The sequence below is a fragment of the Chitinimonas koreensis genome (assembly GCF_014353015.1).
Lineage (GTDB): Bacteria > Pseudomonadota > Gammaproteobacteria > Burkholderiales > Chitinimonadaceae > Chitinimonas > Chitinimonas koreensis.
On the sequence record NZ_CP060704.1, the window covers coordinates 816702 to 874372 of the forward strand.

General features: G+C 73.1%; 20 protein-coding genes and 2 pseudogenes (2 of these 22 cut by a window edge). 13 read left to right on the forward strand and 9 right to left on the reverse strand.

The annotated features are described in order from the left end of the window. Nucleotides 1–767, forward strand: partial view of an ABC transporter ATP-binding protein gene (locus H9L41_RS03445; RefSeq protein ID WP_034606564.1) — the 3' portion only. Its footprint begins 151 nt before the window's first position; only the last 767 of its 918 coding nucleotides appear in the window; the start codon falls outside the window, past its left edge; the stop codon is at nt 765–767. A 97-nt stretch (nt 768–864) separates the two neighbouring features. Here H9L41_RS03445 and rpoH read toward each other — a convergent pair whose 3' ends face one another. The 5 genes and pseudogenes from rpoH to ftsY all read right to left on the reverse strand — a co-directional run. Then, nucleotides 865–1713, reverse strand: a complete 849-nt coding sequence (rpoH, locus tag H9L41_RS03450) for an RNA polymerase sigma factor RpoH (RefSeq protein ID WP_028445666.1) — start codon at nt 1711–1713, stop codon at nt 865–867. 93 nt (nt 1714–1806) lie between these two features. Then, nucleotides 1807–2712 carry a permease-like cell division protein FtsX gene (gene ftsX / locus H9L41_RS03455; RefSeq protein ID WP_028445667.1) on the reverse strand — a complete coding sequence of 302 codons (906 nt, stop codon included), beginning with the start codon at nt 2710–2712 and terminating at the stop codon, nt 1807–1809. A 10-nt stretch (nt 2713–2722) separates the two neighbouring features. Next, nucleotides 2723–3376 carry a cell division ATP-binding protein FtsE gene (ftsE, locus tag H9L41_RS03460; protein WP_028445668.1) on the reverse strand — a complete coding sequence of 218 codons (654 nt, stop codon included), beginning with the start codon at nt 3374–3376 and terminating at the stop codon, nt 2723–2725. Continuing rightward, nucleotides 3373–4113 (reverse strand): class I SAM-dependent methyltransferase, encoded by a 741-nt coding sequence (locus H9L41_RS03465; RefSeq protein WP_051318884.1) that lies wholly within the window; start codon nt 4111–4113, stop codon nt 3373–3375. The genes ftsE and H9L41_RS03465 overlap by 4 nt, the downstream gene beginning before the upstream one ends. A gap of 19 nt (nt 4114–4132) precedes the next feature. Then, a pseudogene (ftsY, locus tag H9L41_RS03470) lies at nt 4133–5026 on the reverse strand (signal recognition particle-docking protein FtsY); the annotation flags it as partial. 664 nt (nt 5027–5690) lie between these two features. Here ftsY and rsmD point away from each other — a divergent pair. Further along, the gene (gene rsmD, locus H9L41_RS03475; RefSeq protein ID WP_051318885.1) at nt 5691–6305 is read left to right on the forward strand and encodes a 16S rRNA (guanine(966)-N(2))-methyltransferase RsmD; all 615 of its coding nucleotides are present in this window, start codon (nt 5691–5693) and stop codon (nt 6303–6305) included. A 115-nt stretch (nt 6306–6420) separates the two neighbouring features. Next, complete coding sequence (locus tag H9L41_RS03480) at nt 6421–7776, forward strand: cation:proton antiporter (protein WP_084300068.1); 1356 nt, start codon at nt 6421–6423, stop codon at nt 7774–7776. Nucleotides 7777–7911: 135 nt separating this feature from the next. Here H9L41_RS03480 and H9L41_RS03485 read toward each other — a convergent pair whose 3' ends face one another. Together H9L41_RS03485 and lgt are read right to left on the reverse strand one after the other, a co-directional pair. Further along, on the reverse strand, nt 7912–8595 hold the full coding sequence (locus H9L41_RS03485) for a ParB-like protein (RefSeq protein ID WP_028445670.1): 684 nt from the start codon (nt 8593–8595) through the stop codon (nt 7912–7914). Beyond that, the gene (gene lgt / locus H9L41_RS03490) at nt 8592–9383 is read right to left on the reverse strand and encodes a prolipoprotein diacylglyceryl transferase (protein ID WP_028445671.1); all 792 of its coding nucleotides are present in this window, start codon (nt 9381–9383) and stop codon (nt 8592–8594) included. Before lgt ends, H9L41_RS03485 begins: the two co-directional genes overlap by 4 nt. A gap of 294 nt (nt 9384–9677) precedes the next feature. Here lgt and H9L41_RS03495 point away from each other — a divergent pair, with 294 nt between their 5' ends. The 7 genes from H9L41_RS03495 to H9L41_RS24340 all read left to right on the forward strand — a co-directional run bounded on the left by H9L41_RS03495 (nt 9678) and on the right by H9L41_RS24340 (nt 53060). Continuing rightward, complete coding sequence (locus tag H9L41_RS03495) at nt 9678–11018, forward strand: diaminobutyrate--2-oxoglutarate transaminase family protein (protein ID WP_028445672.1); 1341 nt, start codon at nt 9678–9680, stop codon at nt 11016–11018. Next, a complete protein-coding gene (locus H9L41_RS03500; protein WP_051318886.1) occupies nt 11008–12375 on the forward strand; it encodes an MFS transporter in 1368 nt (455 codons plus the stop codon). The genes H9L41_RS03495 and H9L41_RS03500 overlap by 11 nt, the downstream gene beginning before the upstream one ends. A gap of 84 nt (nt 12376–12459) precedes the next feature. Then, a complete protein-coding gene (locus H9L41_RS03505; RefSeq protein WP_187523674.1) occupies nt 12460–22170 on the forward strand; it encodes a non-ribosomal peptide synthetase in 9711 nt (3236 codons plus the stop codon). Then, nucleotides 22167–22976: a condensation domain-containing protein gene (locus H9L41_RS25475; protein ID WP_308419583.1), complete on the forward strand. Its 810-nt coding sequence runs from the start codon at nt 22167–22169 to the stop codon at nt 22974–22976. Before H9L41_RS03505 ends, H9L41_RS25475 begins: the two co-directional genes overlap by 4 nt. Further along, nucleotides 22898–35209: a non-ribosomal peptide synthetase gene (locus H9L41_RS03510; protein WP_308419651.1), complete on the forward strand. Its 12312-nt coding sequence runs from the start codon at nt 22898–22900 to the stop codon at nt 35207–35209. Before H9L41_RS25475 ends, H9L41_RS03510 begins: the two co-directional genes overlap by 79 nt. Then, the gene (locus tag H9L41_RS24335; protein ID WP_308419584.1) at nt 35206–43992 is read left to right on the forward strand and encodes a non-ribosomal peptide synthetase; all 8787 of its coding nucleotides are present in this window, start codon (nt 35206–35208) and stop codon (nt 43990–43992) included. The genes H9L41_RS03510 and H9L41_RS24335 overlap by 4 nt, the downstream gene beginning before the upstream one ends. Continuing rightward, nucleotides 43917–53060: a non-ribosomal peptide synthetase gene (locus tag H9L41_RS24340; RefSeq protein ID WP_265583928.1), complete on the forward strand. Its 9144-nt coding sequence runs from the start codon at nt 43917–43919 to the stop codon at nt 53058–53060. Before H9L41_RS24335 ends, H9L41_RS24340 begins: the two co-directional genes overlap by 76 nt. A 55-nt stretch (nt 53061–53115) precedes the next feature. Here H9L41_RS24340 and H9L41_RS03520 read toward each other — a convergent pair whose 3' ends face one another. Next, nucleotides 53116–53541, reverse strand: coding sequence for a YybH family protein (locus H9L41_RS03520; RefSeq protein WP_084300231.1), 426 nt, complete (start codon nt 53539–53541; stop codon nt 53116–53118). A gap of 220 nt (nt 53542–53761) precedes the next feature. Continuing rightward, nucleotides 53762–54943 carry a low temperature requirement protein A gene (locus H9L41_RS03525; RefSeq protein WP_028446232.1) on the reverse strand — a complete coding sequence of 394 codons (1182 nt, stop codon included), beginning with the start codon at nt 54941–54943 and terminating at the stop codon, nt 53762–53764. A 338-nt stretch (nt 54944–55281) separates the two neighbouring features. Between H9L41_RS03525 and ilvD the strand changes: the two are divergent. The 3 genes and pseudogenes from ilvD to H9L41_RS03540 all read left to right on the forward strand — a co-directional run. Then, nucleotides 55282–57139: pseudogene (gene ilvD, locus H9L41_RS03530) on the forward strand (dihydroxy-acid dehydratase). Beyond that, a complete protein-coding gene (locus tag H9L41_RS03535) occupies nt 57136–57438 on the forward strand; it encodes an antibiotic biosynthesis monooxygenase family protein (protein WP_028446230.1) in 303 nt (100 codons plus the stop codon). The pseudogene ilvD and the gene H9L41_RS03535 overlap by 4 nt, the downstream one beginning before the upstream one ends. Before the next feature lie 6 nt (nt 57439–57444). Further along, nucleotides 57445–57671 carry the 5' portion of an MGMT family protein gene (locus H9L41_RS03540; protein WP_028446229.1) on the forward strand. 82 nt of this gene lie beyond the right edge of the window, so 227 of the gene's 309 nt are visible here — the first part of the coding sequence; it begins with the start codon at nt 57445–57447; its stop codon lies off the right edge, out of view.

Genomic DNA, 57671 nt, shown 5'->3' on the forward strand with positions numbered 1-57671 from the left:
CCACCATCAAGATCATCACCGGCGGCGTGACCGCCACCCGCGGCGAGGCCTGGGTGTTCGACCGGCCGGTGCACGACCACCGCGCCCGCCAGGGTCTCGCCTACGTGCCGGAGAACCCGCTGCTGTACGGCTACCTGACGCCCTACGAGGTGGTCTCGATGGGCGCCCGGCTCTGCGGCGTGACGAGCGCCGATGCCAAGGCCCACACGATGCGCTGGCTCGAGCGCTTCGACCTCGGCGCGGTGGCGCACAAGCCGATCCGCAGCTTCTCCAAGGGCATGACCCAGCGCACCGCGCTGGCCCACGCGCTGGCCTGCCGGCCGCGGCTGCTGATCCTCGACGAGCCGCTGTCGGGGCTCGACCCGATCGGCCGCAAGGAGGTGGTGGAGATCCTGCAGGAATACCACGAGGGCGGCGGCACGCTGTTCTTCTCGTCGCATGTGCTGTTCGACGTCGAGCGCCTGGCCGACCGCTTCGGCCTGATCCACCACGGCCGCATGCGCGCGGTGAAGTCGCTGCAGGAGCTGTCGGGCCAGGACCCGCGCTACCGCGTGCTGGTGGAGTCCGGGCGCGCGCCGGACGGCTTCGAGCCGGAGCGCCCGGGCCGCTGGCGCGGCGAGATCGCCGCCTCGGCGATGTGGCGGGTGCTCGACGAGGTGCGCGCGCTCGGCGGCCGGGTGGTCGAGGTGCGTTCGGTGCTGTCGCTCGAGCAGGCCTTCGTCGACTTCATCCGGCGCGAGGAGGAAGGCGCGGTGCAGCCGGCCTGACCGTGGGCACCGAATGCAAAATGCCCGATCGCGTGATCGGGCATTTCGTTTTCGAGTGCCGCCGGCGCAGGACGCGCGGCCGGCGATCGGCTGGCGATCAGTCGGCCAGCGCCGCCTTCATCTTCTGCAGCGCCTTGACCTCGATCTGGCGGATGCGCTCGGCCGACACGCCGAACTCGTCGGCCAGCTCGTGCAGCGTCGCGCCGCTGTCGTCGGCCAGCCAGCGCGCCTCGACGATGCGGCGGCTGCGCGCGTCCAGCGTCTCCAGCGCGGCCTGCAGGCCTTCGCCCTGCAGGCGGTCGCTGGCGCGGCGCTCGAGCACGGCGACCGGCTCGTTGTCGGCATCGGCCAGCCAGTCGATCGGCGCGTAGCCGTCCTCGTCGCCGTCCTCGGCCACCAGCGCGATGTCCTGCCCGCTCATGCGGGTTTCCATCTCCAGCACTTCCTCGGGCTTCACCCCGAGATCGTCGGCGATCTGGCGCGCTTCCTTGTGCGTCAGCGCGCTGAAGCCCTGCTTCATGCTGCGCAGGTTGAAGAACAGCTTGCGCTGCGCCTTGGTGGTGGCGATGCGCACCAGCCGCCAGTTGCGCAGGATGTATTCGTGGATCTCGGCGCGGATCCAGTGCACCGCGAACGAGAACAGCCGCACGCCGCGGCTCGGCTCGAAGCGCTTGACCGCCTTCATGAGGCCGATATTGCCTTCCTGGATCAGGTCGGCCTGCGGCAGGCCGTAGCCGGCGTAGCCGCGCGCGATCGAGACCACCACGCGCAGGTGCGACAGCACCAGCTTCCCGGCGGCGTCGAGGTCGTTGTCCTGATGCAGGCGATTGGCCAGGTGGACTTCTTCTTCCTGGCTGAGCAGGGGAATGGCGTTGACCTGCTGGATATAGCGGTCGAGGCTGTCGCCCCCGGCGAGAACCGGCAATGTCATGGTGGTGGCAGTCATGGGTTCGCTCCTTGCGGCCGGAAAGACCGGCCGACTGATATTAGCACTCGACCCGTGGGAGTGCTAGCGGAGGCAAAAGTTCGACTGCGGGGCTCAGCGGTCCAGCGCGCGCAGGTGCTTGCCCACCGACAGGGTGGCGCCCAAGAGGCTCAGCGCGATCACCACCAGGAAGGCCAGCGCCAGCGTTTCGGCCGGCGCCAGCGACAGCGTGAAGTGCTCGCCGTAGAGCACGGCGAGCTGGTCGACCGGCTTGGCGATGCGGCCGAGCGCGAAGGCGACCAGGCCGGCGGCGATCGCGGTGCCGAGGATGCCCTGCAGCGCGGCGAAGTAGAGGAAGGGCCGGCGGATGAAGCTGTCGGTGGCGCCGATCAGCTTGCTGACCTCGATCTCCTCGCGCCGGGTCAGGATCTGCATGCGGATCAGGTTGGCGGTGACCAGCAAGAGGCCGGCGCCGAACAGCACGGCGACGGTGAACGCCGCTTCGCGGCCGAGCGCGACGATGCCGCTGAGGCGGCGCGCCCAGTCCGAATCGAACTGCACCTGCTCGACCGCCGGATCGGCCTGCAGCTTGGTGGCCAGCGCGTCGAGCATGGTCGGCTCCTCGCGGTCCAGCGTCAGGCTGAAGCTCTCCGGCAGCGGGTTCTCGCCGAGGCCGGCCAGCAGATCCTGCATGCCGCTGGAGCGCTCGAGCGACTTCAGCGCCTCGTCCTTGCTCACGCGGTGGACCGACTTGACCGCCGGCGCATCCTGGATCGCCGCCTCGACCCGGGCGATGTCGACCGCGCCGGCATTGGGCCGCAGGAACACGCTGGCCTGCGGATCGGTCGGCAGCTTGTCCGACAGCTGCTGCAGGTTGGCCACCACGGTGTAGAGACCGAGCGGCAGCGCCACCGCGATGCCGACCACCAGCAGGTTGAGCAGCGAGGAGACGGGGCTGGCGGCGAACAGCCGCAGGGTGGCGGCCAGGGCCAGCCGGTGCAGGCGGAGCCAGTGCTTCATGATGGCTTTCTCACTGGGTGAACTGGCCCTGGTTCAGGCGCAGGATGCGGCGGCCGTAGTCGGCCATCAGCGTTTCGTCGTGGGCCGAGATCACGATGGTGACGCCGACCTGATGGAAGCTCTTGAACAGCTCCATGATGTCGAGCGCGTAGGCGCGGTCGAGGTTGCCGGTCGGTTCGTCGGCCAGCAGGATGGCCGGCCGGTGCACCACCGCGCGGGCGATGCACAGCCGCTGCTGCTCGCCGCCCGACAGCGACACCGGGTTCAGCTTCTCGCGGCCCAACAGGCCCACCTTGTCGAGCGCGGCGCGCGCGCGGCGGGCCGCCTCGCGGCGGTCGTAGCCGACGATGTCCAGCGGCAGCATCACGTTGTCGAACACGCTGCGGTCGAACAGGATCTTGTGGTCCTGGAAGATCAGGCCGATGTGGCGGCGCAGGAAGGGCACCGCGCCGCGGCGGATGGCGGCCAGGTTCTGGCCGTTCACCACCACCGAACCGGCGCTCGGCGTGTCGATGCCGGCGATCAGCTTGAGCAGGGTGGACTTGCCGGCGCCCGAGTGGCCGGCCAGGAACACCAGCTCGCCGGTCTCGATCTGGAAGCTCAGGTTCTTCAGCGCCTCGAAGCCGCCCGGGTAGCGCTTGCTGACTTGGTTGAACTGGATCATGGCAGGGGCTTCAGTTGCGCCAGGTTCTGGCGGGCCAGCGCGAAGTGGGCGGTCTCGGCCTCGTTCAGCGGCCGCGAGGGCTGGCCGGCGACCAGCCGCTGCGGCATGGCGTCGCGGCGGCGCTTTTCCATCACCACGATGGAATCGTAGAAATGCAGGCCGGCCAGCTCGCGCGTGTAGTCGCCGACCGGCAGCGAGGCCGGGTCGCGCGACCAGTAGCCGTGCAGGTCGTCGACCTTGTCCTTGCAGTGCTCGATGAAGCTGTTGCGCGCCTTCAGGCCGCCGCCGTAGCTCGGCCAGTAGGCGCAGTGGGTGTCCTCGACGATGTAGACGCCGCCGTCGTTCAGCTGCGGCCAGGCCAGCGCCAGCGTCAGCGTCTGGTGGGCGGACAGGTGCGAGCCGTCGTCGACGATCACGTCGAACGGGCCGTGCTTGGCCAGCACCGGCGCCAGGCTGTCGGCGCGCGACTGGTCGGCGGTCTCGACGATCACGCCGGGCTCGGCATAGGCCTGGCAGCGCGGGTCGATGTCGACGCCGACGATCTGCGCCTCGGGGCCGAGGTAGCTGCGCCACAGCTGCAGCGAGCCGCCGTGGAACACGCCGACTTCCAGGAGCTTGAGCGGCCGGTCGCGGAAGCGCGCCAGGTGGCGCTCGTACACCTCGGGATAGCTCGACCACTTGTCGACCAGGCGGCCCTGGTGGCGCTGGAGCGCGTCGAGGAAGTCGGTGGGGCGCATGCGGGGCTCCGGGCCGGGATTATTCGATCAGCGCGTCGACGTAGTCGCGCGCCTCGAACGGGCGCAGGTCGTCGATGCCTTCGCCGACGCCGATGAAGCGCAGCGGGATCGGCTTCTGCTTGGCGATGGCGGCGATCACGCCGCCCTTGGCGGTGCCGTCGAGCTTGGTCAGCACCAGGCCGGTGAGGCCGAGTGCATCGTCGAAGGCCTTGACCTGCTGCAGCGCGTTCTGGCCGGTATTGGCGTCGAGCACCAGCAGCACCTCGTGCGGGCCGGTCGGGTCGGCCTTGGCGATCACGCGCTTGACCTTGGCGATCTCGTCCATCAGGTGCAGCTGGGTCGGCAGCCGGCCGGCGGTGTCGGCCAGCACCACGTCGATGCCGCGCGCGCGCGCCGCGTTGATCGCGTCGAAGCACACCGCGGCCGAGTCGCCGCCGTCCTGGGCGATCACGGTCACGCCGTTGCGCTCGCCCCAGGCCATCAGCTGCTCGCGCGCGGCGGCGCGGAAGGTGTCGCCGGCGGCCAGCAGCACGCTCTTGCCCTGGCTCTGGAAATACTTGGCCAGCTTGCCGATGCTGGTGGTCTTGCCGGCGCCGTTGACGCCCGCGACCATGATGATGAAGGGCTGGTGACCCTCGACCACCAGCGGCTTCTCGAGCGGCGCGATCAGCTCGTTCAGCGCGCCCTTGAGCGCGCCGCGCAATTCGCTGGCGTCCTTGAGGCCGGCCAGGGTGACGCGGCTGCGCACGTCCTTGAGCAGGTGGACGGTGGCGTCGACGCCCATGTCGGCTGTCAGCAGCACCGATTCGAGGTCTTCGTACAACTCTTCGTCGATCTGGCCGCCGCCGAACAGCGCGGCCAGCTCCTTGCCGAGCTTGTCGCGCGTCTTGGCGAGGCCGGCCTTGAGCTTGTACTGCCAGACTTCCTTCGACGCCTGGGCGACGTCGCGGGCGAGCACCGTGACGTCGGTGTTCAGGACCTCGACGGTCTTCTGCCAGAAGGATTTTTCTTCGGTAGCCGGCGCTGCGGCCGGTGCCGCGGCGGCGAGCGTAGCGGCGACGGGTGCGGGCGTGGCGGCGGGGGCTCCGACGGGGAGGGCGCGGCCGGTGCAGGGGCGGGCGCCGGGGTTCCGGTCGCGGCCGGCGGCTCCGCCGCGTCGGCCGGCTTGCCGCCGACCAGGTCGCCGATATCGGTATTGAGCGCGCGCCAGAGCTTCTTGCCCCAGCCGGATTGTTCGTTCTGCGTTGTCGGGTTATCGGACATCTAAGGATGCTCTAAGCAATTCTGGTACTCGACTTTCAGTTCACCACCCGGCCAAGCCGGGTGCTATCCGCGATCGATGAATCAATCGTATCCCGCTGATTGATCCCACTCCCCCCGCCCTCGCCGCCCCCGGGGCCCCGCCAAGTCGAAGAATTGGGCGAGGTGGGCCAGCGGGAGACTCGCTTCCGCGCGTGCGGTGGATGGTTCGGAGCTTCACCGTTGAACAAATGATTGATATATCGGCTGAAACCGGGACGCCCGGCGAGTTGGGGTAGGATTCTATCTTCTTCGCATTCGCGCCCCAATCGTTTCGCATGCCGAAACCCGCTCACGCTGCTTCCAAGGCCGGTGCCGGCCGCAACCAGGTCCGCATCCACGCCGGCGAATTCCGCCGCCGCATCCTGCATTTTCCCGATGGCGAGGGCCTGCGCCCGACGCCCGACCGCGTGCGCGAAACGCTGTTCAACTGGCTGGGCCAGGAACTGCACGGCCTGGCCTGCCTCGACCTGTTCGCCGGCTCCGGCGCGCTCGGCTTCGAGGCCGCCTCGCGCGGCGCGCGGCGGGTGGTGATGGTGGAGCTGGCGCGGCCGGCGCTGGCCGCGCTGAACGACAACCGCCGCCTGCTCGGCGCCCAGGCGGTCGAGGTGGTGGCGGCCGACGCGCTGGCCTGGCTCGGCCGCGGCGGCGAGCGCTTCGACGTGGTCTTCCTCGATCCGCCGTTCGCCGGCGACCTGCTGCCGCGCGCGCTGGCCGCGCTGCGGCCGCGGCTGGCCGACGGCGCGCGCGTCTACGTCGAATCGGCCGAGTGGCCGGAACTGGCGGGCTGGGAAGTGCTGCGCGAGGGCCGGGCCGGCCTGGTGCGATACGGCTTGCTGCGTGCGCTGGCCGACGACCAGGGCTCGCCGGCCGACGGCGATGGTCACCTGTAGGAGCGGCTTCGGCCGCGAATCGCCTATGGTGACCGCCTCGACCATTCGCGGCTGAAGCCGCTCCTACACGATGCGGCCGGCCGTCACCGGAACTCGTTCAGCCAGGAAATCCACGATGCGCATATCCCGACGCAACTGCCTGCTGGGCTGCGGCCTCGCCGCCGCCAGCCTGCCCGCCTGGGCCGGCGACACGGCCGCCGGCGAACACTTCCTCTGGCTGATGATGCTGCTGCTGCTGGCCCGGCTTGCCAGCCTGGTCGAGCGGATCGGCCAGCCGGCGGTGCTGGGCGAGCTGGCCATCGGCATCGTGCTCGGCAACCTGGCGCTGGCCGGCTTCGGCGGCCTGGCGCCGCTCAAGGGCGACGCGATCCTGCATTTCCTGGCCGAGCTCGGCGTGGTGGTGCTGCTGTTCCAGATCGGGCTCGAATCGGAACTGTCGGCGATGAGGCAGGTGGGCTTGCGAGCCTTCCTGGTGGCGGTGGTCGGGGTGGTGCTGCCCTTCCTGCTCGGCACCTGGCTGGTCGGCCCGCTGCTGCTGCCCGCGGCGCCCTTCGTCGCCCACCTGTTCCTCGGCGCGGCGCTGACCGCCACCTCGGTCGGCATCACCGGCCGGGTGTTCCAGGACGCCGGCCAGCTGCACAGCGCCGAGGCGCGCATCGTGCTCGGCGCGGCGGTGATCGACGACGTGCTCGGCCTGATCATCCTGGCGGTGGTGTCGGCCATCGCCCAGACCGGCTCGGTCGGCCTGGCCGAGGTGGCGATCATCTCGGCCAAGTCGCTGGCCTTCCTGCTCGGCGCGGTGCTGCTGGGCCAGGCGGTGGCGCCGCGGCTGGCGCGGCGGATGGCGCGCATCCACCCGGGGCCGGCCATGCAGTTCACGGTGCTGATCTCGTTCTGCCTGGGCTTCGCCTACCTGGCCCACCAGGTCGGCCTGGCGCCCATCGTCGGCGCCTTCGCCGCCGGCCTGATCCTCGAATCGGCCTATATGCGCGACTTCCGCCGCGACGACCTGCACGTGACGCTCGGCGAGGCGCTGATCCCGGCCGAGCCGGCGCTGCGCGCCGAGCTGGAGCGCGTGCTCGAGCACGAGAACCGCCACCGCATGCAGCGGCTGGTCGAGCCGGTCGGTTTCCTGCTGGTGCCGCTGTTCTTCGTGCTGACCGGCATGCAGGTCGACCTGGTCAGCTTCGCCGATCCGCATACGGTGGCGATCGCGCTGGCGGTGACGGTGGTAGCGGTGCTCGGCAAGATCGCCGCCGGCCTCGCCGCCGGGCCGGTCGACAAGTGGTTGGTCGGCTGGGGCATGGTGCCGCGCGGCGAGGTCGGCCTGATCTTCGCGGCGATCGGCCGCCAGATCGGCGTGGTGTCGGCCGAGCTTTATTCGGTGATCGTGGTGGTGATCGTGCTGACCACCCTGGTCACGCCGCCGGTGCTGGCGTGGCTGTTGCGGCGGCGCGGCCTGGCGTCGTAGGGGAAAGCTTCACCGCGGAGGACGCCGAGGACGCGGAGTAAATGCCTGTTCGGAGCGTCGGTCACGCATGATTTTCCTCCGCGCCCTCTGCGTCCTCCGCGGTCAATCAGTTCGGTTCCGATCGAACCAGGTCGATCAGTCGCGGCACGGCCCGGCATAGCCGGGCAGCCCGGCCGCGGCCGGCTCGCAGGCGAGGCGCACGGCCTCGCGCAGCGCGGCGTCGAGATTGGCGCGCTCGATCGGCCGCCAGCCCATGCGTTCGCCGAAGTAGCGCGCCCAATGGAATTCCTGGAACCAGGCATCGGTGTCGCGGTAGGCGCCGCGGTCCTCGGCCAGCCCGGCCAGCGCGCGGTAGGGATCGTCGGCCATGTCGGCCACGCGGGCCGGCAGCTGGCGCGGCTCGATCGGCCGGCCGTGCGGATCGCGCAGCCAGGCCCAGTGGCGTGCGGCCATGGTGTTCCAGAACTGGGCCGGATCGCCGAGCCGATCGACCACCTTGGCGCCGGCCTGCTTGCGGCCGAGCAGCAGCAGCGCGCGCGCCAGGTGATGGTGGTCGGTCAGGTAGAAACCGCCGTCGGGCCCGATCACCAGCGGGATCGGCCGCTTCTCGAGGTAGCGCTCGAGCTTGGCCGGCGACTTGGCGGCCAGCTCGGCCGCCTTGTCCTCGACCTGCAGCAGGCCGACCACCGGCTGGGTCGGCCGCAGCGCGGCCAGCGCGACCTCGCAGCGCTCGCCGGGCCGGCTGTCGGCGCTGCACGGCGGCAATGCCGCGGCCGGCAGCGCGGCGACCAGCGCCAGCAGGGCGAGGGCGGTCTTCATGCGGTCTCGCGCCGCGAGGCCCAGACGAACATGGCGATGCCGGCCACGATCATCGGCAGGCTCAGCCACTGGCCCATGCTGAAGCCGAGCGCCAGGAAGCCGAGGAAGTTGTCCGGCTCGCGCGCGAATTCGGCGATGAAGCGGCACAGGCCGTAGCCGAGCAGGAACAGCGCCGACACCTGGCCGACCCGGCGCGGCTTGGCCGAGTACAGCCACAGCAGCGCGAACAGCGCCACGCCCTCGAGCGCGAACTGGTAGAGCTGGGACGGGTGGCGCGGCTGCTGGTCGACCAGCGGGAAGATCATGGCCCACGGCGCGTCGGCGCTGGTGACGCGGCCCCACAGCTCGCCGTTGATGAAGTTGCCGATGCGGCCGGCGGCCAGCCCCAGCGGCACCAGCGGCGCGACGAAGTCGCCGACCTCGAGGAAGCGCTTGCCGTGGCGGCGGCCGAACAGCCACATCGCCACCAGCACGCCGAGGAAGCCGCCGTGGAAGGCCATGCCGCCTTCCCACACCTTGAGGATGTCGAGCGGATGGGACAGGTAGAAGGCCGGCTTGTAGAACAGTACGTAGCCGAGCCGGCCGCCGAGGATCACGCCCATCACGCCGTAGAACAGCAGGTCGTCCAGCTGCTGGCCGGTCCAGCCCGATTCGGGCCGCTGGCGAATGCGGCGGTGGCCCAGCGCCAGGAACAGCAGGAAGGCCACGAGGTACATCAGGCCATACCAGCGTATGGCCAGTGGCCCGAGTTGGACGGCGATCGGATCGATCTGCGGATGGATCAGCATGGACGTGGCCTGGGAGTGCGGAACAGGGCGGCATTATAGCCGCCGTCGCCGCGCGGGCCGGCTTCCGCCTGGATCGCAGCTGCAATGATCTGCCATGACCGCGTCCTGGCGTCGCGGGCGGAAGGCCCGGCTCCGCGCCGGGCGAGGCCGTCTCGCGCCTATTGTTTATGCGTATGTCATAAATATGAGAAAATTATATGGAACCATTTTATGACAAATCCATCCCATGCCATCGTGCAGCCATTACCGGGCCGGCCGCGACGCTCGCGCGGCAACCCGGCCAGGAGGAAAACCATGAACCGATACGAAGCGGTGAAGCGACGCGAGTCGCGCGCCCGCACCTATGCCTCGACCTTCGAAGCGGTGTTCGAGACCGCCGAGGGCATCCGCATGCGCGACCAGGACGGCCGCGAGATCATCGACTGCCTGGCCTGCGCCGGCGCACTGCCGCTGGGCCACAACCATCCGGAGGTCAGCGAGGCGCTGCTGCGCTTCATCGGCTCGGGCCAGGTGCAGCAGGTGCTCGATCTCACCACCCCGGCCAAGTTCGAGTTCGTCCAGACGCTGTTCGGCCTCCTGCCGGCCGAATGGGCCGAGCGGGCCAAGATCCAGTTCTGCAGCCCGAGCGGCTCGGACGCGATCGAGGCGGCGATGAAGCTGACGCGCTACGCCACCCGCCGCCATCCGATCATCGCCTTCCACGGCGCCTACCACGGCATGACTGGCGGCGCGCTGGCGGCGATGGGCAACCTCGGTCCCAAGACCGACAGCGGACTGCGCGCCGGCGGCGTCCACTTCGCGCCCTTTCCCTACCGCTTCCGCTGCCCGTTCGGCACCGACGGCGAGCACACCGACCGGCTGTCGATCCAGTACCTGGCCAATATGCTGAGCGATCCCGAGAGCGGCATCTCCAAGCCGGCCGCGGTGATCGTCGAGGTGGTGCAGGGCGAGGGCGGCTGCATCCCGGCCTCGGACGAGTGGCTGCGCGAGCTGCGCCGGCTGACGCGCGAGCACGAGATCCCGCTGGTGATCGACGAGGTGCAGACCGGCTTCGGCCGCACCGGCGGCATGTTCGCGTTCGAGCGGGCCGGCATCGTGCCCGACGTGCTGGTGCTGTCCAAGGCGGTCGGCGGCGGCTTCCCGCTGGCGGTGGTGGTGTACGACCAGGCGCTCGACCTGTGGCCGCGCGGCATCCACGCCGGCACCTTCCGCGGCAACCAGATCGGCATGGTGGCCGGCAAGGTCACCATGGACATCCTCAGGCGCGACGGGCTGGCCGAACAAGCGGCCCGGACCGGCGCGCTGCTGGTCGACGGCCTGCGCGAGCTGGCGCGCCGCCACCCGGCGCTCGGCGACGTGCGCGGCCGCGGCCTGATGATCGGCGTCGAAGTGGTCGGCCCGGACGCCGCCGACGGCAGGCCCGGCCCGCAGGACGGCGCCTTCGCCCAGGCGATCAAGCGTGCCGCCTTCGACCACGGCCTCTTGATCGAGACCGGCGGCCGCCACGGCGCGGTGCTGCGCCTGCTGCCGCCGCTGATCGTCACGCCGCAGGACGTCGGCGAGATCCTCGACCGGCTCGACCGCGCCGTGGGGCAGGCCGAGCAGCGCCGGCCGGGCGGCCGCCGTGACCGCTGAAGCCGGCCGGCCGGTGCTGCTGCGGCCGGCCTTCGCGCTGCTGTGGCTGAGCGAGACGGTGCTCGACCTCGGCTCGGCGCTGATGAGCTTCGCGCTCGGGGTGTGGATCTTCCAGCGCACCGGCTCGGCCGAGCAGTTCTCGCAGGCGGTGCTGTGGTCCGCGCTGCCGGCGCTGCTGATGACGCCGTTCGCCGGCGCGCTGGCCGACCGCTTCGACCGCCGCCGCGTGATCGCCGGCTGCGACGCCGCCTCGGTCCTGACCATCGCCACGCTGGCGGCGCTGCTGTGGCGCGGCCGGCTGGAGCCGGCCCATCTCTACCTGTTCAACGCCGCCGGCGCGGTGATCAACGCGCTGCGCACGCCGGCCTACCGGGCGGCGGTCAGCCAGATCGTGCCGCGCGAGCGGATGACGCAGGCCAGCGGCCTGGTCGGCATGAGCCAGGCGGTGCTGCAGATCGTCGCGCCGCTGGCGGCCGGCTACGTGATGGGCGCCGCCGGGCTCGAAGGCGTGGTGTCGCTCGACCTCTTGCTGGTCGGCGGCGGCGCGCTGGCCGCGCTCGGCGCGCTGGCCCGCGCGCGCCACGCCGTGCGCGGCGGCGCCGATGCCGGCCTGCCGTTCTGGCGCAGCAGCCGCGACGGCTTCGCCCGCGCGCTCGGCCATTTCCGCCGCACCCCGCCGCTGGCCGGCCTGGCCGCCTACACGGTGCTGCAGGAAAGCCTGCTGGTGCTGGCGGTGGCGATGATGACGCCGCTGGTGCTGTCGTTTCGCTCGAGCGACGCGCTCGGGCTGATCCTCGCCTGCGGCGCGCTCGGCGGCCTGGCCGGCTCGCTGCTGCTGGTGGCGCGGCCGATCGAGCGGCGGCTGATGGCCTGGCTGCTGGCGGCCGACGCCGCGCTCGCGCTGTTCGTGCTGCTGGCCGGCTTCGGCACCTCGACCGCCTGGTGGTGCGCCTGCGCCTTCGGCGCGCTGTTCGCCGGCAGCGCCTCGGGCGCCTGCGCCAGCGCGCTGTGGATGCGCAAGACCCCGGCCGGGCAGCGCGGCAGCATCTTCGCCGTGCTCGGCGCGCTCGACCTGGCGGCCACCTGCCTGGTGCTGCTCGGCGGCGGCCATCTCGGCGAGCGGGTGTTCGAGCCGGCGCTCGCCGCCGGCGGCGACTGGGCCGGCACGGTCGGCGCCTGGCTCGGCACCGGCCGCGGCCAGGGCCTGCGCTTCCTGTTCATCGTCAGCGGCGCCGCGGGCTGCCTGATCTCGCTGCTGGCCCTGTTGCATCCGCGCCTGCGCCAGCTCGACAGCCGCGTACCCGATCACCCCGAAACGCCGGCCGGCCCGCTGCCGGCCCACGCCGCCGCCACCTGACCGGCCGGCGGCCGATGCCGCGGCGGCCCGTCCGCCGCCGCCCGCGCGGCCGCTGCGCCGCAATCGAATTCCATGAGGAAGCCCGTGTCCTTCGCAAGCCCCGTTCCGCAAGACCCCGCCGCCGCGACGGCGGCGGAAAGCCTGGCGCTGGCCAGCGTCCAGCAGGTGATCTGGCTCGACCAGGTCCTCGCGCCATCCCTGCCGAGCTACAACGTCGGCGTCGCGCTGCGCATCGACGGCGAATTCGACGCCGGGCGCCTGCTGCTCGCGATCGAGGCGACCGCGGCCGCCCACGATGCATTGCGCCTGGTGCTGCGCCGCGAGGCCGGCCTGCCGGTGCAGGCGGTGCTGCCGCAGGTCGAGGTGACCTTGCCGCTCGACGATTTCAGCGGCCGGCCCGACGCCGAGGCGCAGGCGCGCGCCTGCCTCGCGCGCGCGTTCGCCACCCCGTTCGCACTGTACGACGCGCCGCCGTGGTCGATGCGGCTGGTGCGCGTCGACGCCGGGCGCTGCTACTGGCTGCAGTGCTACCACCACCTGGTGCTCGACGGCATCGGCGTGGCGCTGGTCAACCATGCCGTGCTCGACGCCTATGCGCGGCAGGGCCGCGGCGAGCCGGCCCATACCGGGCCGGCGCCGTCCTACCTCGAATTCCTGGCCGACGACGCGGCCTACCTGGCCTCGCCGCGCTACCGGCGCGATGCCGAATTCTGGGCGGCCCGCTATGCGCAACTGCCGCCGCCGCTGCTGGCGGCTCCGGCCGACGGCGAGGCGGCGCGCGCCGCCGGCAGCGGCCAGTTGTTCCTCGAACTGGCGCGCGCCGACTACGACGCGCTGACCGCCTGCGCCGAGGCGGCCGGCTGCACCGCGCCGCACTTCGTGCTGGCGCTGCTGGCGGCCGGCTTCGCGCGGGCCGGCCGGCTCGACCAGGTGGTGATCGGCGTGCCGGTGCACAACCGCGGCACCGCGCGGCAGAAGCGTACGGTCGGCATGTTCTCGTCGATCATCCCGCTCGGCATCGCGGTCGACCTGCGCCAGTCGTTCGCCGCGCTGATGCAGGGCGTCGCCGCCGAGCTGCGCCGCTGCTACCGCCACCAGCGCTTCCCGGTGGCCGAGATCAACCGCGGCCTGCAACTGGCGCGGCACGGCCGCAAGCAGCTGTTCGACGTCAGCCTGGCGCTCGAGGGCTTCGCCGGCGACGTCTACCTCGACGGCCGCCGGCTCGAGGTCGACAAGATGCACCACGGCTTCGAGCAGACGCCGCTGGCGGTCTGCGTGCGCGACTATCACCGCGGCCATGGCGTGACGGTCGAATTCAACTACAACCGCGCGGCGTTCGAACGCGAGGCGGTCGAGGGCATCCGCCGGCGTTTCGACGCGATGCTGCGGGCGGTGCTGGCCGGCGGCGCCGAGCAGGCGGTCGAGGCGCTGCCGTGGCTCGATGCGCACGAGCGCGCGCTGCTGGCGCAGTGGAACGCCACCGCGCGGCCCTATCCGGCCGGTCTCGGCGTGCACCGGCTGTTCGAGGCGCAGGCGCGCCGCACCCCGGCCGCGATCGCGCTGGAGGCGGACGGCGCGCAGCTCGACTACGCCGGCCTGAATGCGCGCGCCAACCGGCTGGCGCGGCGGCTGGCCGCGCTCGGCGTGGCGGCCGACCGGCCGGTGGCGGTCTGCGCCGAACGCGGCACGGCGATGGTCGAAGCGCTGCTGGCGACGCTGAAGTCCGGCGGCTGCTACCTGCCGCTGGACCCGGAACTGCCGGCCGAACGGCTGGCCGAGCTGCTGCGCGACAGTGCGCCGGCGGCGCTGCTGGTCGATGCGGCCGGCGCCGCGGCGTTGGCCGGCGTGGACTTGGGCGCCGTGCCCCGGCTGCATCTGCTGGTGGATGCCGCGCAATGGTCGGCGCTGGCGGCCGACGACCTGGACCTGCCGTTCGACGACGGCCAACTGGCCTACGTGATCTACACCTCGGGCTCGACCGGCAAGCCCAAGGGCGTGATGAACGCCCATCGCGGCGTGGTGAACCGGCTGCTGTGGATGCAGGAGGCCTACGGTCTCGGCGAGCACGACGTGGTGCTGCAGAAGACGCCGTTCAACTTCGACGTCTCGGTGTGGGAATTCTTCTGGCCGCTGCTGGCCGGCGCCCGGCTGGTGCTGGCGCGGCCCGGCGGCCACAAGGACCCGGCCTACCTGGCCGGGCTGATCGAGGCGGCCGGGGTGACCACGCTGCACTTCGTGCCGTCGATGCTGCAGGCTTTCCTGGCCGGCGACGCGGCCGACCGGTGCCGCAGCGTCGCGCGCATCTTCTGCAGCGGCGAAGCGCTGCCGGCCGCGCTGGCGCGGCAATGCCTGGCGCGGCTGCCGTGGGCCGAGCTGCACAATCTGTACGGCCCGACCGAGGCGGCGGTCGACGTGACGGCCTGGCCTTGCCGGCCGGACGACGCGCGCGCGACGGTGCCGATCGGCCGGCCGATCGCCAACACGCGCATCCACATCCTCGACGAGCGGCTGCAGCCGGTACCGATCGGGGTGGCCGGCGAATTGCACATCGGCGGCGTGCAGGTGGCGCGCGGCTACCTGAACCGGCCGGAGCTGACGGCGGAGCGCTTCATCGACGATCCGTTCGGCGCGGTCGGCGATCGCTTGTACAAGACCGGCGACCTGGCGCGCTGGAACGCCGACGGCACGATCGAGTACTTGGGCCGCAACGACTTCCAGGTGAAGATCCGCGGCCTGCGCATCGAGCTGGGCGAGATCGAGGCGGCGCTGGCTGAAATCGACGGCGTGCGCGAGGCCGTGGTGCTGGCACGGGAGGATGCCGGCACACCGGGCGATCTGCGCCTGGTCGCCTACTGCACCGGTGAGGTGGTCGAGGCTGAGGTACTTCGTCAGCAGTTGGCGCAACGATTGCCGGCCTATATGGTGCCGGCCGCCTATGTGCGGCTGGAGTCATTCCCCCTCACTCCAAACGGCAAGCTCGACCGCAAGGCACTGCCGGCGCCCGACGGCGCCGCCTATGCCCAACGCGAATATGAAGCGCCGCAGGGCGAGGCCGAAACCACGTTGGCGACCCTGTGGGCCGAGCTGCTCGAACGCGAGCGCATCGGCCGCCACGACAACTTCTTCGAACTCGGCGGCCACTCGCTGCTGGCGGTCGGCCTGATCGAACGCCTGCATCGGCACGGCTGGCAGGCCGACGTCGGCGCCGTGTTCGGCGCGCCCACGCTGGCCCGGCTGGCGGCCGCGCTGACGCCGGCCGCGTCGCAGCAGGCCTTGCCGCCGTGCGCGGTCCCGGCCGGCGCCACGCGCATCACGCCGGCGATGTTGAACCTGGTCGCGCTCGACCAGGCCGCGATCGACGCGGCGGTGGCCGGCGTCGACGGCGGCGCCGCCAACGTGCAGGACCTCTACCCGCTGGTGCCGCTGCAGCAGGGCATCCTGTTCCACCACCGGCTGGCAGCCGACGGCGACGCCTATCTGCTGACGGCCCTGCTCGGCTTCCGCGACCGCGCGCGGCTCGAGCGCTTCGTGGCGGCATTGCAGCAGGTGATCGACCGCCACGACGTGCTGCGCACCGCCTTCGCCTGGCAGGGCCTGACCGAGCCGCTGCAGGTGGTGTGGCGGCGGGCGGCGCTGCCGGTCGATTTCCACCGGTTCGAGCCGGCCGCCACCTCGGTGCGCGAGCAGCTGGAAGCCTGCTTCGATGCTCGCCGCCATCGCCTCGACGTGCGCCGCGCCCCGCTGCTGCGCGGCGACGCGGCGCACGATGCCGCAGCCGGCCGCTGGCTGCTGCGGCTGGCCTTCCACCACCTGGTGGTCGACCACGCCACGCTGGAACGCCTGCTCGCCGAAGCGCGCGCGATCGAGCGCGGCGAGGCGGCGCAGCTGCCGGCGCCGGTGCCGTTCCGCAACTTCGTGGCGCAGGCGCGGCTCGGCGTGAGCGAGGCCGAGCACGAAGCGTTCTTTCGCCGGATGCTCGGCGACGTCGAGGCGCCGACCGCGCCGTTCGGCCGGCTCGCCGCGCACGGCGACGGCGCGGGCCTGGCCGAGGTGCAGCGGCTGCTACCGCCCGAACTGGCGCAGGCCCTGCGGCAGCAGGCGCGGCGGCTCGGCGTCGGCGCGGCCGGCCTGCTGCACCTGGCCTGGGCGCGGGTGCTGGCGCGGCTGGCCGGCCAGCGCACGGTGGTGTTCGGCACCGTGCTGTTCGGCCGCATGCACGGCGGCGCCGAGGCCGACCGTGCGCTCGGCCTGTTCATCAACACCTTGCCGCTGCGCTTCGATGTCGACGGCCGCAGCGTCGAGCAGGCGGCGCGCGACATGCAGGCGCTGCTGGTGCAGCTGCTGCGCCACGAGCACGCGCCGCTGGCGCTGGCCCAGCGCTGCAGCGCGCTGCCGGCGCAGACGCCCCTGTTCAGCGCGCTGCTCAACTACCGCTACAGCGCGGCCGACCCGGCCCAGGCGCTCGGCGAAGGCATCGACTACCTCGGCGGCGAGGAACGCAGCAGCTACCCGGTCAGCCTCGACATCGACGATCTCGGCCAGGATTTCCGGCTGACCGCGCAGGTGGGCACGGCGGACGAGGCTCGGCGGCTGTGCGATTTCATGGAGACGGCGGTGGCGTCGCTGGTAGCGGCCCTGGAACGCGATCCCGTCCAGCCGCTGCATGCGCTCGATACGCTGCCGGCTACCGAACGCGCGCAACTGGACCGCTGGGCCGGCCATGCGGCCGAGCTGCCGCGCGAGGCCTGCCTGCACGAACTGTTCGAAGCGCAGGCGCGCCGCGCGCCGGAGGCGATCGCCCTGCTGCACGGCGAGCGGCAACTGAGCTACGCCGAACTCGACGCCCGGGCCGAACGGCTGGCGCAGCGGCTGCGCCAATTCGGCGTGGCGCCCGATGCGCGGGTGGCGCTGCATGCGCGGCGCAGCCCGGAGCTGGTGGTGGCGCTGCTGGCGATCCTCAAGGCCGGCGGCGCCTACGTGCCGCTGGACCCGGACTACCCGGCCGAGCGGCTGGCGCAGATGCTGGCCGACAGCGGGCCGGTGGCGCTGCTGTACCAGGGCGGCTTGCCGGACGAGCTGGCGCGGGCGCTGGACCCGGCGTTGCCTAAGTTGGATCTGGACCAGCCTGATTTCGGTGACACCGATCCGGTCTCTGCCAAGGCAGCCGAACGACCTGTCGCGCACGCCGGCAACCTCGCCTACGTGATCTACACCTCGGGCTCGACCGGCGTGCCCAAGGGCGTGATGGTCGAGCATCGCAGCGTGGTGAACCAGGTGACGGCATTGGCTGCGCGGCTGGGCCTCGAAGCAGGCCAGCGCATGCTGCAGTTCGCCTCGCCATCGTTCGACGCCTCGGTCGAGGAGGTCTTCGCCACGCTGGCCAGCGGCGCGACGCTGGTGCTGCGCAGCGATGCCTGGCTGGCCGACGCGGCGACGTTCTGGGACCTGTGCGCGGCGCAGCGCATCGCGGTGGTCGACCTGCCGACGCAGTTCTGGACCCAGCTGGCGCTGGCGCGCCGGCCGATCCCGACCTGCGTGCGCTGGGCCATCATCGGCGGCGAGGCGGTCGGCGAGGCGGCGCTGCGGGCGTGGTTCGACGGCCCCGGTTCGCGGCCGCGCTTGCTCAATACCTACGGCCCGACCGAGGCGACCGTCAGCGCCACCGCGCTGGAAGTGGCCGGCGTGGGCGACTGGCGCAGCATCGGCCGGCCGAGCGCCAAGGTCGTGGTCCGCATCCTCGATGCGCTCGGCCAGTTGGTGCCGGTCGGCGTCGCAGGCGAGCTGCATATCGGCGGCGTGCAACTGGCGCGCGGCTACCTGAACCGGCCGGAGCTGACGGCCGAGCGCTTCGTCGACGATCCGTTCGGCGAACCGGGCGAGCGGCTGTACAAGACCGGCGACCTGGCGCGCTGGAAGGCCGACGGCACGATCGACTACCTCGGCCGCAACGACTTCCAGGTGAAGATCCGCGGCTTCCGCATCGAGCTGGGCGAGATCGAGGCCAGGCTGGCCGAGGTGGACGGCGTGCGCGAGGCCGTGGTGCTGGCCCGCGAAGAAGCGCCGGGTGCGGCTGCGTCGAGCGATGTACGGCTGGTGGCCTATTACCTGGGCGAGGCGGTCGAGGCCGAGCAACTGCGCCGGCAATTGGCGCAGCGCCTGCCGGCCTACATGGTGCCGGCCGCCTACGTTTGGCTCGACGCTTTCCCGCTGACGCCGAACGGCAAGCTCGACCGCAAGGTACTGCCGGCGCCCGACGGCGCCGCCTATGCCCAACGCGAATATGAAGCGCCGCAAGGCGAGACCGAAACCACGCTGGCCGCACTGTGGGCCGAGCTGCTCAAGCTCGACCGCGTCGGCCGCCACGACAACTTCTTCGAACTCGGCGGCCATTCGCTGCTGGCCGTCAGCCTGATCGAGCGGCTGCGCCAGGCCGGCCTGCACAGCGACGTGCGCGGCCTGTTCGCCGCGTCGACGCTGGCCGAACTGGCGACCCGGCTCGGCCGCGACAGCCAGGCGGTCGCCGTGCCGCCGAACCTGATCGAACCGGGCGCCGAACGCATCACGCCGGCCATGCTGCCGCTGGTGCAACTGAGCCAGGCCGAGATCGACGTGGTGGTGGCCGGCGTCGACGGCGGCACCGCCAACGTGCAGGACATCTACCCGCTGGCGCCGCTGCAGGAGGGCATCCTGTTCCACCACCTGTCGGCGCGCGAAGGCGACCCCTACCTCGTCTACAGCCTGCTCGGCTTCAAGGATCGCGCGCGGCTGGACGGATTCCTCGCCGCGCTGCGGCAGGTGATCGCGCGGCACGACATCCTGCGCACCGGCATCGTCTGGCAGGGCTTGCCGCAGCCGGTGCAGGTGGTGTGGCGGCAGGTGGAACTGCCGCTCGAACACCTCGTGCTCGACCCGGCCGACGGCGAGATCGCCGACCAACTGGCCGCGCGCAACGACCCGCGCCGGCAGCGGCTCGACGTCGGCCGCGCGCCGCTGCTGCGCTGCCAGGTCGCCGAGGACGCCGCCCACGGCCGCTGGCTGCTCGGCGTGCTGTCGCACCACCTGGCCGGCGACCATGCCTCGCTGCGGCTGCTGCTGGCCGAGGCCGATGCGCTCGAACGCGAACCGGCGGCCGTCCTGCCGCCGCCGGTGCCGTTCCGCGACTTCGTCGCCCAGGCACGGCTCGGCGTCGGCGCGGCCGAGCACGAAGCCTTCTTCGGCCGGCTGCTCGGCGACATCGATGCGCCGACGCTGCCGTTCGGCCTCGCCGCCGAGGCCGAGCCGGCCGGCGGCGAAGCGCGCCTGCCGCTGCCGGCCGAGCTGGTCCGGGCCATGCGGGCCCAGGCGCGCCGGCTCGGCGTCGGCATGGCCAGCCTGCTGCACCTGGCCTGGGCGCTGGTGCTGGCGCGGGCCGCCGACCGCCGCGCGGTGGTGTTCGGCACCGTGCTGTTCGGCCGCATGCATGGCGGCGCCGGTGCCGAGCGGGCGCTCGGGCTGTTCATCAATACGCTGCCGCTGCGCTTCGACGTCGACGGCCGCCCGGTCGAGCAGGCGGTGCGCGACATGCAGGCGCTGCTGGCCGAACTGCTGCGCCACGAGCACGCCTCGCTGGCGCTGGCCCAGCGCTGCAGCGCGCTGCCGGCGCAGGCGCCGCTGTTCGCCGCGCTGCTCAACTACCGCCAGGGCGAAGCCGCGCCGGAGGCCGGCATCGAACTGCTGGCCGGGCGCGCGCGCGCCGGCTACCCGCTGACGCTGTCGGTCGACGACCTCGGCGACGCGATCGAGCTGACCGTGCAGGCCGCCGCGCCGCTGGCGCCGCAGCGCGTCGGCGGCTTCGTGCAGGCGGCGCTGGCCGCCTTGCTGCAGGCGCTGCGGCAGGCGCCGGCCGGCCCGCTCGATGCGATCGACGTGCTGCCGGCCGCCGAGCGGCAGGCGCTGCAGGCCGACTGGGACGCTACCGCCATGCCGGCCGCGGCCCGGCCCGTGCACCGGCTGTTCGAGGCCCAGGCGGCGCGCACGCCCGATGCGCCGGCGATCGACGACGGCGAACGCTGCCTGAGCTATGCCGAGCTGAACGCCCGCGCCAACCGGCTGGCCCGCCGGTTGCGCGCCCACGGCGTCGGGCCGGAGCGGCTGGCGGCGCTGGCGGTCGACCGCAGCATCGAGATGATGGTGGGCCTGCTGGCGATCCTGAAGGCCGGCGGCGCCTACCTGCCGCTGGACCCGGCCTATCCGCCCGAGCGGCTGGCCCGCATGCTCGACCAGGCCGGCCCGGTCTGCCTGCTGGCGCCCGAGGCGCTGGCCGCGCGACTGCCGGCCACCGGCCTGCCGCGGCTGGATGCCGCCGTCGTGCCGGACGAGGCCGACGGCAACCTCGACGGCGCCGACGACGCGGCCGCGCTGGCCTATGTGATCTACACCTCGGGCTCGACCGGCGTGCCCAAGGGCGTGATGGTCGAGCACCGCCAGCTGGCCAACCTGTGGACGGCGCTCGAAGCGGCGATCTACCGCCGCCATCCGGCCTGCCGCCGCGTCGGCGTCAATGCCCCGCTGGCCTTCGATTCCGCCGTCAAGCAATGGCTGCAGCTGCTGTCGGGCCGCACGCTGGTGCTGGTGCCGGCCGAGGTGCGGCTCGACGGCGCGGCGCTGCGCGATTTCGCCGCGGAGCAGCGCATCGATGCGCTCGACTGCACGCCGTCGCAGCTCGGCCTCCTGCTCGACGCCGGCCTGGGCCGCGCGGCAGGCGCGCCGGCGGTGCTGCTGGCCGGCGGCGAGCCGATCGGCCCGGCGCTGTGGCAGCGGCTGGCCGGGCTGCCGGCCACCGCCAGCTACAACGTCTACGGCCCGACCGAATGCACGGTCGACAGCACGGCGGCGCGCGTAGCGGCCGACGAGCCGCCGCACATCGGCCGCGCCGTCGCCAACGCCCGCGTCTACCTGCTCGACGCGCAGCGGCGGCCGGTGCCGGTCGGCACGGCCGGCGAGATCCACATCGGCGGCGCCGGCGTGGCGCGCGGCTACCTCGGCCAGCCGGCGCTGACGGCCGAGCGCTTCCTGGCCGATCCCTTCGGCCCGCCCGGCGCGCGCATGTACCGCACCGGCGACCTGGCGCGCCGGCTGCCCGGCGGCGCGCTCGAATACCTCGGCCGCAACGATTTCCAGCTGAAGATCCGCGGCTTCCGCATCGAGCCCGGCGAGATCGAGGCGCGGCTGGCCGAGGTGGCCGGCGTGCGCGAGGTGGCGGTGCTGGCACGCGAGGATGCGGTGCCGGGCGACCTGCGGCTGGTGGCCTACTTCACCGGCGCGGCTACGGCCGAGGCGCTGCGCCGCCATGCCGCCGGCCAGTTGCCGCCGTACATGGCGCCGGCCGCCTACGTGCGGCTCGACGCCTTCCCGCTGACCCCCAACGGCAAGCTCGACCGCCGGGCGCTGCCGGCTCCCGACGGCGCCGCCTATGCCCGGCGCGACCACGCGGCGCCGCAGGGCGAAACCGAAACTGCGCTGGCCGCGCTGTGGGCCGAGCTGCTCGGGCTCGACCGGGTCGGCCGCCACGACAACTTCTTCGAACTGGGCGGCCATTCGCTGCTGGCGGTGAGCCTGATCGCGCGCATGCGCCAGGCCGGGCTGCCGGCCGACGTGCAGGCCCTGTTCACCGCGCCGACGCTGGCCGAGCTGGCCGCGCGGATCGAACCCGCAGCCCTGGCCGGCGCCGCGCACCGCCTGGTGGACGTGCCGCCGAACCTGATCCCGTACGGCGCCGAGACGCCGCTGAACGACCTCGAGGAATTCCGACTGTGAACGTTGAAACGCTGTTGAACCGGCTCCAGGAGCGCGGTGTCCGCCTGCATGCCGAGGCGGACGAACTGGTGGTGCGCGCGCCGCGCGGCGCGATCGATGCCGAACTGGCCGCGCAGTTGCGCGAGCACAAGGCGGCCGTACTGGCGGCGGTCCGCGCCGCCGCGGCGCAGCCGGCCCGCATCACGCCGGCCATGCTGACACTGGTGACGCTGACCGAGGCCGAGATCGACGCGATCGTGGCCGGCGTCGACGGCGGCGCCGCCAACGTGCAGGACATCTACCCGCTGGCGCCCTTGCAGGAGGGCATCCTGTTCCATCACCTGCTGGCGCGGCAGGGCGATGCCTACCTGCAGTCCAACCTGCTCGGCTTCCGCGACCGCGCGCGGCTCGAGCGCTTCGTGGCGGCGCTGCAGCAGGTGGTCGACCGCCACGACATCCTGCGCACCGGCTTCGCCTGGCAGGGCCTGGCGCAACCGGTGCAGGTGGTGCGGCGGCGCGCCGCGCTGCCGGTCGAGTGGCTCGACGCCGAGCCGGCCGGCGATGCCGCGGTCTGGCTGCAGGAGCGCTACCACCCGCGCCGGCTGCGGATCGGGATCGACGCGCCGCCGCTGCTGCGCTGCCAGGCGCTGCACGATGCGGCCGGCGGCCGCTGGCTGCTGCACATCCTGGCCACCACCTGGTCAGCGACCACGCCACGCTCGAACGGGTACTCGCCGAAGCACGCGCGATCGAGCGCGGCGAGGCGGCGCAATTGCCGGCGCCGGTGCCGTTCCGCAACTTCGTGGCGCAGGCGCGGCTCGGCGTGAGCGAGGCCGAGCACGAAGCGTTTTTCCGCCGGATGCTCGGCGACGTCGAGGCGCCGACCGCGCCGTTCGGCCGGCTCGCCGCGCACGGCGACGGCGCGGGCCTGGCCGAGGTGCAGCGGCTGCTGCCGCCCGAGCTGGCGCAGGCCCTGCGGCAGCAGGCGCGGCGGCTCGGCGTCGGCGCGGCCGGCCTGCTGCACCTGGCCTGGGCGCGGGTGCTGGCGCGGCTGGCCGGCCAGCGCACGGTGGTGTTCGGCACCGTGCTGTTCGGCCGCATGCACGGCGGCGCCGAGGCCGACCGTGCGCTCGGCCTGTTCATCAACACCTTGCCGCTGCGCTTCGACGTCGACGGCCGCAGCGTCGAGCAGGCGGCACGCGACATGCAGGCGCTGCTGGTGCAGCTGCTGCGCCACGAGCACGCGCCGCTGGCGCTGGCCCAGCGCTGCAGCGCGCTGCCGGCGCAGACGCCCCTGTTCAGCGCGCTGCTCAACTATCGCTACAGCGCGGCCGACCCGGCCCAGGCGCTCGGCGAAGGCATCGACTACCTCGGCGGCGAGGAACGCAGCAGCTACCCGGTCAGCCTCGACATCGACGATCTCGGCCAGGATTTCCGGCTGACCGCGCAGGTGGGGACGGCGGACGAGGCTCGGCGGCTGTGCGATTTCATGGAGACGGCGGTGGCGTCGCTGGTCGACGCTCTGGAACGCGATCCCGTCCAGCCGCTGTATGCGCTCGATACGCTGCCGGCTACCGAACGCGCGCAACTGGACCGCTGGGCCGGCCATACGGCCGGGCTGCCGCGCGAGTCCTGCCTGCACGAACTGTTCGAAGCGCAGGCGCGCCGCGCGCCGGAGGCGATCGCCCTGCTGCACGGCGAGCGGCGACTGAGCTATGCCGAACTCGACGCCCGGGCCGAACGGCTGGCGCAGCGGCTGCGCCAATTCGGCGTGGCGCCCGATGCGCGGGTGGCGCTGCATGCGCGGCGCAGCCCGGAACTGGTGGTGGCGCTGCTGGCGATCCTCAAGGCCGGCGGCGCCTACGTGCCGCTGGACCCGGACTATCCGGCCGAGCGGCTGGCGCAGATGCTGGCCGATAGCGGGCCGGTGGCGCTGCTGTACCAGGGCGGCTTGCCGGACGAACTGGCGCGGGCGCTGGACCCGGCGTTGCCTAAGTTGGATCTGGACCAGCCTGATTTCGGTGCCACCGATCCGGTCCCTGCCGAGGCGGACGCGCTGCCTCGGCTCGTTACGGCAGCCGAACGACCTGTCGCGCACGCCGGCGACCTCGCCTACGTGATCTACACCTCGGGTTCGACCGGCGTGCCCAAGGGCGTGATGGTCGAGCATCGCAGCGTGGTGAACCAGGTGACGGCATTGGCGCAGCGGCTGGGTCTGGAACCGGGCCAGCGCATGCTGCAGTTCGCCTCGCTGTCGTTCGATGCCTCGGTCGAGGAGGTCTTCGCCACGCTGGCCTGCGGCGCGACGCTGGTGCTGCGCAGCGATGCCTGGCTGGCCGACGCGGCGACGTTCTGGGACCTGTGCGCGGCACAGCGCATCGCGGTGGTCGACTTGCCGACACAGTTCTGGACCCAGCTGGCGCTGGCGCGCCGGCCGATCCCGGCCTGTGTGCGCTGGATCATCATCGGCGGCGAGGCGGTCGGCGAGGCGGCGCTGCGGGCGTGGTTCGACGGTCCCGGTTCGCGGCCGCGCTTGCTCAATACCTACGGCCCGACCGAGGCGACCGTCAGCGCCACCGCACTGGAAGTGGCCGGGGCGGACGACTGGCGCAGCATCGGCCGGCCGAGCGCCAACGTCGTGGTCCGCATCCTCGATGCGCTCGGCCAACTGGTGCCGGTCGGCGTCGCCGGCGAGCTGCATATCGGCGGCGTGCAACTGGCGCGCGGCTACCTGAACCGGCCGGAGCTGACGGCTGAACGCTTCATCGACGATCCGTTCGGCGCACCGGGCGAGCGGCTGTACAAGACCGGCGACCTGGCGCGCTGGAAGGCCGACGGCACGATCGACTACCTCGGCCGCAACGACTTCCAGGTGAAGATCCGCGGCTTCCGCATCGAGCTGGGCGAGATCGAGGCGCGGCTGGCCGAGGTGGACGGCGTGCGCGAGGCCGTGGTGCTGGCCCGCGAAGAAGCGCCGGGTGCGGCTGCGTCGAGCGATGTACGGCTGGTGGCCTATTACCTGGGCGAGGCCATCGAGGCCGAGCAACTGCGCCGGCAATTGGCGCAGCGCCTGCCGGCCTACATGGTGCCGGCTGCCTATGTGCGGCTCGAAGCGTTCCCGCTGACGCCGAACGGCAAGCTCGACCGCAAGGCGCTGCCGGCGCCCGACGGCACGGCCTACGCCCAGCGCGAATACGAGGCGCCGCAGGGTGAGGCGGAGACGACGCTGGCCGCGCTGTGGGCCGAGCTGCTGAAGCTCGACCGCGTCGGCCGCCACGACCATTTCTTCGAACTCGGCGGGCATTCGCTATTGGCCGTGCAACTGCTGTCGCGCGTGCGCAAGGCGTTCGGCGCCGAGGTGGCGCTGGCCGAGCTGTTCGCCCGGCCGGTGCTGAGCGAGCTGGCCGCCCATCTCACCGGCGCGGCGCCCGCGTTGGAAGAGGCGATCGCACCGGCCGACCGCAGCGCGCCGCTGCCGCTGTCGCTGGCGCAGCAGCGGCTGTGGTTCCTTGCCCGGATGGACGAGGCCGGCACGGCCTATCACCTTGGCGGCGCGGTGCGGCTCGACGGCGAGCTCGACGTCGCGGCCTTGCAGCATGCGCTGCAGGCCATCGTCGACCGTCACGAGGCGCTGCGCACCTGCTTCCCGCTGGTCGACGGCCAGCCGGAGCAGCGCGTGCTCGGCCGCTTCGAACTGGCGATCGAACAGGCGGATCTGCGCGGTGGCGACGAAGCCGGATCGCGTCGCGAACTGGCCGGCCATTTCGCGCGGCCGTTCGCGCTGGAGCGGACGCCGCCCTTGCGCGTGCTGCTGTTGCAGGTGGCCGACCAATCCTGGCTGCTGCAGGTGGTGATGCACCACATCGTCTCGGATGGCTGGTCGGTCGGCCTGTTCCTGAACGAGCTGAGCCGCCTGTACGCGGCCGCGCTGGCTGGCGAGTCCAACCCCTTGCCGCCGCTGGCGATCCAGTACCCCGACTACGCGGCCTGGCAACGCGGCTGGCTGGCCGGCGGCCGCTTCGAACGCCAGCAGGCGTTCTGGCGCGACACATTGGCCGGCGCACCGACGTTGCTGGAACTGCCGTCCTACCGGCCGCGGCCTGCCCGGCAGGATCATGCCGGCGCGAGCCTCGACCTGCGGCTCGATGCCGCGCTGAGCCGCGGCCTCAAGGCGCTGAGCCAGCGCCACGGCACCACGCTCTACACGACGCTGCTGGCGAGCTGGGCCGCCGTGCTGGGCCGCCTGGCCGGCCAGGACGAAGTCGTGATCGGCAGCCCGGTCGCGGGTAGAAACCGCGCCGAGATCGAACCCTTGATCGGCTTCTTCGTGAACACGCTGGCGCTGCGCATCGACCTGGCCGGCGAACCGACCGTGGCCGAGCTGCTGCAGCGGACCCAGGCGCAAGTCCTTGCCGCCCAGCAGCATCAGGACCTGCCGTTCGACCAGGTGGTCGAGGCCGTGCAGCCGTTGCGCAGCCTGTCCCATACGCCGCTGTTCCAGACGATGCTGGCCTGGCAGAACACGCCGGCCGGCGAGCTGGCGATGCCGGGACTGACGCTGACCGAGCTGGACACTGCGCAGACCACCGCCCAGTTCGACCTGACCTTGTCGCTGCAGGAATCGGGCGACGGCATCGCCGGCACGTTGAACTACGCGACCGCGCTGTTCGACGCCGGCACGGTGCAGCGCTACCTCGGCCACTGGATCACGTTGTTGACGGCGATGGTGGCTGACCCGACGCAGGCGGTCGACCGGTTGCCCTTGCTGGATGCGGCACAGCGGCGGCAACTGCTGCTGGACTGGAACGACACGACGGTCGGCGAAGCGACGACCGCAGCGGTAGCCGACCGCTATCCGGCCGAAGCCTGCCTGCACCAGCTGTTCGAAGCCCAGGCCGCCCGCACGCCCGATGCGATCGCGGTGACCTTCGGCGCGCAGCGACTGGGCTACGCCGAATTGAACGCACGCGCCAACCAGCTGGCCCATCACCTGCGCGCGCAGGGTCTCGGCCCCGACCGGCTGGCCGCCATCTGCGTCGAACGCGGGCTGGAGATGGTGGTGGCGATCCTGGCCGTGCTGAAGGCCGGCGGCGCCTACGTACCGCTCGACCCGGCCTATGCCTCGGACCGGCTGGCGGCGACGCTGGCCGATAGCCGGCCGGTGCTGGCCCTGGTCGACGAGGTCGGCCGTGCGGCGCTCGGCGCGGATGTCGATCTGCCATTGATCGACCTACGGGACGACGATCGCTGGGCCGACGCGTCGATCGAGAACCTTGCTGACATCGGCGTGAAGCCCCAGCACCTGGCCTACGTGATCTACACCTCGGGCTCGACCGGCGTGCCGAAGGGCGTGATGGTCGAGCATCGCAACGTGGTGCGGCTGTTCGGCGCCACCGACGCCTGGTTCGGCTTCGGCGCCGACGACGTCTGGACGCTGTTCCACTCGTTCGGCTTCGACTTCTCGGTATGGGAAATCTGGGGCGCATTGCTGTACGGCGGCCGCCTGGTGGTGGTGCCGCTGGCGACGGCGCGCGCGCCGGCCGAGTTCTACCAGCTGCTGTGCGACGAGGGCGTGACGGTGCTGAATCAGACGCCGAGCGCCTTCCAGCAGCTGATCGCTGCGCAGGGCGAGGGGGGATCGGCGCACCGGCTGCGTACCGTGGTGTTCGGCGGCGAAGCGCTGGAGCTGCGCACGCTGCGGCCGTGGTACGCCCGGCCCCTCAATCGCGCGACCCAACTGGTCAATATGTACGGCATCACCGAGACCACGGTGCACGTGACTTATTGCCCGCTGCAGCCGGCCGACGTCGAACGGCCCGGTCCGAGCCCGATCGGCGTGCGGATTCCCGACCTGCGGCTCTACGTGCTGGACGGCCAGCGCCAGCCAGTGCCGATCGGCGTGGCCGGCGAGTTGTACGTCGGCGGCGCCGGCGTCGCACGCGGCTACCTGAACCGGCCGGAGCTGACGGCCGAACGCTTCGTCGACAACCCGTTCGGCGCGGCCGGCGATCGCCTGTACAAGACCGGCGACCTCGCGCGCTGGCGTACCGACGGCACGATCGAATACCTGGGCCGCAACGACTTCCAGGTGAAGATCCGCGGCTTCCGCATCGAGCTGGGCGAGATCGAGGCCAGGCTGGCCGCGCTCGACGGCGTGCGCGAAGTGGTGGTGCTGGCACGCGAGGACGTGCCGGGCGACAAGCGCCTGGTGGCCTACTACCTCGGCGGCGAGGCAGCCGATGCCGAGACCCTGCGCCGCCACGCGGTGCAGCAATTGCCGGCCTATATGGTGCCGGCCGCCTATGTGCGGCTGGAGTCCTTCCCGCTGACGCCGAACGGCAAGCTCGACCGCAAGGCGCTGCCGGCGCCCGACGGTACGGCCTACGCCCAGCGCGAATACGAGGCGCCGGAAGGCGAGACCGAAACCACGCTGGCCGCATTGTGGGCCGAGCTGCTCAAGCTCGACCGCGTCGGCCGCCACGACAATTTCTTCGAACTCGGCGGCCACTCGCTGCTGGCTGTCAGCCTGATCGAGCGGCTGCGCCAGGCCGGCCTGCACGGCGACGTGCGCAGCCTGTTCGCCGCGCCGACGCTGGCCGAGCTGGCGACCCGGCTCGGCCGCGACAGCCAGGCGGTCGCCGTGCCGCCGAACCTGATCGAACCGGGCGCCGACCGCATCACGCCGGCCATGCTGCCGCTGGTGCAACTGAGCCAGGCCGAGATCGACGCGGTGGTGGCCGGCGTCGACGGCGGCGCCGCCAACGTGCAGGACATCTACCCGCTGGCGCCCTTGCAGGAGGGCATCCTGTTCCATCACCTGTCGGCGCGCGAAGGCGACCCCTACCTCGTCTACAGCCTGCTCGGCTTCAAGGACCGCGCGCGGCTGGACGGCTTCCTCGCCGCGCTGCGGCAGGTGATCGCACGGCACGACATCCTGCGCACCGGCATCGCCTGGCAGGGCCTGCCGCAGCCGGTGCAGGTGGTGTGGCGGCAGGTGGAACTGCCGCTCGAACACCTGGTGCTCGACCCGGCCGACGGCGAGATCGCCGACCAACTGGCCGCGCGCAACGACCCGCGCCGGCAGCGGCTCGACGTCGGCCGCGCGCCGCTGCTGCGCTGCCAGGTCGCCGAGGACGCCGCCCACGGCCGCTGGCTGCTCGGCGTGCTGTCGCACCACCTGATCGACGACAACACCACGGTGCGGCTGCTGGCCGCCGAGGCCCGCGCGATCGAACAGGGCAGGGCGGCGCAGCTGCCGCCGCCGGTGCCCTTCCGCAACTACGTGGCGCAGGCGGCATCCGGCCTGGGCCGGCACGAGCACGAGCTGTTCTTCGCCCGCCTGCTCGGCGACATCGATGCGCCGACCGCGCCGTTCGGCCTAGGCGACGCCCACCGCGACGGCCGCGACATCGCCGAGCTGCGCCGGCCGCTGGCGTCCGGGCTGGCGCAGGCGCTGCGCGGCCAGGCCCGCCGGCTCGGCGTCAGCGCGGCCAGCCTGTTCCACCTCGCCTGGGCGCTGGTGGTGGCGCGCGCCAGCGGCCGCCGCGCGGCGGTGTTCGGCACCGTGCTGCTCGGCCGCATGCAGGGCGGCGCCGAGGCCGACCGCGCGCTCGGGCTGTTCATCAATACGCTGCCGCTGCGCCTGGACGTGGACGACCGGCCGGTCGAGCAGGCGGTGCGCGATGTGCAGGCGCTGCTGGCCGAGCTGATGCGGCACGAGCATGCCTCGCTGGCGCTGGCCCAGCGCTGCAGCGCGCTGCCGGCGCAGGCGCCGCTGTTCACCGCGCTGCTCAACTACCGCCACGGCGAGGAGGCGCCGGCGCTCGACGGCGGCATCGAGCAACTGGCCGGCAGCGAACGCAGCAACTACCCGCTGACGCTGTCGGTCGACGACTTCGGCCGCGATTTCGCGCTGACCGTGCAGGCCGCCGCGCCGCTGGCGCCGCAGCGCGTGCACGACTTCATGGCGGCCGCGCTGGCCGCGCTGCTCGATGCGCTGCAGCAGGCGCCGGGCCGGCCGCTGGCCGCGCTCGACGTGCTGCCGCCGGCCGAGCGCGCGCTGCTGCTCGACGGCTGGAACGACACCGCGGCCGACTACCCGCGCGAGGCCTGCCTGCACCGGCTGGTCGAGGCCCGGGCTGCGCGCGCGCCCGACGCCGTCGCGCTGGAGCAGGGCGGCCGGCGCATCGCCTACGCCGAGCTCGACGCCGAGGCCGGCCGGCTGGCGCGCCACCTGCGCCGGCTCGGCGTGGGGCCGGACGTGCCGGTGGCGGTCTGCCTCGACCGCAGCCCCGAGCTGGTGATCGCCCTGCTGGCCGTATTGAAGGCCGGCGGCGCCTACCTGCCGCTGGACCCGGCCTACCCGGCCGAACGGCTCGACCAGTTGCTGCACGACGCCGCGCCGCGCGCGCTGCTGACCCACGCCCTGCTCGGCGCGGCGCTGGCGGCGCAGCTGTGCATCGGCGCGGCGCGGCTCGACGCAGCCTGCCCGGTGATCGACCTGCAGGCCGACGCCGGCCGCTGGCAGGACGAGCCGGCCGGACCGCTGCCCGACGACGGGCTGCGGCCGCGCCACCTGGCCTGCGTGATCTACACCTCGGGCTCGACCGGCGTGCCCAAGGGCGTGATGGTCGAGCACCGCGGCCTGGTCAATCTGGTCGCCTGGCACGGCCGCGCCTTCGGCCTCGGCCCGGACAGCCGCTGCAGCAGCACGGCCGGGCTCGGCTTCGACGCCAGCGGCTGGGAGATCTGGCCGGTGCTGTGCCATGGCGGCCGCCTGCTGCTGCCGCCGCCGGCCGCGCACGATCCGCAGGCGCTGCTGGACTGGTGGCGGGCGCAGCCGCTCGACGTCGGCTTCCTGGTCACGCCGCTGGCCGAGTTCGCCTGCGCCAGCGGCCGGGCCAATCCGCGGGCGCACACGCTGCTGATCGGCGGCGACCGCCTGCGGCGTTGGCCCGACGGCCTGCCGGCCGGCCAGGCGCTGGTCAACAACTACGGACCGACCGAGGCCACGGTGGTGGCCACCTCGGGCCGGCTGCAGCCCGGCGGGCCGGTGCACATCGGCCGGCCGATCGCCAACACCCGCATCTACCTGCTCGACGCGGCCATGCGGCCGGTGCCGGTCGGGGTGGCCGGCGAGCTGTACATCGGCGGCGACGGTCTGGCGCGCGGCTACCTGAACCGGCCGGCGCTGACCGCCGAGCGCTTCGTCGACGATCCGTTCCGGCCCGGCGAGCGGCTGTACCGCAGCGGCGACCTGGCGCGCTGGCTGCCGGACGGGACGATCGAATACCTGGGCCGCGACGACTTCCAGGTGAAGATCCGCGGCTTCCGCATCGAACTGGGCGAGATCGAGGCGGCGCTGGCCGCGGTCGACGGCGTGCGCGAGGCGGCGGTGCTGGCGCGCGGCGCGGCGGCGGGCGGCGGTATGCCGGACGACCTGCAGCTGGTGGCCTACTACAGCGGCGCGGCGCTGGCGGCCGAGACGCTGCGCCAGGCGCTGGCGCGGCGGCTGCCGGCCCATATGCTGCCGGCCGCCTACGTGCGGCTCGAGGCCTTCCCGCTGACGCCGAACGGCAAGCTCGACCGCCAGGCGCTGCCGGCGCCCGACGCCGCCGCCTATGCCCAGCGCGAATACGAAGCGCCGCAGGGCGAGACCGAAACCAGGCTGGCCGCGCTGTGGGCCGAGCTGCTGAAGCTCGACCGCATCGGCCGCCACGACGATTTCTTCGCGCTCGGCGGCCACTCGCTGCTGGCGGTGCAATTGCTGTCGCGCCTGCGCACCGCCTTCGCGGTCGAGCTGCCGCTGGCCGAGCTGTTCGCCCGGCCGGTGCTGAGCGAGCTGGCCGTCCGGCTCGCCGCCGCGGCGCCGGCGCCGATGGAGCCGATCGCGCCGGCCGACCGCAGCGCCCCGCTGCCGCTGTCGCTGGCCCAGCAGCGGCTGTGGTTCCTCAGCCGGCTCGACGACGGCGGCGCGGCCTACCACCTGAGCGGCGCGGTGCGGCTGCGCGGCGTGCTCGAGCGCGATGCGCTGGCGCGCGCGCTGCAGGGCGTGGTCGAGCGCCACGAGGCGCTGCGCACCTGCTTCCCGCTGGTCGACGGCCGGCCGGTGCAGCAGGTGCTGGCCGGCGCCTGCCTGGCGATCGAGTGGGACGACCTGCGCGGCCGGCCCGAGGCCGAGGCGCAGCGGCGGTTGGCCGGCCATGCGGCCGCGCCGTTCGCGCTGGCCGAGGCGATGCCGCTGCGCGTGCTGCTGCTGCAGCTGGACGAGCGCGAGCACCTGCTGCAGGTGGTGATGCACCACATCGCCGCCGACGGCTGGTCGGTCGGACTGTTCCTGGACGAGCTGAGCCGGCTCTACGCCGCCGCGCTGGCCGGCGAGCCGGACCCGCTGCCGCCGCTGGCGATCCAGTACGCCGACTACGCGGCCTGGCAGCGCGGCTGGCTGGCCGGCGGCCGCTTCGAACGTCAGCAGGCGTTCTGGCGCGACACCCTGAAAGATGCGCCGACGCTGCTGGAGCTGCCGTCCGACCGGCCGCGCCCGGCCCGGCAGGACCACACCGGCGCCAGCCTCGACGTGCGGCTCGACGCCGCGCTGAGCCGCAGCCTCAAGGCGCTGGGCCGCCGCCACGGCAGCACGCTGTACATGACGCTGCTGGCGAGCTGGGCCGCGGTGCTGGGCCGCCTGGCCGGCCAGGACGAAGTCGTGATCGGCAGCCCGGTCGCCGGCCGCAACCGCGCCGAGGTCGAGCCGCTGATCGGCTTCTTCGTCAACACGCTGGCGCTGCGCATCGACCTCGGCGGCGAGCCGACGGTGGCCGAGCTGCTGCAACGAACCCGGGAACAGGTGCTGGCCGCCCAGCAGCACCAGGACCTGCCGTTCGACCAGGTGGTCGAGGCGGTGCAGCCGCCGCGCAGCCTGGCCCACACGCCCTTGTTCCAGGTGATGCTCGACTGGCACAACACCCCGCGCGGCCGGCTCGAGCTGCCGGGCCTGGCGGTGGCCGAGGTCGAGGCCGAGCTGCCGACCGCCCAGTTCGACCTGATGCTGTCGCTGCGCGAGGACGGCGAGACGATCGCCGGCGCGCTGAACTACGCCACCGCGCTGTTCGACGCCGCCACCGCCGCGCGCTACCTGCGCCACTGGACCGTGCTGCTGGCCGCGATGGCGGCCGACGACGGCCGGACCGTGTCGCGCCTGCCGCTGCTCGACGCCGCCCAGCGCCGCCAGCTGCTGGTCGACTGGAACGACACCGCCCGCGCGCTGCCGCTCGAGCGCTGCGTGCACGAGCTGTTCGAAGCGCAGGCGGCGCGCACGCCCGCTGCGATCGCGATCGACGACGGCGAGCGCCGGCTGAGCTATGCCGAGCTGAACCGCCAGGCCAACCGGCTGGCCCACCACCTGCGCGCGCTCGGCGTGCTGCCCGACGCCCGGGTGGCGCTGTGCGCCGAGCGCGGCGCGCCGATGCTGGTCGGCCTGCTGGCCATCTTCAAGGCCGGCGGCGCCTACGTGCCGCTCGATCCCGACTACCCCGGCGAACGCATCGCCTACATGCTGCGCGACAGCACGCCGGTGGCGGCGCTGTGTTCGAGCGCCGCCCGGCCGGCCTTGCAGCGCTGGCTCGAACGGCCGCTGCCGGTGCTGGACCTGGAGGCCGACGCGGCGCAATGGCAGCGCCAGCCCGAGCACGACCCGAGCCCGCGCGCGGTCGGCCTGAACGCGCGCCACCTGGCCTACGTGATCTACACCTCCGGCTCCACCGGCCGGCCCAAGGGCGTGATGATCGAGCACCGCGGCCTGGTCAACTACACGCTGGCGGCGATCGACTGGTTCGGCCTCGGCCCGGGCGAGCGGGTACTGCAGCAGAACTCGCTGAACTTCGACCTTTCGATCGAGGAGAGCCTGCCGGCGCTGCTGTCCGGCGCCACGCTGCTGCCGAGCGCCGAGCTGTTCGGCCTGGTGCGCGGCCAGGACCGGCCGGGCCCGGCGCCGACCATGGTGCACCTGACCGCGGCGCACTGGCACAGCCTGGTCGGCGAGTGGAGCCGGCCGGGCGCCGATACCGGCCAGCTCGACGGCGTGCGGCTGGTCAACGTGACCGGCGACGCGCTGTCGCCGCACAAGCTGCAGCAGTGGGATGCGCTGCGGCCGGCCGCGACCGGCCTGATCAACACCTACGGCCCGACCGAGATCACCGTCTCGTGCAGCGCCGCCTACGTCCGCCACGACCCGGCCGCCAGCCGCGTCAGCATCGGCCGGCCGTTCGCCAACACCCGCATGTACCTGCTCGACGCGCACGGCGAGCCGGTGCCGGTCGGCGTCGCCGGCGAGCTCCACATCGCCGGCGAGGGCGTGGCGCGCGGCTACCTCAACCTGCCCGAGCTGACCGACGCGCGCTTCCTGGCCGACCCGTTCGTGCCTGGTGCGCGCATGTACCGCACCGGCGACCTGGCGCGCTGGCGGCCCGACGGCGAGGTCGAGTTCATCGGCCGCAACGACTTCCAGGTGAAGGTGCGCGGCTTCCGCATCGAGCTGGGCGAGGTCGAGGCCCGGCTGGCGCGCGCCGACGGCGTGGAGGAGGTGGTGGTGCTGGCGCGCGAGGACGCGCCCGGCGACAAGCGCCTGGTCGCCTACTACACCGGCGCGCAGGCGCCCTCGGCCGAGGCGCTGCGCCAGCACGCGCTGCAGGGCCTGCCGCAGTACATGGTGCCGGCGGCCTGGGTGCGGCTCGCCGCGCTGCCGCTGACCCCCAACGGCAAGCTCGACCGCCAGGCGCTGCCGGCGCCCGACGGCGCGGCGCTGGCCAAGCCGGCCTACGCGGCGCCCGAGGGCGAGACCGAGGCCGCGTTGGCGCGCATCTGGGCCGAGCTGCTCGGCGTCGAGCGCGTTGGCCGCCACGACAACTTCTTCGAACTGGGCGGCCATTCGCTGCTGGCGGTGAGCCTGGTCGAGCGCATGCGGCGCGAAGACCTGCAAGCCGACGTGACGCTGCTGTTCACGGCGCCCACCCTGGCCGAACTCGCGGCCGGAACCCGCAAACTGAAGGAAATCCTGCTGTGACCGCTATTCCCGCGACCGTTACCGAACTGCTGGCCCGGCTGGAGGCGCGCGGCGTGGCGCTGGCCCTCAAGGGCGACAAGCTCGCCGTCAGCGGCGACGAGGCCGCGCTGGCCGATGCCGCCCTGATCGCCGAGCTGCGCGCCAACAAGGCGGCCCTGGTCGAACTGCTGCGGCAGGGCGGCGCCGGCCGCGCCGCGCCGCCGCGGCTGATCGCGCCCGGCACCCAGCGCATCACGCCCGAGCTGCTGAACCTGGTGAAGCTGGAGCAGGCCGAGATCGACGCGATCGTGGCCGGCGTCGACGGCGGCGCCGCCAACGTACAGGACATCTACCCGCTGGCGCCGCTGCAGGAGGGCATGCTGTTCCACCACCTGCTCGACCCGGCCGGCGATGTCTACGCCGAGTCCTACCTGCTGGGCTTCGCCGCGCGGCCGCGGCTGGACCGCTTCCTGGCGGCGCTGCAGCAGGTGGTCGACCGCCACGACATCCTGCGCACCGGCATCGTCTGGGACGGCTTGCCGCAGCCGGTGCAGGTGGTGCGGCGGCACGCCGCGCTGCCGGTCGAATTCGTCGCGCTCGACCCGGCCGGCGGCGACGCGGCCGAGCAATTGCAGGCGCGCTACCACCCGCTGCGCTACCGGCTGGACCTGGCCCGGGCGCCGCTGCTGCGCTGCCACGCGGCGCAGGACCCGGCCAGCGGCCGCTGGCTGCTCAGCGTGCTGGTCCACCACCTGGCGATCGACCATACCGCGCTGCAACTGCTGATCGAGGAGGCGCAGGCGATCGAGCAGGGCCGGCTGGCGCAGCTGCCGGCGCCGGTGCCGTTCCGCGACTTCGTCGCCCAGGCCCGGCTCGGGCCCGGCCAGGCGGCGCACGAGGCCTTCTTCCGGCAGATGCTCGGTGACGTCGACGCGCCGACGGCGCCGTTCGGCCTGCTCGACGTGCAGGGCGACGGCAGCGCCGTCGCCGAGGCACAGCGCCGGCTCGACCCGGCGCTGGCGCGCGCGCTGCGGCAGGGTGCACGCGCGCACGGCATGGGGCCGGCCAGCCTGGTGCACCTCGCCTGGGCGCTGGTGCTGGCACGCGCCAGCGGCCGCCGCGCGGTGGTGTTCGGCACCGTGCTGTTCGGCCGCATGCAGGGCGGCGCCGAGGCCGACCGTGCGCTCGGCCTGCTGATGAACACGCTGCCGCTGCGCATCGACGTCGACGCACTCGGCGTGGCGGAACGGCTGCTCCGGACCCATGCGCAACTGGCGCAACTGCTGCGCCACGAGCATGCGCCGCTGGCGCTGGCCCAGCGCTGCAGCGCCGTGCCTGCGCAGGCGCCGCTGTTCACCGCGCTGCTCAACTACCGCTACAGCGAAGCGGCCGCACCGGCCGCGGCGGCCGGCGGCGACGACGAGATCGAGATCCTGCTCGGCCGCGAGCGCACCAACTACCCGCTGACGCTGTCGGTGGACGATTTCGGCGAGGATTTCGGCCTGACCGTGCAGTCCGCCGCGCCGGTCGCGCCCGAGCGCGTCTGCGACTTCATGGTCGCCGCGCTGGCGCAGCTGGTCGCGGCGCTGCGCGACGCGCCGCAGCGTCCGGCGGCGGCGCTCGACGTGCTGCCGCCGGCCGAGTCGGCGCAGTTGCAGCAGTGGAACGCCACCGCGCGGCCGTATCCGGCCGGTCTCGGCGTGCACCGGCTGTTCGAGGCGCAGGCGCGCCGCACCCCGGCCGCGATCGCGCTGGAGGCGGACGGCGCGCAGCTCGACTACGCCGGCCTGAACGCGCGCGCCAACCGGCTGGCGCGGCGGCTGGCCGCGCTCGGCGTGGCGGCCGACCGGCCGGTGGCGGTCTGCGCCGAACGCGGCACGGCGATGGTCGAAGCGCTGCTGGCGACGCTGAAGGCCGGCGGCGGCTACCTGCCGCTGGACCCGGAACTGCCGGCCGAACGGCTGGCCGAGCTGCTGCGCGACAGCGCGCCGGCGGCGCTGCTGGTCGATGCGGCTGGCGCCGCGGCGCTGGCCGATGTGGCTCTGGGCGGCGTGCCCCGGCTGCATCTGCTGGCGGATGCCGGGCAATGGTCGGCGCTGGCGGCCGACGACCTGGACCTGCCGTTCGACGACGGCCAACTGGCCTACGTGATCTACACCTCGGGCTCCACCGGCAAGCCCAAGGGCGTGATGAACGCCCATCGCGGCGTGGTCAATCGGCTGCTGTGGATGCAGGAGGCCTACGGTCTCGGCGAGCACGACGTGGTGCTGCAGAAGACGCCGTTCAACTTCGACGTCTCGGTGTGGGAATTCTTCTGGCCGCTGCTGGCCGGCGCCCGGCTGGTGCTGGCGCGGCCTGGCGGCCACAAGGACCCGGCCTACCTGGCCGGGCTGATCGAGGCGGCCGGGGTGACCACGCTGCACTTCGTGCCGTCGATGCTGCAGGCCTTCCTGGCCGGCGACGCGGCCGACCGGTGCCGCAGCGTCGCGCGCATCTTCTGCAGCGGCGAAGCGCTGCCGGCCGCGCTGGCGCGGCAATGCCTGGCGCGGCTGCCGTGGGCCGGGCTGCACAATCTCTATGGCCCGACCGAGGCGGCGGTCGACGTGACGGCCTGGCCCTGCCGGCCGGACGACGCGCGCGCGACGGTGCCGATCGGCCGGCCGATCGCCAACACGCGCATCCACATCCTCGACGAGCGGCTGCAGCCGGTACCGATCGGGGTGGCCGGCGAATTGCACATCGGCGGCGTGCAGGTGGCGCGCGGCTACCTGAACCGGCCGGAGCTGACGGCCGAGCGCTTCATCGACGATCCGTTCGGCGCGGCCGGCGATCGCCTGTACAAGACCGGCGATCTGGCGCGCTGGAATGCCGACGGCACGATCGACTACCTCGGGCGCAACGACTTCCAGGTGAAGATCCGCGGCCTGCGCATCGAGCTGGGCGAGATCGAGGCGGCGCTGGCTGAAATCGACGGCGTGCGCGAGGCGGTGGTGCTGGCACGGGAGGACGGGTCGGTCGCTGGCACGCCAGGCGATCTGCGCCTGGTGGCCTACTGCACCGGCGATGCGGTCGATGCCGAGACCTTGCGCCAGCAGCTGGCGCAACGATTGCCGGCCTATATGGTGCCGGCCGCCTATGTGCGGCTCGAAGCGTTCCCGCTGTCGCCGAACGGCAAGCTCGACCGCAAGGCGCTGCCGGCGCCCGACGGCACGGCCTATGCCCAACGCGAATACGAAGCGCCGCAGGGTGAGGCGGAGACGACGCTGGCTACCCTGTGGGCCGAGCTGCTCGAACGCGAGCGCATCGGTCGCCACGACAATTTCTTCGAACTCGGCGGCCATTCCTTGCTCGCGGTGCAATTGCTGTCGCGCGTGCGCAAGGCGTTCGGCGCCGAGGTGGCGCTGGCCGAGCTGTTCGCCCGGCCGGTGCTGAGCGAGCTGGCCGCCCATCTGGGCGGCGCGGCGGCGTCGCAGGAAGAGGCGATCGCGCCGGCCGACCGCGGCGGCCGCCTGCCGCTGTCGCTGGCGCAGCAACGGCTGTGGTTCCTGGCCCGGATGGACGAGGCCGGTGCGGCCTATCACCTCGGCGGCGCGGTGCGGCTCGACGGCGAGCTCGACGTCGCGGCCTTGCAGCATGCGCTGCAGGCCATCGTCGACCGTCACGAGGCGCTGCGCACCTGCTTCCCGCTGGTCGACGGCCAGCCGGTGCAGCGCGTGCTCGACCGTTTCGAATTGGCGATCGAACAGGCGGATCTGCGCGGCGGCGACGATGCCGGATCGCGGCGCGAACTGGCCAGCCATTTCGCGCGGCCGTTCGCGCTGGAGCAGGCGCCGCCCTTGCGCGTGCTGCTGCTGCAACTGAGCGAGCACGAGCACCTGTTGCAGGTGGCGATGCACCACATCGTCTCCGATGGCTGGTCGGTCGGCCTGTTCCTGAACGAGCTGAGCCGACTGTACGCGGCCGGGCTGGCCGGCGAGCCGGACCCGCTGCCGCCGCTGCCGATCCAGTACGCCGACTACGCGGCCTGGCAACGCGGCTGGCTGGCCGGCGGCCGCTTCGAACGCCAGCAGGCGTTCTGGCGCGACACATTGGCCGGCGCACCGACGTTGCTGGAACTGCCGTCCGACCGGCCGCGGCCTGCCCGGCAGGATCACGCCGGCGCGAGTCTCGACCTGCGGCTCGATACTGCGTTGAGCCGCGGCCTTAAGGCGCTGAGCCAGCGGCACGGCACCACGCTGTTTACGACGCTGCTGGCGAGCTGGGCCGCGGTGCTGGGCCGCCTGGCCGGCCAGGACGAAGTCGTGATCGGCAGCCCGGTCGCGGGTAGAAACCGCGCCGAGATCGAACCCTTGATCGGCTTCTTCGTGAACACGCTGGCGCTGCGCATCGACCTGGCCGGCGAACCGACCGTGGCCGAGCTGCTGCAGCGGACCCAGGCGCAAGTCCTCGCCGCCCAGCAGCATCAGGACCTGCCATTCGACCAGGTGGTCGAGGCCGTGCAGCCGTTGCGCAGTCTGTCCCATACGCCGCTGTTCCAGGCGATGCTGGCCTGGCAGAACACGTCGGCCGGCGAGCTGGCGATGCCGAGACTGACGCTGACCGAGCTGGACACTGCGCAGACCACCGCCCAGTTCGACCTGACCTTGTCGCTGCAGGAATCGGGCGACGGCATCGCCGGCACGCTGAACTACGCGACCGCGCTGTTCGACGCCGCCACGGTGCAGCGCTACCTCGGCCACTGGATCACGCTGCTGGCGGCGATGGTGGCCGACGCGATGCAGCCGATCGACCGGCTGCCGCTGCTGGATGCGGTGCAGCGGCGGCAACTGCTGCTGGACTGGAACGACACGACGGTCGGCGAAGCGACGACCGCAGCGGTAGCAGACCGTTATCCGGCCGAAGCCTGCCTGCACCACTTGTTCGAGGCCCAGGCCGCCCGCACGCCCGATGCGATCGCGGTGACCTTCGGCGCGCAGCGACTGCGCTATGCCGAATTGAATGCACGCGCCAACCAGCTGGCCCATCACCTGCGCGCGCAGGGCCTCGGTCCCGACCGGCTGGCCGCCATCTGCGTCGAACGCGGGCTGGAGATGGTGGTGGCGATCCTGGCCGTGCTGAAGGCCGGCGGCGCCTACGTACCGCTCGACCCGGCCTATGCCTCGGACCGGCTGGCGGCGACGCTGGCCGATAGCCGGCCGGTGCTGGCCCTGGTCGACGAGGTCGGCCGTGCGGCGCTCGGCGCGGATGTCGATCTGCCGCTGATCGACCTGCAGGCCGATGCCGGGCTTTGGGCGGAAGCCTCGATCGGCAATCCGGACAGCACGAACGTCACGCCCCAGCACCTGGCCTACGTGATCTACACCTCCGGCTCGACTGGCGTGCCCAAGGGCGTGATGGTCGAGCATCGCAACGTGGTGCGGCTGTTCGGCGCCACCGACGCCTGGTTCGGCTTCGGCGCCGACGACGTCTGGACGCTGTTCCACTCGTTCGGCTTCGACTTCTCGGTATGGGAAATCTGGGGCGCGCTGCTGCACGGCGGCCGCCTGGTGGTGGTGCCGCTGGCGATGGCGCGCGCGCCGGCCGAGTTCTACCGGCTGCTGTGCGACGAGGGCGTGACGGTGCTGAATCAGACGCCGAGCGCCTTCCAGCAATTGATCGCTGCACAGGGCGAGGGGGGATTGGCGCACCGGCTGCGCACCGTGGTGTTCGGCGGCGAAGCGCTGGAGCTGCGCACGCTGAAGCCTTGGTACGCCCGGCCCCTCAATCGCGCGACGCAACTGGTCAATATGTACGGCATCACCGAGACCACGGTGCACGTGACCTATTGCCCGCTGCAACCGACAGATACCGAACGACCCGGTCCGAGCCCGATCGGCGTGCGCATCCCCGACCTGCGGCTCTACGTGCTGGACGGCCAGCGCCAGCCGGTGCCGATCGGCGTGGCCGGCGAGCTGTACGTCGGCGGTGCCGGTGTCGCACGCGGCTACCTGAACCGGCCGGAGCTGACGGCCGAACGCTTCGTCGACAACCCGTTCGGTGCGGCCGGCGAGCGCCTGTACAAGACCGGCGACCTCGCGCGCTGGCGTGCCGACGGCACGATCGAATACCTCGGCCGCAACGACTTCCAGGTGAAGATCCGCGGCTTCCGCATTGAGCTGGGCGAAATCGAGGCCAGGCTGGCCGCGCTCGACGGCGTGCGCGAAGTGGTGGTGCTGGCACGCGAGGACGTGCCGGGCGACAAGCGCCTGGTGGCCTACTACCTCGGCGGCGAGGCAGCCGATGCCGAGACCCTGCGCCGCCACGCGGTGCAGCAATTGCCGGCCTACATGGTGCCGGCGGCCTATGTGCGGCTGGAGTCCTTCCCGCTCACGCCGAACGGCAAGCTCGACCGCAAGGCACTGCCGGCGCCCGACGGCACGGCCTACGCCCAGCGTGAATACGAGGCGCCGCAGGGCGAGACCGAAACCACGCTGGCCGCGCTGTGGGCCGAGCTGCTCAAGCTCGACCGCATCGGCCGCCACGACAACTTCTTCGAACTCGGCGGCCACTCGCTGCTGGCCGTGCAATTGCTGTCGCGCCTGCGTACCGCCTTCGCGGTCGAGCTGCCGCTGGCCGAGCTGTTCGCCCGGCCGGTGCTGAGCGAGCTGGCCGCGCAACTGGGCGGCGCGGCGCCGGCGCAGCTCGGCGCCATCGTCCCGGCCGACCGCGGCGCGCCGCTGCCGCTGTCGCTGGCCCAGCAACGGCTGTGGTTCCTCGGCCGGCTCGGCGACGCCGGTGCGGCCTACCACCTGAGCGGCGCGGTACGGCTCGACGGCGAACTCGATGCCGCGGCCCTGCGGCATGCGCTGCAGGCCATCGTCGACCGCCACGAGGCCTTGCGCACCTGCTTCCCGCTGGTCGACGGCCAGCCGTTGCAGCGCGTGCTCGACCGCTTCGAACTGGCGATCGAGCAGGCCGATCTGCGCGGCGCGGACGCCGCCGCGGCGCAACGCCGCCTGGAGGCCCATTCCGCCGCGCCGTTCGCGTTGGAACAGGCGCCGCCGCTGCGCGTGCTGTTGCTGCAGGCCGCCGACCGCTCCTGGCTGCTGCAGGTGGTGATGCACCACATCGTGTCCGACGGCTGGTCGGTCGGGCTGTTCCTGGACGAGCTGAGCCGGCTCTACGCCGCCGCGCTGGCCGGCGAGCCGGACCCGCTGCCGCCGCTGGCGATCCAGTACGCCGACTACGCGGCCTGGCAGCGCGACTGGTTGGCCGGCGGCCGCTACGAACGCCAGCAGGCGTTCTGGCGCGACAATCTGAAAGATGCGCCGACGCTGCTGGAGCTGCCGTCCGACCGGCCGCGCCCGGCCCGGCAGGACCACGCCGGCGCCAGCCTCGAAGTGCGGCTCGACGCCGCGCTGAGCCTCAGCCTCAAGGCGCTGGGCCGCCGCCACGGCAGCACGCTGTACATGACGCTGCTGGCGAGCTGGGCCGCGGTGCTGGGCCGGCTAGCCGGCCAGGATGAGGTCGTGATCGGCAGCCCGGTCGCAGGTAGAAACCGCGCCGAGGTCGAGCCGCTGATCGGCTTCTTCGTGAACACGCTGGCTTTGCGCATCGACCTCGGCGGCGAGCCGACGGTGGCCGAGCTGCTGCAACGGACCCGGGAACAGGTGCTGGCCGCCCAGCAGCACCAGGACCTGCCGTTCGACCAGGTGGTCGAGGCGGTGCAGCCGCCGCGCAGCCTGGCCCATACGCCGCTGTTCCAGGCCATGCTGGCCTGGCAGAACGCGCCGGCCGGCGAACTGGCGATGCCGGGGCTGCAACTGGCGGCGCTGGAGACCGGCCAGGCCGGCGCCCACTTCGACCTGACGCTGTCGCTGCAGGAGGTCGACGGCGCGATCGCCGGCACGCTGAACTACGCCACCGCGCTGTTCGACGCCGCCACCGCCGCGCGCTACCTGCGCCACTGGACCGTGCTGCTGGCCGCGATGGCGGCCGACGACGGCCAGGCGGTGTCGCGGCTGCCGCTGCTCGACGCCGACCAGCTGCAACAGCTGGCGGGCTGGAACGATACCGCGGCCGACTATCCGCACGAACGCTGCATCCACCAGCTGTTCGAGGCGCAGGCCGCGCGCACGCCGCTGGCGCCGGCCGTGGTGCTCGGCGCGCGCAGCCTCGGCTATGCCGAGCTCAACGGCCGCGCCAACCGGCTGGCCCGCCACCTGCGCGCGCGCGGCGTGGGGCCGGACCGGCTGGTGGCGATCTGCGCCGAGCGCAGCATCGAGCTGGTGGTGGCGATCCTGGCGGTGCTGAAGGCCGGCGGCGCCTATGTGCCGCTCGACCCCGGCTACCCGGCCCAGCGCCTGCGCGACATGCTCGAGGACGCGGCGCCGGCGCTGCTGCTGACCCAGTCGCACCTGGCGGCGACGCTGCCGCAGGGCGCGGCCGAGGTCTTCGCGCTCGATGCCGACTGGCCGCTGCTGGCCGGCCTGCCCGACGGCGACCTCGATGCCGCGGCGATCGGGCTGAACCCGCGCCACCTGGCCTACGTGATCTTCACCTCGGGCTCCACCGGCCGGCCCAAGGGCGTGATGATCGAGCACCGCTCGATCGTCAACTACGCGGTCGACATCGCGCGCCGCTTCGACGTGGCCGCCGGCGAGGGCTCGCTGATCTTCACCTCGTTCAGCTTCGACCTGACGCTGACCAGCTTCTACCCGCCGCTGATCGCCGGCCGGCCGGTGCGGCTGTGCCCGAGGGCAACGACCTGCAGCAATGGCAGCAGGCGCTGCTGGCCGGCCGCGCGCTGTCGCCGGTCAAGCTGACGCCATCGCACCTGGCGCTGCTGCAGCAGGCGCTGCCGGCCGAGGGGCTGGACGGCAAGGTCGCCGCGCTGGTGCTCGGCGGCGAGGCGCTCAAGGGCCCGGCGCTGGCCTGGTGGCGCGCGCATGCGCCGTCGACGCGCATCTACAACCACTACGGCCCGACCGAGACCACGGTCGGCTGCGTGGTCGACGCGGTCGAGGACCCGCTGCCGGCCGCGGCGCCGATCGGCCGGCCGATCGCCAACATGCGCATCCACATCCTCGACCGCCACGGCCAGCCGGTGCCGGTCGGGGTGGTCGGCGAGCTGCACATCGCCGGCGTCGGCGTGGCGCGCGGCTACCTCGGCCGGCCCGATCTCAGCGCCGAGCGCTTCGTCGCCGACCCGTTCGCCGCCGAGGCGGGCGCCGCCATGTACCGCACCGGCGACCTCGGCCGCCGGCGCGCCGACGGCCGCATCGAATACCTCGGCCGCAACGACCACCAGGTCAAGCTGCGCGGCTTCCGCATCGAGCTCGGCGAGATCGAGGCCTGCCTGCTGGCGCTGCCCGGCGTGCGCGAGGCGGCGGTGATCGCACGCGAGGACGCCTCGGGCGAGCCGCGGCTGGTGGCCTACTACGCCGGCGAGGCGGCGGCCGAGGCGCTGCGGCAGGAAGCGGCGCGGCAATTGCCGCACTACATGCTGCCGGCGGCCTGGGTGCGGCTCGATGCGCTGCCGCTGACGCCGAACGGCAAGCTCGACCGCAAGGCGCTGCCGGCGCCGGACGGCGCGGCGTTCGGCCAGCGCGACTACGCGGCGCCGCAGGGCGAGACCGAAGCCACGCTGGCCGCGCTGTGGGCCGGGCTGCTCGGGCTCGACCGGGTCGGCCGCCACGACAATTTCTTCGAGCTCGGCGGCCATTCGCTGCTGGCGGTGAGCCTGGTCGAGCGCATGCGCCGCGCCGGCCTGCAGGCCGACGTGCGCGCGCTGTTCACCGCCGCCACGCTGGCCGAGCTGGCGGCCGCCACGGCGCCCGCCGCAACCGCCGTGGCGGTGCCGCCCAACCTGATCCCGGCCGGCGCCGCGCGCATCGAGCCGGCCATGCTCACCCTGGTCGCGCTCGACCAGGCCGCGATCGACGCGGCGGTGGCCGGCGTCGACGGCGGCGCTGCCAACGTGCAGGACATCTACCCGCTGGCGCCGCTGCAGGAGGGCATGCTGTTCCACCACCTGCTCGACCCGGCCGCCGACGCCTACCTGGAATCGCACCTGCTGGCCTTCGGCAGCGCGGCCCGGCTCGAGCGGCTGCTGGCGGCGCTGCAGCAGGTGGTCGACCGCCACGACATCCTGCGCACCGGCATCGCCTGGGACGGCCTGCCGCAGCCGGTCCAGGTGGTGCGGCGGCGGGTGGCGCTGCCGATCGAGCGGGTCGCGCTCGACCCGGCCGGCGGCGATGCCGCCGCGCAACTGGAGGCTGGCCAGCCGCGGCTCGATGTCGGCCAGGCGCCGCTGCTGCGCTGCCGGGTGGCCGAGGACCGCGCCGGCGGCCGCTGGCTGCTGCAGGTGCTGGCGCACCACCTGGCGGTCGATCACACCACGCTGGCGCTGCTGGTCGAGGAGGCGCAGGCCATCGAGCACGGCGAGCTGGCGCGGCTGCCGGCGCCGGTGCCGTTCCGCAACTTCGTGGCGCAGGCTCGGCTCGGGGTGAGCACGGCCGAGCACGAGGCCTTCTTCCGCCGCATGCTCGGCGACGTCGACGAGCCGACCGCACCGTTCGGCCTGGTCGATGTGCAGGGCGACGGCCGCGACGTCGCCGAGGCGCGTCGGCCGCTGCCGCCGGCGCTGGCGCAGGCGCTGCGGCGGCAGGCGCGCGCGCTCGGCACCGGCCCGGCCGCGCTGGCGCACTTGGCCTGGGCGCTGGTGCTGGCGCGGCTGACCGGCCGCGCGACGGTGGTGTTCGGCACCGTGCTGTTCGGCCGCATGCAGGGCGGCGCCGAAGCCGACCGCGCGCTCGGCCTGTTCATGAACACGCTGCCGCTGCGCGTCGAGATCGATGCGCGCGGCGCGGCCGAGGGCGTGCAGGCGGTGCAGGCGCTGCTGGCCGAGCTGCTGCGCCACGAGCACGCGCCGCTGGCGCTGGCCCAGCGCTGCAGCGCGCTGCCGGCGCAGGCGCCGCTGTTCACCGCGCTGTTGAACTACCGCTACAGCGCGGCCGACGACGACACGGCGGACGACGGCGGGATCGCCTTCCTGTCGGCCCGCGAGCGCAACAACTACCCGTTGACGCTGGCGGTCGACGACCACGGCGAAGGCTTCTCGCTGACCGCCCAGGCCTGTGCGCCGATCGCGCCGGAGCGGCTGTGCGACTTCATGGAAACGGCGCTGGCCGCGCTGGCCGAGGCGCTGGCCGAGGCGCCGCGACGGCCGCTGGCCGCGCTCGACGTGCTGCCGGCGGCCGAGCGCGCACAACTGCTGGACGGCTGGAACGACACCGCCGCCGACTACCCGCGCGAGACCTGCCTGCACCGGCTGATCGAGGCGCAGGCGGCGCGCACGCCGGCGGCGATCGCGCTGGAGCACGACGGGCGGCGGCTCAGCTATGCCGAGCTCGACGCGCGCTCGAACCAGCTGGCGCGCCACCTGCGCGCGCACGGCCTGCCGCCCGGCGCGCCGGTCGCGCTGGCGGTCGAGCGCGGGCCCGAGATGGTGGTCGGCCTGCTCGGCATCCTCAAGGCCGGCGGCGCCTACCTGCCGCTGGACCCGGCCTACCCGGCCGAGCGGCTGGCCTACATGCTGGCCGACGCCCGGCCGGCGCGCGTACTGGCCCAGGCCGCGACGGTGGCCGCGCTGCCGGACGCCGGCCTGCCGCTGACGCGGCTCGACGCCGACTGGCCCGAGATCGCCGGCCACTCCGCCGCCGCGCTGCCGGCCGACGGCGAGCATGCGCGCCAGCTGGCCTACCTGATCTACACCTCGGGCTCGACCGGCCGGCCCAAGGGCGTGATGGTCGAGCACCGCAGCCTGGTCAACTTCCTCTGCGCCATGCGCGCCGAGCCGGGGCTGGCGGCCGACGACACGCTGCTGGCGGTCACCTCGCTGTCGTTCGACATCGCCGCGCTGGAGCTCTTCCTGCCGCTGCTGTGCGGCGCCCGGGTGGTGATCGCCGCGCGCGAGGAGGCGGCCGACCCGCTGCGGCTGCGAGCGCTGGCCGAGCGCTGCGGCGCCAGCGCGATGCAGGCCACGCCGTCGACCTGGCGCATGCTGGTGGAGCAGCCGTGGCCCGAGCTGCCGCGGCCGCTGAAGGTGCTGTGCGGCGGCGAGGCGCTGCCGCCGGGCCTGGCCGCCCGCCTGCTGGAGCGCGTGCCGGTGCTGTGGAACCTGTACGGGCCGACCGAGACCACGGTCTGGTCGACGCTGCGGCGGCTATCGGCGCCGCGGCCCGACATCGGCCGGCCGATCGCCAACACCCGCGTCCACGTGCTCGACGCGGCGCTGCGGCCGGCGCCGGTCGGCGTGGCCGGCGAGCTGTACATCGGCGGCGACGGCGTGGCGCGCGGCTACCTGGGCCGGCCGGAGCTGACCGCCGAGCGCTTCGTCGACGATCCGTTCCGGCCCGGCGAGCGGCTGTACCGCACCGGCGACCTGGTGCGCTGGCAGACCGACGGCAGCCTCGACTACCTCGGCCGCAACGACTTCCAGGTGAAGATCCGCGGTTTCCGCATCGAGCTGGGCGAGATCGAGGCGGTGCTGGCGGCGGCCGACGGCGTGCGCGAGGCGGTGGTGCTGGCGCGCGCGGACGCCGCCGGCGACGCGCGGCTGGTGGCCTATTACTGCGGCGGCGCGGCCGATGTCGACCACCTGCGCCGGCACGCCGCCCAGCGCCTGCCGGCCCATATGGTGCCGGCGGCCTATGTGCGGCTGGAGTCCTTTCCGCTCACGCCGAACGGCAAGCTCGACCGCAAGGCGCTGCCGGCGCCCGACGGCGAGTCGTTCGGCCGGCGCGGCTACGCGCCGCCGCAGGGCGAGGCCGAGACCACGCTGGCCGCGCTGTGGGCCGAGCTGCTGAAGCTCGACCGCATCGGCCGCCACGACAACTTCTTTGAGCTCGGCGGCCATTCCTTGCTCGCAGTGCAATTGCTGTCGCGCGTGCGCAAGGCATTCGGCGCCGAGGTGGCGCTGGCCGAGCTGTTCGCCCGGCCGGTGCTGAGCGAGCTGGCCGCCCATCTCGCCGGCGCGGCGCCCGCGTTGGAAGAGGCGATCGCGCCGGCCGACCGCAGCGCGCCGCTGCCGCTGTCGCTGGCGCAGCAACGGCTGTGGTTCCTGGCCCGGATGGACGAGGCCGGCACGGCCTATCACCTCGGCGGCGCGGTGCGGCTCGACGGCGAACTCGACGTCGCGGCCTTGCAGCATGCGCTGCAGGCCATCGTCGACCGCCACGAGGCCTTGCGGACCTGCTTCCCGCTGGTCGACGGCCAGCCGGAGCAGCGCGTGCTCGACCGCTTCGAACTGGCGATCGAACGGGCGGACCTGCGCGGCGCGGACGAGGCCGCGGCGCAAGGTCGGCTGGATGCCCATTTCGCCGCGCCGTTCGCGCTGGAACAGGCGCCGCCCGTGCGCGTGCTGCTGCTGCGGGTCGGCGACCAGGCCTGGCTGCTGCAGGTGGCGATGCACCACATCGTTTCCGATGGCTGGTCGGTGGGCCTGTTCCTGGACGAGCTGAGCCGGCTGTACGCGGCCGGGCTGGCCGGCGAGTCGGACCCGCTGCCGCCGCTGCCGATCCAGTACGCCGACTACGCGGCCTGGCAGCGCGGCTGGCTGGCCGGCGGCCGTTTCGAACGCCAGCAGGCGTTCTGGCGCGACACGCTGGCCGGTGCGCCGACGCTGCTGGAGCTGCCGGCCGACCGGCCGCGGCCGGCGCTGCAGGACCATGCCGGCGCGAGCCTCGAGGTGCGGCTCGATGCCGCGCTGAGCCGCTCCCTGCGCGAGCTGAGCCGGCGCCACGGCACTACGCTCTACATGACGCTGCTGGCGAGCTGGGCGGCGCTGCTGGGCCGCCTGGCCGGCCAGGACGAAGTCGTGATCGGCAGCCCGGTCGCCGGCCGCAACCGCGCCGAGATCGAGCCGCTGATCGGCTTCTTCGTCAACACGCTGGCTTTGCGCATCGATCTGGCCGGCGAGCCGACGGTAGCCGAACTGCTGCGGCGGACCCGCGCGCAGGTATTGGCTGCCCAGCAGCACCAGGACCTGCCGTTCGACCAGGTGGTCGAGGCGGTGCAGCCGCCGCGCAGCCTGGCCCACGCGCCGCTGTTCCAGGCGATGCTGGCCTGGCAGAACGCGCCGGCCGGCGAGCTGGCGATGCCGGGGCTGGCCCTGTCGGAGATCGCGACCGAACGGCCTACCGCGCAGTTCGACCTGGCGCTGTCGCTGCATGAAGAAGGCGACGGCATCGCCGGCACGCTGAACTACGCGACGGCCCTGTTCGACGCCGGCACGGTACAGCGCTACCTCGGCCACTGGACGACCCTGCTCGCCGCGATGGCGGCCGACGCCGGGCAGGCCGTCGCCCGGTTGCCCTTGCTGGATGCGGTCCAGCGCCGCCAGTTGCTGGCGGACTGGAACGACCCGGCGGCAGGCATCCCTGCGATCGGCGAATCGACGAGCGGCGGAGCGACCGCCGGCGCCGGCCTGCACGCGCTGTTCGAGGCTCGGGCCGCCGGGGCGCCCGACGCCGTCGCGCTGGTGCACGGCGACGCGCGACTGAGCTATGCCGAACTGAACGCACGCGCCAACCGGCTGGCGCGCTACCTGCGCCGGCTCGGCCTGCGGCCCGACGACCGCGTCGCGTTCTGCTTCGAACGCGGTTTCGACAGCGTGGTCGCCATGCTGGCCATCCTCAAGGCCGGTGGCGCCTACGTGCCGCTGGACCCGGACTACCCGCCGGAACGGCTGGACCGCATGCTGCAGGACAGCGCGCCGGTCGCGGTGCTGACCCACGCCCCGGTCGATGCGGCGGTGCAGACCCGGCTCTGCATCGCGGTCGCCCGCCTGCGCGGCGAGGTGCCGCTGCTCGACCTGCAGGTCGACGAGCCGCGCTGGCGGCACGAGGACGCGACCGACCCGGCGCCGGCCGGCGACGCGCGCAGCCTGGCCTATGTGATCTACACCTCGGGCTCGACCGGCGTGCCCAAGGGCGTGATGGTCGAGCATCGCAGCGTGGTGAACCAGGTGACGGCATTGGCGCAGCGGCTGGGTCTGGAACCGGGCCAGCGCATGCTGCAGTTCGCCTCGCTGTCGTTCGACGCCTCGGTCGAGGAGGTCTTCGCCACGCTGGCCAGCGGCGCGACGCTGGTGCTGCGCAGCGATGCCTGGCTGGCCGACGCGGCGACGTTCTGGGACCTGTGCGCGGCACAGCGCATCGCGGTGGTCGACCTGCCGACGCAGTTCTGGACCCAACTGGCGCTGGCGCGCCGGCCGATCCCGGCCTGCGTGCGCTGGGCCATCATCGGCGGCGAGGCGGTCGGCGAGGCGGCGCTGCGGGCGTGGTTCGACGGTCCCGGTTCGCGGCCGCGCTTGCTCAATACCTACGGCCCGACCGAGGCGACCGTCAGCGCCACCGCGCTGGAAGTGGCCGGCGTGGGCGACTGGCGCAGCATCGGCCGGCCGAGCGCCAAGGTCGTGGTCCGCATCCTCGATGCGCTCGGCCAGCTGGTGCCGGTCGGCGTCGCCGGCGAGCTGCATATCGGCGGCGTGCAACTGGCGCGCGGCTACCTGAACCGGCCGGAGCTGACGGCCGAGCGCTTCGTCGACGATCCGTTCGGCGAACCCGGCGAGCGGCTGTACAAGACCGGCGACCTGGCGCGCTGGAAGGCCGACGGCACGATCGAATACCTGGGGCGCAACGACTTCCAGGTGAAGATCCGCGGCTTCCGCATCGAGCTGGGCGAGATCGAGGCGCGGCTGGCCGAGATCGACGGTATCGGCGAGGTGGCGGTGCTGGCGCGGGAAGACCGGGCCGGCGACCTGCGGCTGGTGGCCTACTACAACGGCGAAGCGGCCAGGACCGAGGCGCTGCGCGGCCAGCTGGCGCAACGGCTGCCGGCCTATATGGTGCCGGCCGCCTATGTCTGGCTGGAGTCCTTCCCGCTGACGCCGAACGGCAAGCTCGATCGCAAGGCGCTGCCGGCGCCGCACGCCGCGGCCTATGCCGAGCGCGCCTACGAGGCGCCGCAGGGCGAGCTCGAGACGGAGCTGGCCGGCCTGTGGGCCGAGCTGCTGCAGCGCGACCGGGTCGGCCGCCACGACGACTTCTTCGCGCTCGGCGGCCATTCGCTGCTGGCGGTGCAACTGGTCGCCCGCCTGCGCGCGCGGCTCGGCATCGAGGTGGCGCTGCGCGAGCTGTTCGCCGCGCCCACGCTGCAGGCCTTCGCCGCGGCCATCGGCCGCTCGGTGCCGGACCCGCTGCCGGCCAACCTGGCGACCTTCCGGCGCGAGGGCGGCGAGCGGCCGCTGTTCTTCATCCACCCGGGCCTCGGCGAGATCGGCTACGTCGGCGCGCTGCTGCCCGGCATCGATCCCGCCATCCCGGTCTACGGGCTCGCCGCGATCGGCTTCCTGCCGGGCGAGCAGCCGCTGCGGTCGGTGGAGCAGATGGCCGCCGCCTACCTCGCGGCGATCCGCCGCGTGCAGCCGCACGGGCCGTACCGCCTCGCCGGCTGGTGCGCCGGCGGCACCGTCGCCTGGGAAATGGCCTACCAGTTGCTCGGCGTCGACGAGACGGTCGAATTCCTCGGCCTGATCGATTCGCCGAGCCGGGCGCCGGTCGACCCGTCGGTGCTGGCCAGCGTGCTGTCGCGGCTGCCGGACGAGATCCCGGCCGCGCTGCGCGCCGAGCTCGACGCCTGCGCCGCCGTCGACGACCGCCGCGGCATGCTGCGGGCCAGCCAGGCGGCGGGCTTCCTGCCGGCCGAGCTGCCGATCGAGACGCTGGAGCGCTACCTGGCGGTGCAGTACACGCTCAAGCTGGCGCTGAAAGACTACGTCCCGCCGCCGTTGCCGCTGCGTGCCACGCTGTTCCCGGCCAGCGAGAACCTGCAGGCCGACTGGGAGATGGACGGCTGGGACGCGCTCGCCGATGCGGTGGTGCGCATCCCGGTCGGCGGCGACCATATGTCGATGGTGGCGCCGCCGCATGCCGAGCCGCTGGCCAGGCGCATCTGCGAGCAGCTCGCGGCGGCCGGCGAGGGTGCGGCGGTGGAACGCCATGCGCCGCGCATCGCCATCCAGACCGGCCGGCCCGGCGGTGCGACGCTGCACTGCATCCCGGGCGCCGGCGCGAGCGTGACGGCCTTCTTCGGCCTCGCCCAGGCGCTGCCGCCGGGCCTGGCGGTGCACGGGCTGCAGCCGCGCGGGCTATGCGGCCGGCTGGTGCCGCACCACGACGTACCGGCGGCGGCGCGCGCCTATCTGCAGGCGCTGCGGGCGGCCGAGCCGCACGGCCCGTACCACCTGCTCGGGCATTCGTTCGGCGGCTGGGTGGCCTACGAGATGGCGCGCCAGCTGGTGGCGGCCGGCGAAGAGGTCGGCACGCTGGTGCTGCTCGATACCGAGCCGCCGGGCGGCGAGGCCGTGCATCGCGGCCGGCTCGATGCGCTGGTCGCGCTGGCCGAGCTGTTCGCCCTGCTGCCCGGCGCGCCGCTCGGAGTCGGGCGGGCCGAGCTGGCCGGCCTGGCGCCGGACGCGCAACTGGCGCGGCTGCATGCGGCCCTGCTGGCGAGCGGCCGGCTGCCGGCCTCGACCGGGCCGGAGACGCTGCAGCGCATCGCCCGGGTGTTCGCCGTCAACCTGAACACCGCCTACCGGCCCGACGGCGTCTATCCCGGCGTGCTGCACCTGTTCGCCGACGGCGACGGGGCGGCGCTGCTGGACGGCTGGCGGCCGTTCGCGCTGGAGCCGCGGCTATGGCGCAGCGGCGGCAACCACCTGACGATGCTGCAGCCGCCGTACGTCGACCGGGTGGCGGCGCTGCTGGCGCGCTGGCTGGCGCCGGAACGGGCCGGCGCCGGGCGGCCCTTGTCCGATGCCTGGCGCTGAAGCACGGTGGCGCGTGCCACGGCGGGGCCGCTCCCCGCCGTGGCCGGCCCGGCGGTCAGCTGCCGAAGTCGAACACGATGCGCCAGCCGTCGGCTTCGAGCCGCCAGACCGAGTTGTAGCGGCCGACTTCCTTGCCGGCCGGGTCGAATACCGGGCCGCGGCTCAGCGCCAGCGTGCCCGATTCGAGCACCTGCACCGATTCGGGCCGCCAGGAGAACGGCGCGGCCGGCTCGGCGTAGAAGCGCTTCCAGGCCTCGGCCACCGCCGCCTTGCCACGCAGCGGCTTGTTGCCCGAGTTGAACACCGTCTCGTCGGCGAGGAAGCGCTGGAAGCCGGCGAAATCGCGGTCTGCCATGGTCTTGGCGAAGGCCCGCTCGGTATCGGCGACCTGCTGCTCGAGTGCGGCGATGTCGGCGGCGCCGGCCAGCAGCGGCAGGGTCAGGAGGCAGGCGCCGGCGAGGCGCTGGATGTAGCGGTACACGGTTGAATCCTTTCGGTAGGGCCAGTGGGGCTGGAGCGTGTTATGGACTTGAGCGTGAGCCAATTCAAATCGCCGACGAGCGTTCGCGAGGCTTCCCGCAGCGGCGGGGACGGGAGGGGGAATGAAGCAAGGGAGCCGTTGTTTCAGCGTTCGCGGGACGTGAAGCCCCGGCTCTCCCGGGGCCTGGACGACCGTATCCCACACACGGCTCCCAGCGACCTCACCCTAGGCGATGCTCGGGGCAGAAGCTGCCGATGCGGCGTTCCCACGCGGCGATCGCCACCAGCACCAGGGTGGCCAGCGCCGACAGCAAGAGCGGCGGCAGCGCCGGCGCCGGCCAGGCCAGCGCGGCCAGCACCGCGATGCCGATGAAGGGCGAGACCGGCGGCCGCGGCCGGTTGGCGATCGCCCACTTGAACAGCGCGCAGCCCAGCAGGTAGAGCGCCGGGCCGCCGAGCACGGTCAGCACGGTGCGCGTGTCGCTGTGGCCGGTCGGATGGGCCAGCACGAATTCGTCGGCCACCGCGGCGACGATGATGCCGGCCACGATCGGCAGGTGGAGGTAGGTATAGGCCAGCCGCGCCAGCCGGCCCGGATCGGCCGAGTGGCTGATGGTGTGGCTGCCGGCTTCGGCGCTGACGTCGAAGTACAGCCACCACATCGCCAGGCTGCCGACGAAGGAGACCGCGAAGGCGGCGAGGCCGGCGGCGTTCCAGTCCTGCGCGCTGAAGGTGGCGCCGGTGACCAGGATCGACTCGCCCAGCGCGATGATGATGAACAGCGCGGCGCGCTCGGCCAGGTGACCGCCCTCGATGTTCCAGTCGGCGGTGGACGAGCGGCCCAGGCCCGGCGTCCAGAAGCCGGCCGCCGGCGAGGCATAGTCGATCGCCAGCGCGATCAGCCAGCAGGCCAGCCGCTGCTCGTCCTCGAGCAGGCCGCCGGCGATCCAGAACACCGCGGCCGCCGTCAGCCAGGCCTGGATGCGCACGAAGTTGCGGTACAGCCCCGGCTGGCCGTGCCGCAGCGACCACAGCACGAACAGGTTGCGGCCGACCTGCATGGCGACGTAGGCGCCGGCGAAGGCCAGGCCGCGCTGCTCGAACGCCGCCGGGATGGACGAGGACAGCAACAGGCCGGCCAGCATCAGCGCCAGCAGCAGGCAGCGCACCGGAATGCGCTCGGGATCGAACCAGTTGGTGACCCAGGAGGTGTAGATCCACACCCACCACACCGCCAGCAGCAGGAGCAGCGTGTGCAGCGCGCCGGCCGCGCCGAAATGGGCGATCAGGCCGTGCGACAGCTGGGTGATGGCGAAGACGAAGACCAGGTCGAAGAACAGCTCGACGAAGGTGACCTTGTGATGGCCGTGGGCGGCGGGGCCGCGCAGCAGGTTGGAACGCATCGGGTTTTCTCTGAGCCGATCGATTGGGCGGGAACGCGGCCCGGCGTGCGGCGCCGGGGCGTCCCGCGGAGTGTAGTCCAGCCGCCTCGGCGCTGCCCGCCCGGCCGCGCGGCCGTCTTCGTGGTGCGGCCCGACCTGCGCGGCCCGACCTGCTTTCAGGCTAGAATCGACCATCCAGAGACCCGGGAAGCGCCGCGCCCCACCCTGCGCCGCTACGCCGGCCGCGGCCACCCAGCCGCGCGTCCGCGAGCCGTTTCCACCCGCGATCAGACGGGCCCGTCCAGCCGAACCGTACTCCGCCATTTCGGCGTGCGCCGCCACGCCAAGGATTCCCGAGCATGCCCGTCTACCGTTCCCGCACCACCACCCACGGCCGCAACATGGCCGGCGCGCGCTCCCTGTGGCGCGCCACCGGCATGAAGGACGAGGATTTCCAGAAGCCCATCATCGCCATCGCCAACAGCTTCACCCAGTTCGTGCCGGGCCACGTGCACCTGCAGAACCTGGGCCAGCTGGTCGCCCGCGAGATCGAGCGCGCCGGCGGCGTCGCCAAGGAATTCAACACCATCGCGGTCGACGACGGCATCGCCATGGGCCACGGCGGCATGCTCTACAGCCTGCCCAGCCGCGAGCTGATCGCCGACTCGGTCGAATACATGGTCAACGCCCACTGCGCCGACGCGCTGGTGTGCATCTCCAACTGCGACAAGATCACCCCGGCATGCTGATGGCCGCGCTGCGGCTCAACATCCCGGTGGTGTTCGTGTCGGGCGGGCCGATGGAGGCCGGCAAGGTCAACTGGCGCGGCGTCGAGCGCGGACTGGACCTGGTCGACGCGATGGTCGAGGCCGCCAACGCCTCGGTCAGCGACGAGGAGGTGGCGGCGGTCGAGCGCAGCGCCTGCCCGACCTGCGGCTCCTGCTCGGGCATGTTCACCGCCAACTCGATGAACTGCCTGACCGAGGCGCTGGGCCTGTCGCTGCCCGGCAACGGCTCGGCGCTGGCCACCCACGCCGACCGCAAGGAACTGTTCCTCAAGGCCGGCCGGCTGATCGTCGAACTGGCCAAGCGCTACTACGAGAGCGACGAGGCCGCCGTGCTGCCGCGCGCGATCGCCACCTTCGAGGCGTTCGAGAACGCCATGAGCCTCGACGTCGCCATGGGCGGCTCGACCAATACCGTGCTGCACCTCCTGGCCGCCGCGCGCGAGGCCGGCGTCGACTTCACCATGGCCGACATCGACCGCATCAGCCGCCGCGTGCCCTGCCTGGCCAAGGTCGCGCCGGCCACCCAGAAGTACCACATGGAAGACGTCCACCGTGCCGGCGGCGTGATCGGCATCCTGGCCGAGCTGGACCGCGCCGGGCTGATCCACCGCGAGGTCGGCACCGTGCACGCGCCGACGCTGGCCGCGGCGATCGAGCAGTGGGACGTGGTCCGCCAGCCGACGGATTCGGACGCGCACCGCTTCTTCCGCGCCGCCCCGGCGGCGTGGCGACCACCATCGCCTTCAGCCAGAGCATGCGCTACCCCGACCTGGACCTCGACCGCGCCGAGGGCTGCATCCGCTCGAAGGAGCACGCCTACAGCCAGGACGGCGGCCTCGCGGTGCTGTACGGCAACATCGCCGAGCGCGGCTGCATCGTGAAGACCGCCGGCGTCGACGACAGCATCCTCAAGTTCACCGGCCGCGCCCGCATCTTCGAAAGCCAGGACGCGGCGGTCGAGGCCATCCTGGCCGACCGGGTGGTCGCCGGCGACCTGGTGCTGATCCGCTACGAAGGCCCCAAGGGCGGACCGGGCATGCAGGAAATGCTCTACCCGACCAGCTATCTCAAGTCCAAGGGCCTGGGCAAGGCCTGCGCCTTGCTCACCGACGGCCGCTTCTCCGGCGGCACCTCCGGCCTGTCGATCGGCCACGTCTCGCCCGAGGCGGCCGAGGGCGGCCTGATCGGCCTCGCTGCGGAGGGTGACACCATCGAGATCGACATCCCGAACCGGCGCATCCACCTGGCCGTCGACGAGGCCGAGCTGGCCCGCCGCCGCGCCGCGATGGAAGCGCGCGGCGTCGAGGCCTGGAAGCCGGTCGGCCGCGAGCGGGTGGTCAGCCCGGCGCTGCGCGCCTACGCCGCGATGACCACCTCGGCCGATACCGGCGCGGTGCGCGACGTCAGCCAGATCGAGCGCCGCTCTTGATCCTGGAGATCGCGCCGCTGCAGATCCGGCCCGGCCAGGCCGCCGCGTTCGAGGCGGCCCTCCGCCGGGCGCAGGCCCTCATCGCGGCCATGCCGGGCCATCTGTCGCACGAGCTGCAGCGCTGCCTCGAGCACGGCGACCGCTACGTGCTGCTGGTGCGCTGGCGCTCGCTGGAAGATCACGAGCAGGGCTTTCGCCAGTCGCCGCAGTACCAGCAGTGGAAGGCGCTGCTGCACCGCTTCTACGACCCTTTCCCGACCGTGCTGCACTACGAGGCGGTCGAGGGCGTGCCGGCCTGATCGGCGATGAACGCGCAGCACGCCGCCTTCATCGCCGTGATCCGCGGCATCCCGCCCGGCTGGGTGATGAGCTACGGCGCGATCGCCCGCGCGGCCGGCCTGCCGCGCCATGCGCGCCACGTCGGCGTGGCGCTCAAGCTGCACGTCGGCGGCGACGAGGTGCCGTGGTGGCGGGTGGTCAACGGCGAGGGCCGCATCAGCCCGCGCGGGCTCGACGGCAGCGACGATCTGCA

Excerpts from the sequence above, each read along its gene's own strand:
- H9L41_RS03495 (WP_028445672.1), top strand. The coding sequence starts at position 9,678 with ATGAACCGATACGAAGCGGTGAAGCGACGCGAGTCGCGCGCCCGCACC.
- lgt (WP_028445671.1), bottom strand. The coding sequence starts at position 9,383 with ATGCTGATCCATCCGCAGATCGATCCGATCGCCGTCCAACTCGGGCCA.
- H9L41_RS03480 (WP_084300068.1), top strand. The coding sequence starts at position 6,421 with ATGCGCATATCCCGACGCAACTGCCTGCTGGGCTGCGGCCTCGCCGCC.
- ftsE (WP_028445668.1), bottom strand. The coding sequence starts at position 3,376 with ATGATCCAGTTCAACCAAGTCAGCAAGCGCTACCCGGGCGGCTTCGAG.
- H9L41_RS03525 (WP_028446232.1), bottom strand. The coding sequence starts at position 54,943 with ATGCGTTCCAACCTGCTGCGCGGCCCCGCCGCCCACGGCCATCACAAG.
- ftsX (WP_028445667.1), bottom strand. The coding sequence starts at position 2,712 with ATGAAGCACTGGCTCCGCCTGCACCGGCTGGCCCTGGCCGCCACCCTG.
- H9L41_RS03465 (WP_051318884.1), bottom strand. The coding sequence starts at position 4,113 with ATGCGCCCCACCGACTTCCTCGACGCGCTCCAGCGCCACCAGGGCCGC.
- H9L41_RS03485 (WP_028445670.1), bottom strand. The coding sequence starts at position 8,595 with ATGAAGACCGCCCTCGCCCTGCTGGCGCTGGTCGCCGCGCTGCCGGCC.
- rpoH (WP_028445666.1), bottom strand. The coding sequence starts at position 1,713 with ATGACTGCCACCACCATGACATTGCCGGTTCTCGCCGGGGGCGACAGC.
- rsmD (WP_051318885.1), top strand. The coding sequence starts at position 5,691 with ATGCCGAAACCCGCTCACGCTGCTTCCAAGGCCGGTGCCGGCCGCAAC.